The 57,671-nt window shown below is 43.4% G+C and carries 52 protein-coding genes, 1 pseudogene and 2 other annotated features; of the genes and pseudogenes, 16 read left to right on the forward strand and 37 right to left on the reverse strand.

Annotated elements, in window-relative coordinates; translation table 11 throughout:
• Window positions 1-165 precede the first annotated feature (165 nt).
• Window positions 166-373: a binding site (T-box leader), on the reverse strand.
• A 189-nt stretch (window positions 374-562) separates the two neighbouring features.
• Complete coding sequence (locus tag A5867_RS15800; RefSeq protein WP_087628017.1) at window positions 563-997, forward strand: thioesterase family protein; 435 nt, start codon at window positions 563-565, stop codon at window positions 995-997.
• Window positions 998-1,087: 90 nt separating this feature from the next.
• Window positions 1,088-1,258, forward strand: a complete 171-nt coding sequence (locus A5867_RS15805) for a hypothetical protein (protein WP_008379536.1) — start codon at window positions 1,088-1,090, stop codon at window positions 1,256-1,258.
• 68 nt (window positions 1,259-1,326) lie between these two features.
• On the opposite strand, the gene A5867_RS15810 is transcribed toward A5867_RS15805, so the two are convergent.
• The 6 genes from A5867_RS15810 to A5867_RS15835 all read right to left on the reverse strand — a co-directional run bounded on the left by A5867_RS15810 (window position 1,327) and on the right by A5867_RS15835 (window position 7,000).
• Window positions 1,327-1,965 (reverse strand): PepSY domain-containing protein, encoded by a 639-nt coding sequence (locus A5867_RS15810; RefSeq protein ID WP_010750007.1) that lies wholly within the window; start codon window positions 1,963-1,965, stop codon window positions 1,327-1,329.
• A gap of 107 nt (window positions 1,966-2,072) precedes the next feature.
• The gene (locus tag A5867_RS15815; RefSeq protein ID WP_087628018.1) at window positions 2,073-3,431 is read right to left on the reverse strand and encodes a HAMP domain-containing sensor histidine kinase; all 1,359 of its coding nucleotides are present in this window, start codon (window positions 3,429-3,431) and stop codon (window positions 2,073-2,075) included.
• A complete protein-coding gene (locus tag A5867_RS15820; protein WP_008379528.1) occupies window positions 3,421-4,128 on the reverse strand; it encodes a response regulator transcription factor in 708 nt (235 codons plus the stop codon). Before A5867_RS15820 ends, A5867_RS15815 begins: the two co-directional genes overlap by 11 nt.
• A gap of 141 nt (window positions 4,129-4,269) precedes the next feature.
• Window positions 4,270-5,706: an ABC transporter ATP-binding protein gene (locus A5867_RS15825; RefSeq protein ID WP_087628019.1), complete on the reverse strand. Its 1,437-nt coding sequence runs from the start codon at window positions 5,704-5,706 to the stop codon at window positions 4,270-4,272.
• Window positions 5,703-6,404, reverse strand: a complete 702-nt coding sequence (locus A5867_RS15830) for an energy-coupling factor transporter transmembrane component T (RefSeq protein ID WP_074934109.1) — start codon at window positions 6,402-6,404, stop codon at window positions 5,703-5,705. Before A5867_RS15830 ends, A5867_RS15825 begins: the two co-directional genes overlap by 4 nt.
• Entirely contained in the window at window positions 6,401-7,000 is a 600-nt protein-coding gene (locus A5867_RS15835) for an MptD family putative ECF transporter S component (protein ID WP_087628020.1), read from the reverse strand. Before A5867_RS15835 ends, A5867_RS15830 begins: the two co-directional genes overlap by 4 nt.
• Window positions 7,001-7,552: 552 nt before the next feature.
• On the opposite strand from A5867_RS15835, the gene A5867_RS15845 reads away from it, so the two are divergent.
• Window positions 7,553-8,128: a helix-turn-helix transcriptional regulator gene (locus tag A5867_RS15845; protein ID WP_087628021.1), complete on the forward strand. Its 576-nt coding sequence runs from the start codon at window positions 7,553-7,555 to the stop codon at window positions 8,126-8,128.
• A 25-nt stretch (window positions 8,129-8,153) separates the two neighbouring features.
• Here the strand turns inward: A5867_RS15845 and A5867_RS15850 are convergent, their stop codons facing one another.
• From A5867_RS15850 to A5867_RS15870, 5 genes are all read right to left on the reverse strand, one after another.
• Window positions 8,154-9,773, reverse strand: a complete 1,620-nt coding sequence (locus A5867_RS15850) for an ABC transporter ATP-binding protein (RefSeq protein ID WP_087628022.1) — start codon at window positions 9,771-9,773, stop codon at window positions 8,154-8,156.
• Window positions 9,774-9,967: 194 nt separating this feature from the next.
• A complete protein-coding gene (gene rplT / locus A5867_RS15855) occupies window positions 9,968-10,327 on the reverse strand; it encodes a 50S ribosomal protein L20 (protein ID WP_003128653.1) in 360 nt (119 codons plus the stop codon).
• Window positions 10,328-10,390: 63 nt separating this feature from the next.
• Entirely contained in the window at window positions 10,391-10,591 is a 201-nt protein-coding gene (gene rpmI, locus A5867_RS15860) for a 50S ribosomal protein L35 (protein WP_003128650.1), read from the reverse strand.
• A 60-nt stretch (window positions 10,592-10,651) separates the two neighbouring features.
• The gene (infC, locus tag A5867_RS15865; RefSeq protein ID WP_005228103.1) at window positions 10,652-11,173 is read right to left on the reverse strand and encodes a translation initiation factor IF-3; all 522 of its coding nucleotides are present in this window, start codon (window positions 11,171-11,173) and stop codon (window positions 10,652-10,654) included.
• Window positions 11,174-11,220: 47 nt separating this feature from the next.
• Window positions 11,221-11,344: a sequence feature (ribosomal protein L20 leader region), on the reverse strand.
• A gap of 99 nt (window positions 11,345-11,443) precedes the next feature.
• Complete coding sequence (locus tag A5867_RS15870; protein ID WP_005228102.1) at window positions 11,444-12,778, reverse strand: FAD-dependent oxidoreductase; 1,335 nt, start codon at window positions 12,776-12,778, stop codon at window positions 11,444-11,446.
• 333 nt (window positions 12,779-13,111) lie between these two features.
• On the opposite strand from A5867_RS15870, the pseudogene A5867_RS15885 reads away from it, so the two are divergent.
• Window positions 13,112-13,746, forward strand: a pseudogene (locus tag A5867_RS15885) (pentapeptide repeat-containing protein).
• Here A5867_RS15885 and A5867_RS15890 read toward each other — a convergent pair.
• Both A5867_RS15890 and A5867_RS15895 read right to left on the reverse strand, forming a co-directional pair.
• Window positions 13,743-14,648 carry a magnesium transporter CorA family protein gene (locus A5867_RS15890; RefSeq protein WP_087628023.1) on the reverse strand — a complete coding sequence of 302 codons (906 nt, stop codon included), beginning with the start codon at window positions 14,646-14,648 and terminating at the stop codon, window positions 13,743-13,745. The pseudogene A5867_RS15885 and the gene A5867_RS15890 overlap by 4 nt on opposite strands.
• Window positions 14,649-14,737: 89 nt before the next feature.
• Window positions 14,738-15,382, reverse strand: coding sequence for a deoxynucleoside kinase (locus A5867_RS15895; protein ID WP_010749130.1), 645 nt, complete (start codon window positions 15,380-15,382; stop codon window positions 14,738-14,740).
• Between the two features lie 305 nt (window positions 15,383-15,687).
• Here A5867_RS15895 and mvk point away from each other — a divergent pair, with 305 nt between their 5' ends.
• From mvk to A5867_RS15920, 5 genes are all read left to right on the forward strand, one after another.
• Window positions 15,688-16,620: a mevalonate kinase gene (gene mvk / locus A5867_RS15900; protein WP_015510390.1), complete on the forward strand. Its 933-nt coding sequence runs from the start codon at window positions 15,688-15,690 to the stop codon at window positions 16,618-16,620.
• Window positions 16,613-17,611 (forward strand): diphosphomevalonate decarboxylase, encoded by a 999-nt coding sequence (gene mvaD / locus A5867_RS15905; RefSeq protein WP_060791519.1) that lies wholly within the window; start codon window positions 16,613-16,615, stop codon window positions 17,609-17,611. The genes mvk and mvaD overlap by 8 nt, the downstream gene beginning before the upstream one ends.
• 36 nt (window positions 17,612-17,647) lie before the next feature.
• Entirely contained in the window at window positions 17,648-18,730 is a 1,083-nt protein-coding gene (locus A5867_RS15910) for a phosphomevalonate kinase (RefSeq protein WP_005228086.1), read from the forward strand.
• Window positions 18,727-19,767, forward strand: coding sequence for a type 2 isopentenyl-diphosphate Delta-isomerase (gene fni, locus A5867_RS15915; protein ID WP_087628024.1), 1,041 nt, complete (start codon window positions 18,727-18,729; stop codon window positions 19,765-19,767). Before A5867_RS15910 ends, fni begins: the two co-directional genes overlap by 4 nt.
• Window positions 19,768-20,060: 293 nt before the next feature.
• Complete coding sequence (locus A5867_RS15920; RefSeq protein ID WP_087628025.1) at window positions 20,061-21,983, forward strand: heavy metal translocating P-type ATPase; 1,923 nt, start codon at window positions 20,061-20,063, stop codon at window positions 21,981-21,983.
• Window positions 21,984-22,064: 81 nt separating this feature from the next.
• Here the strand turns inward: A5867_RS15920 and celB are convergent, their stop codons facing one another.
• The 4 genes from celB to rpsO form a co-directional block, all read right to left on the reverse strand.
• Entirely contained in the window at window positions 22,065-23,405 is a 1,341-nt protein-coding gene (celB, locus tag A5867_RS15925) for a PTS cellobiose transporter subunit IIC (RefSeq protein ID WP_087628026.1), read from the reverse strand.
• 2 nt (window positions 23,406-23,407) lie between these two features.
• The gene (locus A5867_RS15930; RefSeq protein WP_087628027.1) at window positions 23,408-24,808 is read right to left on the reverse strand and encodes a glycoside hydrolase family 1 protein; all 1,401 of its coding nucleotides are present in this window, start codon (window positions 24,806-24,808) and stop codon (window positions 23,408-23,410) included.
• Between the two features lie 210 nt (window positions 24,809-25,018).
• The gene (pnp, locus tag A5867_RS15935) at window positions 25,019-27,136 is read right to left on the reverse strand and encodes a polyribonucleotide nucleotidyltransferase (protein ID WP_005231801.1); all 2,118 of its coding nucleotides are present in this window, start codon (window positions 27,134-27,136) and stop codon (window positions 25,019-25,021) included.
• Window positions 27,137-27,518: 382 nt separating this feature from the next.
• Window positions 27,519-27,788 carry a 30S ribosomal protein S15 gene (gene rpsO, locus A5867_RS15940; RefSeq protein ID WP_005228072.1) on the reverse strand — a complete coding sequence of 90 codons (270 nt, stop codon included), beginning with the start codon at window positions 27,786-27,788 and terminating at the stop codon, window positions 27,519-27,521.
• A 216-nt stretch (window positions 27,789-28,004) separates the two neighbouring features.
• Between rpsO and A5867_RS15945 the strand changes: the two genes are divergently transcribed.
• A complete protein-coding gene (locus A5867_RS15945; protein ID WP_005228070.1) occupies window positions 28,005-28,865 on the forward strand; it encodes a MurR/RpiR family transcriptional regulator in 861 nt (286 codons plus the stop codon).
• A gap of 226 nt (window positions 28,866-29,091) precedes the next feature.
• Here the strand turns inward: A5867_RS15945 and A5867_RS15950 are convergent, their stop codons facing one another.
• The 5 genes from A5867_RS15950 to A5867_RS15970 all read right to left on the reverse strand — a co-directional run bounded on the left by A5867_RS15950 (window position 29,092) and on the right by A5867_RS15970 (window position 33,699).
• Window positions 29,092-30,402 (reverse strand): family 20 glycosylhydrolase, encoded by a 1,311-nt coding sequence (locus A5867_RS15950; protein ID WP_087628028.1) that lies wholly within the window; start codon window positions 30,400-30,402, stop codon window positions 29,092-29,094.
• A 322-nt stretch (window positions 30,403-30,724) separates the two neighbouring features.
• Window positions 30,725-31,264 carry a flavodoxin domain-containing protein gene (locus A5867_RS15955; RefSeq protein WP_087628029.1) on the reverse strand — a complete coding sequence of 180 codons (540 nt, stop codon included), beginning with the start codon at window positions 31,262-31,264 and terminating at the stop codon, window positions 30,725-30,727.
• Between the two features lie 33 nt (window positions 31,265-31,297).
• Entirely contained in the window at window positions 31,298-31,867 is a 570-nt protein-coding gene (locus tag A5867_RS15960; protein WP_010749120.1) for a TetR/AcrR family transcriptional regulator, read from the reverse strand.
• 281 nt (window positions 31,868-32,148) lie between these two features.
• Window positions 32,149-33,330: an AI-2E family transporter gene (locus A5867_RS15965; RefSeq protein WP_005228027.1), complete on the reverse strand. Its 1,182-nt coding sequence runs from the start codon at window positions 33,328-33,330 to the stop codon at window positions 32,149-32,151.
• 15 nt (window positions 33,331-33,345) lie between these two features.
• Window positions 33,346-33,699 carry a PTS glucitol/sorbitol transporter subunit IIA gene (locus tag A5867_RS15970; protein WP_005228025.1) on the reverse strand — a complete coding sequence of 118 codons (354 nt, stop codon included), beginning with the start codon at window positions 33,697-33,699 and terminating at the stop codon, window positions 33,346-33,348.
• Between the two features lie 118 nt (window positions 33,700-33,817).
• Here A5867_RS15970 and A5867_RS15975 point away from each other — a divergent pair, with 118 nt between their 5' ends.
• Genes A5867_RS15975 through A5867_RS18020 form a run of 3 tightly spaced genes read left to right on the forward strand, consistent with a single transcriptional unit; the run spans window position 33,818 to window position 35,405 of the window.
• Window positions 33,818-34,840 (forward strand): lactonase family protein, encoded by a 1,023-nt coding sequence (locus A5867_RS15975; RefSeq protein ID WP_087628030.1) that lies wholly within the window; start codon window positions 33,818-33,820, stop codon window positions 34,838-34,840.
• A gap of 19 nt (window positions 34,841-34,859) precedes the next feature.
• The gene (locus A5867_RS15980) at window positions 34,860-35,210 is read left to right on the forward strand and encodes a hypothetical protein (RefSeq protein ID WP_005233740.1); all 351 of its coding nucleotides are present in this window, start codon (window positions 34,860-34,862) and stop codon (window positions 35,208-35,210) included.
• Between the two features lie 33 nt (window positions 35,211-35,243).
• The gene (locus tag A5867_RS18020; protein ID WP_005228019.1) at window positions 35,244-35,405 is read left to right on the forward strand and encodes a hypothetical protein; all 162 of its coding nucleotides are present in this window, start codon (window positions 35,244-35,246) and stop codon (window positions 35,403-35,405) included.
• A gap of 43 nt (window positions 35,406-35,448) precedes the next feature.
• Here A5867_RS18020 and A5867_RS15990 read toward each other — a convergent pair whose 3' ends face one another.
• The 10 genes from A5867_RS15990 to metG form a co-directional block, all read right to left on the reverse strand.
• Complete coding sequence (locus A5867_RS15990) at window positions 35,449-36,996, reverse strand: bifunctional metallophosphatase/5'-nucleotidase (protein WP_005228018.1); 1,548 nt, start codon at window positions 36,994-36,996, stop codon at window positions 35,449-35,451.
• A 176-nt stretch (window positions 36,997-37,172) separates the two neighbouring features.
• Window positions 37,173-38,456 carry an ABC transporter substrate-binding protein gene (locus A5867_RS15995; RefSeq protein ID WP_015510416.1) on the reverse strand — a complete coding sequence of 428 codons (1,284 nt, stop codon included), beginning with the start codon at window positions 38,454-38,456 and terminating at the stop codon, window positions 37,173-37,175.
• Window positions 38,457-38,472: 16 nt separating this feature from the next.
• Window positions 38,473-39,765 carry an MBL fold metallo-hydrolase gene (locus A5867_RS16000; RefSeq protein WP_005228016.1) on the reverse strand — a complete coding sequence of 431 codons (1,293 nt, stop codon included), beginning with the start codon at window positions 39,763-39,765 and terminating at the stop codon, window positions 38,473-38,475.
• Window positions 39,749-40,567 carry a carbohydrate ABC transporter permease gene (locus A5867_RS16005; protein ID WP_005228015.1) on the reverse strand — a complete coding sequence of 273 codons (819 nt, stop codon included), beginning with the start codon at window positions 40,565-40,567 and terminating at the stop codon, window positions 39,749-39,751. The genes A5867_RS16000 and A5867_RS16005 overlap by 17 nt, the downstream gene beginning before the upstream one ends.
• A gap of 4 nt (window positions 40,568-40,571) precedes the next feature.
• Window positions 40,572-41,453 (reverse strand): sugar ABC transporter permease, encoded by an 882-nt coding sequence (locus tag A5867_RS16010; protein ID WP_005228014.1) that lies wholly within the window; start codon window positions 41,451-41,453, stop codon window positions 40,572-40,574.
• Window positions 41,453-42,526, reverse strand: a complete 1,074-nt coding sequence (locus A5867_RS16015) for an ABC transporter ATP-binding protein (RefSeq protein WP_005228012.1) — start codon at window positions 42,524-42,526, stop codon at window positions 41,453-41,455. Before A5867_RS16015 ends, A5867_RS16010 begins: the two co-directional genes overlap by 1 nt.
• 474 nt (window positions 42,527-43,000) lie before the next feature.
• Window positions 43,001-44,494 (reverse strand): ribosomal protection-like ABC-F family protein, encoded by a 1,494-nt coding sequence (abc-f, locus tag A5867_RS16020; protein ID WP_074934082.1) that lies wholly within the window; start codon window positions 44,492-44,494, stop codon window positions 43,001-43,003.
• A 495-nt stretch (window positions 44,495-44,989) separates the two neighbouring features.
• The gene (locus A5867_RS16025) at window positions 44,990-45,418 is read right to left on the reverse strand and encodes a hypothetical protein (protein ID WP_005228008.1); all 429 of its coding nucleotides are present in this window, start codon (window positions 45,416-45,418) and stop codon (window positions 44,990-44,992) included.
• Between the two features lie 171 nt (window positions 45,419-45,589).
• A complete protein-coding gene (locus A5867_RS16030) occupies window positions 45,590-48,268 on the reverse strand; it encodes a cation-translocating P-type ATPase (RefSeq protein ID WP_005228006.1) in 2,679 nt (892 codons plus the stop codon).
• 262 nt (window positions 48,269-48,530) lie between these two features.
• Window positions 48,531-50,537 carry a methionine--tRNA ligase gene (gene metG, locus A5867_RS16035; RefSeq protein ID WP_005228005.1) on the reverse strand — a complete coding sequence of 669 codons (2,007 nt, stop codon included), beginning with the start codon at window positions 50,535-50,537 and terminating at the stop codon, window positions 48,531-48,533.
• Window positions 50,538-50,893: 356 nt separating this feature from the next.
• Between metG and A5867_RS16040 the strand changes: the two genes are divergently transcribed.
• A complete protein-coding gene (locus tag A5867_RS16040) occupies window positions 50,894-51,169 on the forward strand; it encodes a hypothetical protein (protein WP_005228003.1) in 276 nt (91 codons plus the stop codon).
• A 50-nt stretch (window positions 51,170-51,219) separates the two neighbouring features.
• Window positions 51,220-52,050: an NUDIX hydrolase gene (locus tag A5867_RS16045; RefSeq protein ID WP_005228002.1), complete on the forward strand. Its 831-nt coding sequence runs from the start codon at window positions 51,220-51,222 to the stop codon at window positions 52,048-52,050.
• Between the two features lie 145 nt (window positions 52,051-52,195).
• Here the strand turns inward: A5867_RS16045 and A5867_RS16050 are convergent, their stop codons facing one another.
• The 5 genes from A5867_RS16050 to opp3b are packed head-to-tail and all read right to left on the reverse strand — an operon-like array spanning window position 52,196 to window position 57,214.
• A complete protein-coding gene (locus tag A5867_RS16050) occupies window positions 52,196-53,194 on the reverse strand; it encodes an RNA-guided endonuclease TnpB family protein (protein WP_010749109.1) in 999 nt (332 codons plus the stop codon).
• A gap of 30 nt (window positions 53,195-53,224) precedes the next feature.
• Window positions 53,225-54,163 carry an ABC transporter ATP-binding protein gene (locus A5867_RS16055; RefSeq protein ID WP_005227998.1) on the reverse strand — a complete coding sequence of 313 codons (939 nt, stop codon included), beginning with the start codon at window positions 54,161-54,163 and terminating at the stop codon, window positions 53,225-53,227.
• Window positions 54,164-54,177: 14 nt separating this feature from the next.
• Window positions 54,178-55,230 (reverse strand): ABC transporter ATP-binding protein, encoded by a 1,053-nt coding sequence (locus A5867_RS16060; protein WP_216593164.1) that lies wholly within the window; start codon window positions 55,228-55,230, stop codon window positions 54,178-54,180.
• Window positions 55,230-56,273 (reverse strand): ABC transporter permease, encoded by a 1,044-nt coding sequence (locus A5867_RS16065; protein ID WP_005227994.1) that lies wholly within the window; start codon window positions 56,271-56,273, stop codon window positions 55,230-55,232. Before A5867_RS16065 ends, A5867_RS16060 begins: the two co-directional genes overlap by 1 nt.
• Complete coding sequence (gene opp3b / locus A5867_RS16070; protein ID WP_005227991.1) at window positions 56,273-57,214, reverse strand: oligopeptide ABC transporter permease; 942 nt, start codon at window positions 57,212-57,214, stop codon at window positions 56,273-56,275. The genes A5867_RS16065 and opp3b overlap by 1 nt, the downstream gene beginning before the upstream one ends.
• Before the next feature lie 84 nt (window positions 57,215-57,298).
• Here opp3b and A5867_RS16075 point away from each other — a divergent pair, with 84 nt between their 5' ends.
• Complete coding sequence (locus A5867_RS16075) at window positions 57,299-57,634, forward strand: DUF3899 domain-containing protein (protein ID WP_005227990.1); 336 nt, start codon at window positions 57,299-57,301, stop codon at window positions 57,632-57,634.
• Window positions 57,635-57,671: the final 37 nt, after the last annotated feature.

Below are 57,671 nucleotides of genomic sequence, written 5' to 3' on the forward strand. Positions count from 1 at the left end.
TACTGTTCATCATCTGCTCTGTTCCGCTTTGCGGACCAGTCATTGTGATTCCTAGTTCGGTTACTACGCTCCCTGCACTCGCCTAGTACTGTTCACCATCTGCTCTGTTCCGCTTTGCGGACCAGTCGCAGTGATTCACAGCAAAAAACTCGCCCTTGTTTTTTATACAAGGGCGAGTTTTGATTACACGCGGTACCACCTAAATTCGAGAAATGTTCTTCTCCTTCGCTCGATTAACGCTCGGTCACGGAACAGCTTTTCTTCTGTTCATCTCCAGATTGTCTTTCCTTTACACGTCCTAAACTGCTTTCAGCCGGGGCAGTTTTCTCTTTTAAGGAATAGAATAAAGTACTCGATCCTTCACTGATTTTTGATATTATCTATAAACTACAAGAAAGCTATGAAAAAGTCAAGGTGTTTCACTGTCTTTTTCACTCCGCTGCTCTCTAGTAGCATTTTCTCAAGTGTTCAACACAAAGAAGCTCTCCTTCTGTTTGCTTTTCTTCCTTTTTGCGTTATGCTGAATAACGAAGGTTTTGTTTCTATGAAAGGAGCTGTTTTTATGTCTTTATATTCAGGCTATATCCGTCAACCACACTACTATGAGACCGATCAAATGGCGATCATCCATCACGCCAATTATATTCGCTGGTTTGAAGAGGCCCGCGTGGAGTTACTCGCGTTCTTGGATTTACCGTATCATACCATCGAAGAAGCGGGCTTGATCGTTCCCGTGCTGGAAGTCAGTGCGCAATACAAAACGATGATTCGTTACGAAGATGAGGTGCGAATCGATGTTTTGGTCGACAGATATACTGGCACGCGTTTGGATTTTCGCTATGAGATCTACAAAACTAGTGATGGTCAGTTGGCAACGACGGGGACTTCAAAGCATTGTTTTTTAGCAAAAGAGACCAATCGCATCGTGCAGCTGAAGCGTAGTTTTCCTGAAATCCATCAACGATTTGCTGATTATGCTGCCCTGTCAGGGGAATAATCAATTCTGATCACTCATTTAAGTCAAAATCCTTGCTTTTTGAAACGGCTTTCGTATAATCAAAAGTAATTTCAGGGAAGGATGATGGCGATGTACGTGATTAAAGTTTTGCATGGTTACATTGGCAAAGATGGTCGTCGCACTCGTGAAAAAATTCCAGACAAGTTATGGGTCTTTGAAGATCGGAAGCAGTCCGAAGCATTTGCAGATAAAATTGGTGGTCGCGTCAAACCGTTAACTGAAGTCAAACAGCATACGTAAAGAAATAAGCCGTTATCGTCTTTTGCGCATAGACGATAGCGGCTTATCTTTTTTACTGCGAAACAGGATTAGTCATCCAATTCGGTTTCTAGTACTTCACCTGTTTGGGCATTGATTTTCACATCTGTTTGTTTGTTGCCATCTTCTACTTTGACTTCCCAATAAGTTACATTCATTTCTTTGTCTAATGACCAATCTGTTGCTTGACCACCGCCAGCTTCTTTCACGGCGATATCAGAAATTTCTTCCAATGAAAGCAAGTTGGTTAGGTCCAATTGATCGGCATCTTTTTTGACACCGTTTTGTTCATCGGCATCCAATTTTTCCGTTCTTTCTTCAGAAGTTTCTTTGGTTTCTGCATCGATCTTTAATTCAAACTCATTCGTGTCATCCACGCCTTCTACTTGGTAGAAGTAATTGCCAAAAGAAGTATCCAAATCAATCGAAGTGATCGCTGCATCTGGGTATTTGTCTTGGAATATTTGGATCGCTTCTTCTACGGTCACCGTAGGTAAGCCGCCATTGGCGATCGCTGCACTGCTTGAAGAGCTGTCTGTTGCTTGTGACGAGGTTGTTTCACTTGATGAGGCAACTGCTGTGCTTGAGCTGCTGTTTTGCGCAGGTTCTGAATTTCCCGTGTTGTTTTGTGTACATCCTGCCAATAATCCTAATGCGGCAATTCCGAATAAAATAGTTGTTTTTTTCATGTTTCATTCCTCCAATTGTTTGTGTATTCCTTTTTTCTATATATTTAGAATAACAAGTTCCACATGAAAAAGAATCAAAAATGCTTGAAGAAAATCTAAAAAAATCTTCATCTTTCTCTTTCATTTGGAAAGGCAAGTTTAAAGATACTGCCTTGCGGTTGATTGTCTGTCACGGTAATTTTGGCATGATACTTGTCTGCCAGCTGTTTTACCAATGAAAGCCCGATGCCTGAACCAGCAATCTGGCTGGAACGAGAATCTTCTACTCGATAGAACCGTTCGAAAATCAAGGCTTTCTTATCATCGGGAATCCCAATGCCAAAATCGGCAACGGTCAAAGACATCTGTCTCTGCTCTTGCGTCAAGGTCACATGAATCGGCTGATCGGCAGGTGAATACTTCGCGGCATTTTCTAACAGGTTTTGGATGATTTGCTGGAAGTCACGTTTATGCCCACGTTTCATACATTGGTTCTCCACAAAATATTCAATCGATTGCGGAACGATCGTCGCTTGTTTTTCACACTCTTCTCGGACGATCTGAGAAACATCAACGAGGGTCATTTCATCTTGGGATTGATTTTTTTCTAGGTCCAGCAATTGATTGCTCAATGTTTCCAAACGCTTCGACTCTTTGTCGATAAACGCCATTGAGGAAGGAATGACTTCGGGATGTTTGGTTCCACGCCGCTGGATCAATTGGACATGTCCGCGAATCGCAGCTAAAGGTGTTCGCAGCTCATGGGAAGCATCGGCAACGAACCGTTTTTCCCGCTCAATCGTCTCTCGCTGTTCTTTCAATAATTTATTAAAGGCCAATGCCACCGAACGAATCTCGATGGGCTCTTCAGAAACCGTCAGTTCTCCTGTTCGGCTTTGTTCAATGGCAGCAATTTCTTGCGCCATGCCAGTAAGCTTCTGGCTCCATTTCCCAACACTCCAATAAATCAGCAGACTGCCCACCACAACAGCGATCAGATTCAAGAAACTGCTGATCATAAAGAGGCCATAGGCTAATTCCACACTATCCTCCCCATTGATAGCGATCGTCACCTGATCCCCATCGACTTCTTGGGTTTTCGTGTAATAGATGCCCTCCTCTGTAAAAACGATGTCTTCGAGAAAAGGAATCACTCGCCCTTGATTGATATCGGCAAAAATCTCTTCCGCATCTTCTGATGAAACGACACTGCCATCGGCTAAGATCACTTGCAGGGCGTCTTCTTCATCTGCCGAGACATAGGCATTGACGAGAAAGTCCCAGGCATCCCCTGATGCCTCACCTTTTTCGATGGCTTCAAGGATGTTGCTGGCACGATTTTCGATATGTTCAAACAAATAACCTACGGATAATAAAATAAACAGCAGATTGAAGAGAATCAGCAGACCAAAGAGAATCAAGGAAAAGCGGCTCGTCAATTGAAATTGGGCTGTTTTTCTACGTTGGTTGGCTGATTTATTCTTCATGATCGGTCCTCAAGACATAGCCTAATCCACGAACGGTTGCGATCATTTTGCCTTTGCCGCAAACATCCAGCTTGTTCCTCAGTGTGCGGATATAGACATCTACAACATTTGTTTGGCCGTCGTATTCATAGCCCCAAATCTCATTCAACAGGTCATCTCTCGTTTTGACGACCTCGGGTTCTTTCATCAATTCATATAAAATCCCAAACTCTTTGGGCGTCAACTCAATGGTTTCACCGGCAACCTGAACCAAGTGCTTGGCGATGTCCATCATCAGCTCCCCCGCCACTAATTGGTTTTGCTGGTTCTTTTGTTGTTTGGCTTCTCGTTGCAACCGTCGCTCGATCACCCGAATTCTGGCAAACAGTTCTTCGATTTCAAAAGGTTTCGTTAAATAATCATCTAATCCGACATCAAGCCCCGTCACCACATCGGCGGTTTGATTTCTGGCGGTCATCATCAAAATCGGGATGTCGCTTTCTTTGCGTATCCGCCGCGCCACTGTGATGCCGTCATAGATTGGCAGCATCCAATCCAATAAAATCAGATCAAAGGCATTTGCTTGCTGATTGAACAAGGTCAATGCCTCTTGCCCATCTTTGGCCCAGACCGTGTCATATCCCTCAAAAGTCAATTCGGTCTGAATAAAACTGGCTAAACTTTCTTCGTCTTCTACTAGCAAGATCTTCAAGGCCATATGCACTCCTCCTCCTGTTTTGCTTCTATCATAACGGATTTTTTCGAAACTTCCTAACTGATTGAAAGAAAAAAATCATGAAGATTTTTTCATGTTCAACAAAAAAAGACGGCATGAACCAAGGTCCACTCCGTCTTTCATTTATTCCATATTTTTTGCTAGCTGATACGTGCCAACGAGTTCCCCTTGTTGGAGTTGAAGCACGTAAGGACATGTTTCAGCTAAAAACTCACGATCATGACTGATCACCGCTAACAGATCAACTTCCTTAGCGACTGTTCGCAACAGTTTTGCGACTTCTTCCATTTGCTGCAAATCTAACCCACTCGTTGGTTCATCGAAAAACAACAAGCGTTTACCAGAAAGCAGGGCACTGCCGATGGCAACTCGTTGTTTTTCCCCACCCGACAAGCTTTGCGGATGTCGGGCAAGGAGTGGTGTTAAGTGCAACAATGAGACAATTTCTTCAAAACGAGCTGGGTTTTGGGCTTTGATCAGCAGCTCTTTTTCCACCGTTTCAAAAAACAGCTGCAAGTTGACATCCTGCATCACAAGAAAGCTTTCCTGCAGCAGCTGCTTTTGGGTCCGCTTTTGTCCATTGATGGCAAATACTGCTTCTGGGCATTTTTTCAATCCTGACAGGACTTGCACCAACGTACTTTTGCCAGCACCATTTGGTCCAACGATCCCCACAGCTTGCTTCGTCGGCAATTGTAGTTCAGGCAAGTTAAGCGCCCAATTTCTGCTGTTTGCTGAGCGTTTCGATTGCTTGATCTGCAGATGCGTTGCCCTTAATCCAGACTTTTCTGGCAAAGATTCTCGGCAGTGCTGAGTTTCCAATGCCGCCTCGCCTACTTTTCGCAATCCCAACTCGTGAATTGCCTCCTCGGGCAGTGACAAAAGCTGAGCTGCTGGATAAGACGCCCGCAATCGTCCTGCTTCTAATAGACAGAAGCGATCTGCCATTGGCGCCAAATACGCCAAGCGGTGTTCGGCGATCACAATGGTTTTCCCTTGTTGTTTTAAAGAAGCCAATCCTTGAGTCAACTTTTGGATCGCTTCTTGATCCAAATTACTGGAAGGCTCATCCAATAAGAACACATCATGGGGCAACATCGTGGCTGCAGCGAGAGCAATCAGCTGCTTCTCCCCACCAGATAGGTCAAAGACACTAGCATCAAGCAACGGGGTCAGGGAAAACTGCTGGGCTACTTCGGTGATTCGCTGCCGAATGTTTTCTGGTGCGACGCCCGCATTTTCCATCGAAAAACCCAACTCCGAATAGACATCCGTGGTGAAAAATTGCGTCTTGGGGTTTTGAAAGACGACGCCAATCGTCTGGGCATAATGGGAGAAATCGGCAACTGGCAAGTCTGTTTCTCCGACACGGATCTTTCCTTGCACTTCGGCGGGATACAGCTCAGGGATCAAGCCATTCAAAACATTGAGCAAGGTCGATTTTCCGCTGCCGCTAGCGCCGCACAAAACGATGACTTCCCCAGCTGCGACCGTCAAAGAGAGCTCAGATAATACGGTCCGATTTTCTCGTTTCACTGACACTTGTTCTAATGTGATCATCCAAGCCACATCCTTTTCACGATAAAGCCGCATAATGCTAAAAAGACCAAGCCATCCCACCAGCGCAGCTTCAGTTCGTGGACGGTGGTATGGGGAGTTTCTGATGCTAACCCGCGAACCAGCGCCGTAGCCGACAGTTCGGTTGCGGTCTTTTCAGCCGACATCAGTAATGGGATCAAAAAATACTCCGCACTTTGCAGTGGATGAAGCAAGATCGATCCTGCCGACAGCGAGATGCCGCGAAAGCGCATCGCTTGGCGAATACTTTTGAAATCTTGTACCAATGTGGGAAAAAAACGAAATAAGACTGCCAGCGGGACTAATAATACGTTGGGCACGTGCATTTTTTGCAGCGCAGCCATCCACTCACTGTTTTTCGTCCCGCTAATGGCAAAAGCCGCCGCCATGATCGTTGGCAATAAGCGGCGATAACCGACGGAAAAGAAATCCAGCAACACGATTAGTACGTGGTTGCCTTGGCGAAACAAAAAACTATCTGCCATTGTCAGCAAGACAAACACGCCATAGAGCAGCAAGCCTTTTTTCCAGAAGCCGCTGACTATAAATAGCAGCAGCAAGAAAGTGACAAAGGCAAACTCATCGATCCAGCTGATGGTCACCATCATAGTAAAACTAGCAAAGAGAATCACCGCTAATTTGCTGCGGGGATCAAACCTTGTTTTCGACACATTCCTCACCCTTTATGCGATTGGATCGTTGGTTGAAAATGTTTTTCCATCAAGCGACTGCCGATACCTAAACCAGCCACCGCACCAATCAAAACCGCCAATGCACAAAGCCCTAACATCAAATTGGAGGTATGAGCAAACACGCCGGCAATGTAGGTTTCATCTTTTCCGCGAGCCACTAATGAATCGATGTAGGCATTTTTCATAAACCACAGGGGTAAGATCGGACCCATCAAGCCAAAACTAAAGACGATATAACTCGCCAGTACGCGAACGTTTCCTTTGAGCTTTGTTTTGTATTGGATCAAATCAGCTGCTAAGGCACAAATCATATTGGGCAAAAAGGCCAATGGAAAATGTCCTGAAATCAAAAAAAAGAGCCCTACCACGGTACCCATAATGGTGATTGCGCCAAATTTCGGTACTTTACTCAATAAAATCAGATAGATAATGCCAGAAAACAAAGCGGTGACTGCTGGAATAAATAAATTATGAAAACCTGGTATCACAAAACGCAAAATCAATAGACAGATGCTCATTAAAAGAAAATAGATCGCTGTATAGATCCCTACTGCAATTAAATCTTGAACCTTTAGTTTTTTCACTGCGTATACGCTCCTTCTTGCAAGCAATCAATGAAAAAACCGTTGCTGCTTGCTTGTACAAACTTATTTTTACAAAGCCTCAGTATAGCACAAAGCAGACGTTTTTATGGGGTGATATGCTTACCAACAGTCGATTTTCTTCTAAAACAGAACCAACAAATAGAGGTGTCTTCTGAATGGCTCCATTTCAACACACAGGTACCTTTAAAGAATCACTAATGGAAAAATGAATCTTTCACACGCTTAGTTGTTTTCTCCTCTTCCCATCTTTGCGAAATTAATGAATAATAGACAAGGACAAACACTTAAAATCAGCAAAGACTCGCCATCTTTTTTCTTTTTTTTAGAAACCAGCAGGTATGTCTATAAAAAAACAATAACCAAGTTGACCGTCGCTTGTTAACGGAAGAAAATCAACGCTGTACTGCTATGTAAACACCCCAAACCCAACTGTAAAAACATTTTGACACTTGATTTCAAGGCATTGTCAAAGACATTTGATCGTTAGAATGCAGACATTGGCCTAAACTAATGGTAGAAGGAGCGGATAAAATGAACTTAAGCAAACAAATAAAAAAACATCGTGAACGATTAAGTCTCTCTCAGGAAGGGCTGGCAGAAAAACTCTATGTCTCCCGACAAACGATCTCCAATTGGGAGAATGAAAAAAGCTATCCTGATGTTCACAATTTATTATTGCTCAGTGTTCTATTTGATGTTTCTTTAGATGAATTAGTCAAAGGGGATGTTGAACAAATGAAAGAAACGATTGAGAAAACAGAAATGAATCGTTACACAAAAATGATGCTGCTTTTTATACTATTGACCGCACTCTCTGTTGGTCCTGCTCTTTATTTACCCGGATACTGGTGGATTGTCCCGCCTCTATGTTTTTGGCTCGTCTCCATGTATGCCGCATTAAAGATCGAAAAAATCAAGAAAACCCAAAATATCAAAACGTATAAAGAGATCGTTGCCTTCATGGAAAATCAAGACCTCGATGCCATTAGGATAAAGCGCGACGTCAAAAAAGATTTCTTTTCAACAGCAGTCATCGTCGTGGTCTTTACCTTGATCGTCGGTATCATCGCATGCCTTAGTACACTGCCGCATTTACTGATGCGCTGACAAAAAATACAGGGTGTAGCTGCTTTTATGATGAAGCCGCTACAACCTGTGTTTTTTTCAACTCAATGATCTCATCCGTATAAATCAAATTTTTCGGTCGATGGGTGATCATAATGACTAGTTTATTGTTCAATTGGTCTTTGATCGCTGCAAAAAGCTTTTCTTCTGTTGTTTCGTCTAAAGCAGATGTGGCTTCATCAAGGACAATGACTTCTGCGTTTGTGAAAAACAATCGGGCAAAAGCGATCCGCTGTTTTTCCCCACCAGAAAGGTTGGCTCCTTTTTCTCCAATTTCAGCAGACAGTCCTCCCTTGAGTGCCTGATAGAATGCGCCTAATTGACATTTTTCTAATACCGCTATGATTTCCTCGTCTGCGATTTCCTTATCAAAAATAATATTCTCTTTCAGCGTTCCTTGGAAGATTGGGGCATCTTGCGATAGATAAAAGATATGCTCATAGAAATCATTTAAGTTGTAAGCAGCTAAATTTTTGTGATTGATCAGGATCGCACCGGTCGTCGGCTGATACAAGCCTAAAATCGTTTTGACCAGCGTTGATTTTCCTGCGCCGCTTTCTCCTACTAACCCATAAATCGCTCCCCGCTTCAGCTCTAGTGTGCTATTGGTTAAGATTTGCTTTTCTTGAAGTGTGACGGATAGATCCTTAACTGTGATGCAGTTGATGGTCTCAGACAATGCATCGCCTTGTGTTAATGCTTTGTCCTCTGGCAGATAGAAAAATTCGTTTAACCGTGCAAAGGCAACTTTATCTAAGTTGTATTGAACAAAAATCACGTTAAATATTGCAACAGGCGTGTAGATTCGATCCACATAAATAATCAGTGCTGCTAAACCGCCCAAACTGACCGTAATCTGATTTGTAAATGCCAGTACCACAATTGCGACTTTGATCAATGCGACTAAAACTGCAAAAAAACCAAAGAAAAACTCATGGATCATCGTCATTTTTGTTAAACGTTCTGTTGTGTCAGCAGACATATTTTTATATTGTGCGATCTCTTTTTCAAACCGTTTATTGATCCGAAACGTGACCATTTCCGTTAATCCGCGGATAAAGGTGCTATTCATGGCTTCTTCTGAAACTAGCGCACGTTCTTTGAGAGAGCGTAAAACTTTCAAAAGCAAATTGGTCACAATAAACACCACTAGATAGCCCACAAGGATCGCTGGAATCAATCTTTTATCGATCATAGCAATAAAAGCTAAGTTAAACAGTGTTTCGGGAAGCAATTCTTTAAACAAGCGTCCATAAAAATTCAAATGGATATTTCTGCCAGCCGCTGCTCCCGCTTCAGTTTTCTGTAAGAGTGCTCCAGAGCCGATCTGCAAGTACTCGGAATAGGCAATCTTGCTGATTTTTACTAAAGCTTGTTCTTTGAGATAGAAATACATGCTGTTGTGCAATGTTGTTTTTGGTTTCTGCTCAAGATAGGACAAAATAGGTACCAGTACTAGCGTTAACCCATAGATAAAAACTACTGGCCAATCAAGTGTCTTGCCAAATGAATCGAGTAGTTTTTGAAAATAAAAGACATTCGCGGCACTCAAAAATGAGACTGCAATTCCAATCCCAACATATACCGTCAATCCTTTTTTAAAATGCCGCCATAAATCAATTGCCATCGTATGCTCCTTTTGCTGCAGTGTTCGTGAAAAAATCGTAAGGTAAATAAAACAAACGCTTTCAAAAGTATAATCTATTTTTCGCATAATGGAAAGAAACATATGAAAGATAGTGAGAAACCATTCTTCGGTCATCGAGAAAAAACAAAAAACCCCGCTCAAAGAGCGGGGCTAACGTTGTTGCCAACGATTGATTATTTGTTTAAAGCGTCTTTTGCTTGGTCAGCTAATGCAGTAAATGCTGTTGCATCGTTTACAGCCAAGTCAGCTAACATTTTGCGGTTGATGTCGATTTCAGCTAATTTCAAGCCGTGCATCAATTTTGAGTAGCTTAAGCCATTCATACGAGCCGCTGCGTTGATACGAGCGATCCACAATTTGCGGAAGTCGCGTTTCTTTTGACGACGATCGCGGTATGCGTAGTTGTATGAATTCATTACTTGTTCTTTTGCTGTTTTAAATAGAGTGTGTTTAGAACCGTAGTAACCTTTTGCTAATTTAAGCACTTTTTTACGACGTTTACGAGTTACTGTTCCACCTTTAACACGTGCCATGTATAATTCCTCCTAATATGAAAATCGATAATTGTTTGTATACGTGAAGCTTGGGTTACGCAATTATTTCATGCGTGCTAGTTGTTGACGGATACGTTTGTAATCGCCAGCTGAAACCATTGAAGCTTTACGCAATTGACGACGTTGTTTTTTTGTTTTGCCGTGGAAACGGTGACTGGTAAAGGCACGGAAGCGTTTCAATCCGCCGCCGCCAGTGCGTTTTACGCGTTTTGCTAATCCGCGGTGTGTTTTTTGTTTTGGCATAACTAATTTCCTCCTCAAAATCTTTCGTTATCTGACTTTAAACTGAAACTCAGTGAGTCATTATTTATCGTTTTTTGGTGCTAATACTAAGAACATACTGCGGCCATCCATTTTTGGCTTTTGCTCAACAGTTGCCAAATCAGCAGTTTCTTCCGCCAAACGATCTAACACTTTCTGACCAATTTCTTTATGGGTAATGGCACGGCCTTTGAAACGGATCGAAGCTTTCACTTTGTCCCCTTTTTCAAGGAATTTACGTGCATTACGCAATTTTGTGTTGAAATCATTGACGTCGATCGTTGGACTTAAACGAACCTCTTTAATGTTGATTACTTTTTGTTTCTTACGAGCTTCACGGTCTTTTTTCTGTTGCTCAAAGCGGAATTTCCCGTAATCCATAATTCTTGCTACTGGCGGCTTAGCATTTGGTGCCACCAATACCACATCAAGGTTTGCTCGTTCTGCAATTTGCAATGCTTCAGCTTTACTCTTTACACCAAGTTGTTCGCCGTTTTGATCAATCAAACGCAATTCACGTGCACGAATGCCGTCGTTTACCATCATATCCTTTGCTATGGTCATTCACCTCCGAGTTTTTTGAGAGAAAGAAAAGCTTGTCGATTCGAAATCAGACAATAAAAAAACGAGTTCTTCACGAACCCGCACGTACTCCACACAAATAAATGGTAGGAATCCTATTCTGCCCAGCGATATCTTCACTCAGGCGAGAAGCGGGTGCTTCTGCTTTTATTTCTCAACTTTTATAGTATACTGTTTTTTTCTCTTATTGTCAACAGTTTTCATGATTGTTTCAAAAAAAAGCCGGAGCATACGCTCCGACTTTCGTGTTTCTTATTCTGCTTTCAATGCAGCCATCGTGATGTAGTTGTATGGTTGGTTGAAGTGAGGCAAGAAGAAGATATCTAATAGCTTCATCTTGTCGATCGTTACGCCTTCTTCGATCGCTAGTGAGAACATGTGGATGCCCATTGCGATTTCAGATGTACGTGACGCCATTTGTGCACCAACGATGCGGCGTGTTTCTTCTTCATAGACGATGCGGATCTTAACTGTCGCATTTTCTTTCATGAAGCCTGGTTTTTGGGTATCTTCGTAATCAGAGTATTTCACTTTCATGCCATTACGTTCGGCAGCTTCGACTGACAAGCCAGTTGAAACCATGTTGTAGCCGAAGATCGAAATCCCGTTTGATCCTTGAACACCTGTTGATTCTAGAGACGTTCCGCCGATATTATGGGCAGCGACGATCCCTGAACGTACGGCATTCGTTGCTAATGCGATATACGTTGTTTGTTGCAAAGCATTTGAGTACACCGTTGCACAGTCACCGACTGCGTAAACATCTGCATCGCTTGTCCGTTGATGGCGGTCCACTAAGTACGCACCGTTAGCAAACAATTCCAAATGATCTTTGCCTAGCTCGTTGTTTGGTAAGAAACCGATCGCGTTGATCACGAGATCAACTGGGTATTCGCCGTTGTCTGTTACAACTGCTTCTACTTTCTCTGTTCCTTTGTATTCACGTGCTAATTCACCGAAATGCAATTCAATGCCATTGTCAGCTAAGTTTTTGTCCATATCTTCTGTAAACCATTTGTCATAGTAGTTTGGCAATGCCCGTGTCGCTGCATCAAAAAGCAACACATTTTTGCCACGGCGTTTTGCTGCTTCAGCAATTTCAACACCGATGTAACCAGCACCGATAACGGCAACGTTTTTCACGTCTTCTGATGCTAACTCTTTATCAACCGTTTGTCCGTCTTGGAATTTTTTCAAGAAATGGATGTTTTTCAAGTCACGTCCAGGTACTTTTGGTGAAATCGGTACAGAACCAGTTGCGATGACAACTTTATCATAAGATTCAACGATCGTTTCACCATCATTGGTTACAGCGTGCACTTCTTTTTTCTCAAAATCGATATGATCAACCACTGTTTCCATATGGATTTTTGCACCTTTTGCTTCAAAATCTTCACGTTTTGTATAGAACAAGCCTTCGTATGAATCGATTTGACGTCCAACCCATAAAGCAGTCCCACAACCTAGGTAGCTTAAGTTTGTATTACGGTCGATCATTACGACCTCTTGGTCTTTGTAGTTATCTAATAGTGTATTGGCAGCAGCAATCCCCGCGTGGTTTGCACCGATAATAACTGTTTTTGTCATGGAAAATTTCCTCCTTTTGTTTACATTGTCATTATAGCTTGCTTGTGAATTTGAAAACTATCAACTTTTTCGCGATTTTAAAAATTTATGACAGTTTTTCGTTGATATACGTCACTTTCAGCGAATCAAGTTTCTATATCAAAATTATTTTCGTCTTGCAAGCAAAAAGATTGTGAAAAATTATGTATTTAAACCTAAGGATTTTCCTTGTTATAAAAGCATTCTGCAAACCGATTGAATAAATTTCACAATATTCTACTGCTTTTTCGTACCTATTGCGGCAGCGATTCGCCGTGTTATACTGAAGAGAAAAACAGATAGGATGGGATCTTGATGAAGAAAAAAATCGTATTGCCACTACCGCCCTTATTGTCGGCATTAGAGCCACAGGATTTTTATTTAGAAGAAGAACTGCTTTTCGAAAGTGCTTTCTTCGAAGGCGGTGACTATAGCTATGATGCTTGCAAAAATCTCATCTTGAAGCAATGTCATTTCAAGAAAGTGACGATGCAAAAAACACGCTTGAGTCAATGGGAATGCCAAAACGTTCTTTTTGAGAATTGCGATTTTTCTAATCTGGAATGTTTTGGCGCCAGCTTTCATCGGGTTCACTTTAAACAATGCAAATTGACCGGCACCAATTTTGCGGAAAGCTATTTCCGTGACTGCACCTTTGAAGATTGCGTGGCGAACTTTGCTTCTTTTAGCAACACCAATTTACGGACGATGCTGTTTCGTCAGTGCCAACTAAACGACAGTGAGTTTTATGAATGGATTGGAAACACTTGACGCTACAAGAAAACCAGTTGAACAATAGCAACTGGTTTCACACAAAATTAGCAACTTTAGATTTTCGGACCAATCAATTTCAAAAGATCGCGTTGTCCTTTGAACAATTGCGGGGGCTAACGGTCGATCAAGAACAAGCCTTGGTCATCGCCGCCGGTCTAGGTTTGGTGATCGATTAACGAATTCTGCGCCATAAAGCAATCAACATCCAGATGGATAACACTAAACTGATCAATAAGGCAATCCCCCAACCGAAAATACTATTGGTAAAAGGCAGTGGAACATTCATGCCAAAGAAACTGGTGACGATGGAAGGCACAGTCAATAAGAGGGACCAAACGGTCAAAAACTTCATGGTATCATTCAAGTTATTGTTTAACAGATTATTGTAGGTTCCAGATAGTTGCTCTAAAATTTGAAAAGCCAGCAACGTCATTTCCACTGCCTGTTTGGCTTCGATCAGGGCATCATCCAGCTGTTCCCGCTCGTCATCATCCATCAAGCGATAAATGGATAACGCTTTGATCTGCTCCAAGAGGACCGCATTTTGTTTCGTGGCAGACACTAAAAAGACTAAACCGACTTCCAAATCGGACATTTGCAGTAAGTTTTTATTGGTTGTTTTTTCCCGTAGTCGCTGATTCAAGCGAATCCGCTCACTATTGACTTCTTCGACTAACGGAAAAAACGTGCCAGAAATCAAGAACAAGCTTTGAAACAAAAAGTGCAGCGGTGTTTGCTGCGGGTTTTGCAGGATCAAGCGCTCCATCATCGGAATCACATAACGGGTATCATGGGAGGCAAAAGTAAAGATCTGCTTCTTTTTTAAAATAAACGTCATTGGGCTGGTCTCAAAATGATTGTCTCGCTTTTCTTGCTGAGGTACGTTGAAAACCAGCAGCAATGCTTCTTCTTCGGCATCGTATTCGACTCGTGCGCGTTCGTTTTTATCTAGAGAATACGTAAGCATCTCATCCGACAGATGATATTGTCTTTGTAGTGCCATCACGCTTTTTGCGTCTTGCTGGTCGACTTGAATCCATTCATAGTTTCCATCATAAAAGACATGTTTGTTTTCCACAGTCCATCCTCCACTCTTGCTTTCTTCTATTATAAAAGAAAACAGCCAGAAGCCCAATCAAAGGACTTTTCTGGCTGTATCGGCTATTGCTATTTACGGGCGTCTTTCAAAGCATCTTCCACCATTGTTAAAACGGCCTGTGCCGCTTGCGGGTCTTCGACAAAATTGAATTGATCGCCATCGATCTGGATCTTTGGACTCTCATTGTATTCTTCGTACCATTGATCGTAGCGTTTGTTCAACTCTTTGTAGTAGTCGTATAACGAAGGATCAAAGGTCAACTGCTCATATTCCCGCCCACGTTTTTCAATACGCTCCAGCATCGTTTCAAAAGAAACGCGAATATGCACCAAAAGATCTGGATGCTTTTTGTGGGCTGCATACGGCAGCTCTTCCAACATATTGGCTAACAATTCATCATAGACTTTGACTTCGGTATCGGTTGCTCGCCCAAGGTCCGCATTTAAATGGAACAACAGTGAATCCTCATAAATGGAACGGTCCAAGACGTTATTGTCGTCTTTCATCGCTTGCTTGATACTTTCAAATCGTTTATTTAAGAAATAGATTTGCAGTAAAAACGCATATTTATTTGGATCTGCATAAAATAATGGTAACACTTCATTGTCATCGATCGATTCATAAAAGGCTTGACTGCCAAAATGATTGGCGATCAATGCGGTCAAACTTGATTTACCGGCACCAATCGTTCCTGCTAATACGATCACGCTCATATCCCCCAACTCACTCATCACTAAATATTGTATGTTGCACTTGCGATATCAACTATACAATACTATATCTTGTGCCGTCAACTGAAACTTTTAAAGCACAGATCAAGAAGTTTTTCAATAAAAGTTTAAAGATTTTTGCTTTTTTTTGAAATCTCATACGGAATGCTTAACGAAAGAGCCTTCTTCTAGTAAAATAGGAAAGGATCTTTAATTAAATTGTGTTTTTGTCAGGAGATAGTTACAATTGACTGACAAACGATAAATGAATCATGTGGGGTAAGCTCCCTAGAGAAATGAGGAAAATAATGTCAATTGGTACTGGCATAGCTACAGGAAAAATCATCTTAATGGGTGAACATTCAGTTGTTTACGGTGAACCAGCAATTGCTTTCCCTTTTGCGGGAGCAAAAGTACAAGTCGAGATCACAGCAAATGAAACAAACACCTTGATTTCAAGTTACTATCACGGTCTGCTTGAAGAAGTCCCCAGCCACTTAAAAAATGTCAAAGACTTGCTGCATCGTCTGCAACAAGATTTCCACACGGGTCCTTTTGCAACCTCCATCGTCAGCACCATCCCTTCTGAACGGGGAATGGGTTCTAGCGCGGCGGTCGCTGTTGCATTGACTCGCGCTTTTTTTGATTGGATCAAAAAAGATTTTACAAAAGAAGAATTGATGACCTATGTCAACTTTTCTGAAAAAATCGCTCACGGCAATCCTAGCGGGATCGATGCTGCGGCAGCCAGTGGGACGGATGCCATTTACTTTATCAAAGGGCATCCCATCACTTCGTTTCCCCTCACGATCGACGGTTATCTGCTCGTCGCTGATACTGGCATCAAAGGGCAAACGAGAGAAGCTGTCAAAAGTGTCGCCCATCTTTTTGAAACCAGCAAGCAGCTGGCCAGTCAAGCGATCCAGCGTTTAGGGATCGAAACCAAAAGAGCCAAAGAGGCAATTATAGCCAATCAATTAGAAATATTAGGCGAAAGCATGAACAATGCCCATCAGGCACTGCAGCAGTTAGGGGTCAGCAATCAGCAACTGGATCAGTTGGTTTCCTCAGCATTGGCACACGGGGCTTATGGGGCGAAGCTGACCGGCGGGGGCCGAGGCGGCTGTATGATTGCACTAACCAAAACGAAGGAACAGGCTGAGAATATCAGCCGTATTTTATTGTCCGATGGCGCTCGTGCGGCATGGATACAAGGATTAGGAGTTTATGAACATGTATAAGGGAAAGGCTCGTGCCTACACGAATATCGCATTGATCAAGTATTGGGGAAAACAAGACGAAACCTTCATTTTACCGATGAACAATAGTTTGTCCCTGACCCTCGATGCTTTTTACACAGAAACAACGGTGGCTTTTTCACCCGATTTTACGCAAGATCGCTTTACATTGGATGGTGTGGTGCAAACAGACGCTGCCACCAAAAAAGTTGCGGACTTTTTGGATCTGGTACGAAAAAAAGCGGACTGCCCGTGGTATGCCACGGTGGAAAGTCAAAACTTCGTCCCAACCGCTGCTGGACTTGCCTCTTCTGCCAGCGGATTAGCGGCATTGGCGGGTGCCTGTAGTGAAGCACTGGACTTAAACTTGTCGGAGCAAGAGCTATCCCGTTTGGCCCGTCGCGGTTCTGGTTCGGCTTGTCGGAGTATCTACGGTGGCTTTGCTGAATGGCATCAAGGTACCGATGAGACTTCTTTTGCCACCCAAGTGCCGTCGAATGGCTGGGAAGAAGAATTGAGTATGATCTTTATCTTGATCAACGCACAAGCCAAAGAAGTCTCCAGTCGTGAGGGGATGCGCCGAACCGTTGAAACCTCGAGCTTTTATCCAGGCTGGCTTTCTGCCACTGCGAGCGATCTCGTGAAAATGAAACAAGCGATTGCCGAAAAAGACTTTACTGCTTTAGGTGAAACGACCGAGGCCAACGCCTTGAAAATGCATGGAACGACCTTAGCCGCCGAACCACCTTTTACTTATTGGTCTTCTGAATCTTTACGAGCTATGGAATGTGTCCGAATGCTGCGAAAAAAAGGATTGGCTTGCTATTTCACGATGGATGCTGGTCCCAATGTCAAAGTTTTATGCCAAAAACAAGAAGAACAAACGATTTTACGTGAATTAAGTGCTCACTTTGCCTCAGAACAATTAGTAACTGCTCATGCGGGCAAAGGATTAGCCTTTTTACCGGTGGAAGAATCTTCCCCTATCAACTAAGAAGCCATTAAGAAGCCATCGATTAGGAGTGTCGAAATGATTGAACTATCCGTTCCTGGAAAACTATTTATTGCTGGTGAATACGCCGTTGTCGAACCTGGTCATCCTGCAATCATCGTTGCCGTTGACCAATTTATCACGGTCACTGTTGAAGAGGCCCGTAAAAACGGCAGCATCCAGTCTGCCCAATACAGCGACCTGCCGATTCGCTGGACGCGTCGTAAAGGCGAATTAGTCTTAGACCACCGAGATAACCCGTTCCACTATATTTTGGCAGCCATTCGTCTGACGGAAAAATATGCCCAAGAAAAAGGCATCCCCCTTTCCTTTTACGATTTAAAAGTGACCAGTGAACTGGATAACTCGAATGGTCGCAAATATGGCCTCGGTTCCAGCGGTGCCGTGACTGTTGCCACGGTCAAAGCATTGAATCTGTACTATCAAATGGACATGGATCGGTTGACCCAATTCAAAATTGCGGCTCTTGCCCATCTCGCTGTTCAAGGCAATGGGTCGTGCGGTGATATTGCGGCCTCTTGTTATGGCGGCTGGATCGCTTTTTCAACCTTCGATCACGACTGGGTCTTAGCCAAACAAAAAGACCATACCTTAACAGAATTGATCGCTTTCGATTGGCCAGGATTATCGATCCGTCCCTTGACGGTTCCGAAATCTCTTCGACTATTGATTGGCTGGACAGGCTCTCCTGCCTCCACCTCTGATTTAGTGGATCAAGTCTATCAATCCAAAGAAGAAAAAGAAAACGCCTATGCGGCCTTTTTAGCAGCCAGCAAAGACTGCGTCAATCGATTGATCGACGGCTTCTTAAATGAAGACAGTCGCACGATCAAAAAAATGATCACGGAAAATCGAAAGCTCCTGCGGGAGTTGTCCGCACTGACTGGTGTGCCGATTGAAACTCCAGCACTTAAAAAGCTTTGTGATCTAGCAGAAAATTATTGTGGTGCAGCCAAATCTTCCGGTGCCGGCGGCGGCGATTGCGGTATCGTGATCGTTGACCAAAAAACCGGTATTTTACCATTGATGAGTGCGTGGGAAAAAGCCGAGATCACCCCATTGCCGCTGCATGTTTACCATTACCGGGAGGACCTATCATGAATCGAAAAGATGAACATGTTTCCTTAGCAAAAGCGTTCCATAAAGAACACAGCAACGATTTTGATGCAGTTCGCTTGGTTCACCAGTCGTTTCCACAAATTGACGTGGCTGATGTGTCAATTGCGACGACTGTCTTTGACCGCTCATTTTCCAGCCCTTTTTTCATCAATGCCATGACCGGCGGCAGTGAAAAAACCTTAAAAATCAATCAAGAGTTAGCAGAGATCGCACAAGCCTGTGAGTTGATGATGGCAACCGGCTCCGTTTCGGCTGCCTTAAAAGACCCAAGTGTCGCCGATTCTTTTCGTATCGTCCGTAAAACCAATCCTGACGGCTTCTTATTAGCCAATATTGGCGCGGGCAGTCCCGTTGAAAATGCACAGCGGGCAGTGGAGCTCTTTGGTGCCGATGCCTTGCAGATCCATCTGAATGCACCGCAAGAATTAGTGATGCCAGAAGGCGATCGTCAATTTAGCCAATGGCTGTCCTTATTGGAAAAAACGATGGCTTCTGTTGCCGTTCCTGTTGTCGTCAAAGAGGTCGGCTTTGGGATGTCCCGTGAAACGATCCAGCAGTTACTGGCGATCGGCGTACAAACGATTGATGTTGCTGGCAGCGGCGGCACAAGTTTTACTCAAATCGAAAATGCTCGTCGAAAAAAACGTGAATTGGCGTATTTAGACACCTTTGGTCAATCCACAGTGATTTCCTTGCTGGAAGCAAATGAGATCCAACAGCCCTTTACCCGCATCGCTTCAGGCGGAGTTCGGGATGCTTACGATATCTTCAAAGCACTTTGCCTTGGTGCCGATAGCGTAGGACTATCCGCCACGATCCTCGTGCTGCTTTTGTCAAAAGGCAAAGAAGAAACCATCGCCACCTTACAATCATGGAAGGAACAGCTGCAGCTGCTCTACACAATGGCAGGACAGACAAGCACCAAAGACCTTACCAAGGTTCAGCTGATTTTTTCTGGTGCTGTCAAAGAGTGGTGTGAAGCACGTCAGATTTCCTTAGCAAAGTATAGTTTGCGTTAAGCAATCCAATCGCTGACTACCACATCAAATAAGTAAAAGCAGTACAATTCGTTTTTTATTGTACTGCTTTTTTTGTGTTCTTTTTTCTATAATAGTAAGTTTCCATTTATCATTTGGATAGTAATGTTATTTAATCGCTACTTGATAATCACTTTCATTATCAGGTACGTTGTTTTTTTACCATCTTGTTTTCGAATGTGCTATGCTCAAGTTGAGGGAGGAACAATCGCTTGTTTCTTGAGAAAAGGATCGGTTTTTCATTCCTAGACTACATTCAAAAGGAGGCGTTTCTTATGAGTAAATCAGAATCGTCGGCTGTTTTTTCAACGATCGCTTGTTTGCTATTGATGGCAACTGGCTTTCTTATGGCATCTTTTTCCATTCCTTACAGCTTTGTCCCTTATCTGTTAGCGATTCTTGCTGGTGGTTGGAAACAAACCTGGGAAGGCACGCAAGAATTGGTGCACGACAAACGGTTGAACGTCGATCTATTGATGGCATTAGCCGCCATTGGTGCCTGTATCATTGGTCATTGGTTTGAAGGGGCGATGTTGACCTTTATCTTTTGTTTGAGCGGTGCCCTTGAGGAATATACGACCAACAAAAGTACGCGAGAAATCAGTTCATTAATGGCACTGCAACCAACGACTGCCTTAAAAATGATTGAAAGTGGCGAGCTCGTCGAAGTACCAGTGGAAGCCCTTCAGTTAAAAGATACGATTATGGTGGCAAAAGGCAGTGCGATCCCAATCGATGGTATCGTGATCCAAGGAAGCAGCAGCGTTGATGAGGCGGCCATCAGTGGCGAATCCATTCCTGTCGAGAAACGTTTAGGCAGTGAAGTCTTTGGGGGAACCATCAACCTCGGACAGCCATTGTACATTGAAGTTACTCAAACGAGTGAAAACACTCGCTTTGCAAAAATCATTCAATTGGTGGAAGAAGCACAGCAAATGCCAAGTCAAACGGCGACCCTGATAGAGAAAATCGAACGGATCTATGTGCCGATCGTCTTGATCGCCGTCCCGCTAATGATCGTTTTGTGTACGTTTTTCACGAATTGGGGGTTCCAAGAAAGCTTTTATCGCGGCATGGTCTTACTGGTGGTGGCATCTCCTTGTGCTTTAGTCGCCTCTGCTACTCCTGCGACCTTAGCAGCCATTTCTCACGCTGCTCGTTTAGGCGTTTTATGCAAAGGCGGACAAGCCTTAGATGCCTTTGCCAATGTCAAAGCGATCGCTTTTGACAAAACCGGAACGCTGACTCGTGGCAAACCTGCTGTCACTGATGTCCAACTGTTGCTGGATGAACCCTTTATTCCCCAACTGATCGTCGGGATGGAAAAACAATCAAATCACCCATTGGCTGAAGCGATCTTGGCGTATTTTCACGATGAAAAGCCATTGGAATTAGCCGTGGAAGAACAAGCGGGGGTCGGTCTAGCCGCCACTTACCAAGCTGCCCATTGGACGATTGGAAAAGAAGTCGATTTAACCTCTGTTGCTGACAATGAGCAAACTCGCATCCACGAATTGAAAGCAGCTGGAAAAACCTTGATTTATATCAATCGTGACCGTGTTTTAGCAGGGTATTTAGCGCTATTGGATCAGCCCCGTCCTGAAGCTCGCGAGAGTCTTGCCTACTTCAATGAGCAGGGGATTCACACGACGATGCTGACGGGTGATCATTTAGGTACTGCTAAAGTGATCGCAGCAGAAATCGGCTTGTCTGACTACGAAAGTGATTGCCTGCCTGATGAGAAAACCACTCGGATCAAAGAAATGAAAGAAACCTACAAAATCAATGCGATGGTCGGTGATGGGATCAATGATGCCCCCGCCTTAGCGACCGCAAGTGTGGGGATCGCGATGGGCGAAGGAACCGACGTCGCAATGGATGTGGCGGACATCGTCTTGATGAAAAATGATTTGCTGCGCTTGGTCGACAGTCACCGTTTGGCTAAAAAATTACAGCGGATCATCAAACAAAACATCGTCTTTTCTATCAGTGTCATCTTGTTGCTGATTGCTTCAAACTTCCTTGAATTTCTCACGCTGCCTCTAGGGGTCGTGGGTCATGAAGGAAGCACGATCTTAGTTATCTTAAACGGGTTGCGTATGCTTTTGCCATTACACAAAGAAACACCCCATCAAGCCAAACCAACTCGCAAAGATTGTGATGATTGCGTCTTGTATCAACAGTCTTTGCATACGTGATCACTACTTGCATTAGAAAAACGCCCGTTGTTGGCACTTCACTAGAAGTCCATCAACGGGCGTTTTGCTGTTTTTTCCTATTTATGCGTGATTGGCAAGTTGTTCCGTGTAGAGTTTGCCATCGTACATCTTAAAGAATGGATAATAGCAGAGAATGGAAACCCCTAAGTTGATCAAAGCGATCAGGATGGCTCGGAAATCACCACCGGTTCCTAAAAACGCCCCAATTCCGACTGGCGAGATCCAGGGAATGCCAGTAATGACTTTATCGACAAAGCCAAATGAGCTAGCAAAGTAAGCAATCGTGACGTTGATCAAAGGGGTCATGATAAAGGGGATGATCAAATACGGATTGTAGACGATCGGTGCCCCGAAGATCACTGGTTCATTGATATTAAAAAGTCCTGGTAAGATCGCTGCTTTTCCTAAGACTTTGAGCTGTTGTGATTTTGCCACAAACAGCATCAATAAAACCAATCCAAGCGTACTTCCTGCGCCGCCCATAAAAATATACATGTTCACGAAATCCCCAGCAAAAATATTATTGGCACCATCGATATTTTCCGTTAGAGCCACCAAAAGGATGGGATTGATGAAACTATTTTTAATAACAGCCGTCCCATGAACCCCCACTGCCCATAAGAGATGGATAAGGAGCATAATCACGATGATTCCTAACCAAGAACCCGTCAACTCTTTCACGAATTCAAATGGTTTGGACAGCAATCCGTGAAGATCCGTGTGGAAAACCGCCAGTACTCCATTGATCGCCACCATCAAAAAGGCGATCAAAATCGCTGGGATCAATGACGCAAATGCCTTGCTGACTCCATCAGGAACTCCTTCAGGCATCTGGATGGTGATCTTTCTTCTTACACAAAAACGATAGACCGACGTAGCAAGCACTGCGGTGATGATCCCAATAAAGATGCCTACCCCGCTAAAGCGTGTGATCCAACCGCCTATGGCGATCCCATTGTAAACAATGGCAGTTTCGCTTTCTGACTGCAGCAATTGAGCTGCCCCATCGGTAATGTCGACTTGAATGATCGTCATTAAAAAGGCAAACAAACTTAATAACGCCCCTACAAAACTGCTCATAGTCAAATGATCTTCTTTATGATAAAACTCAGTTAAATAATACCCTGTTGCTAAACAATAAAAAACAGCAATCGAGCCGACAGACATCGTGGTCACGACACTATAGAGCGGTGAAAATCGTAAAATCGTTTGTTCGAAAAAGCCAGCCAGTGGTGGAATGATCTGCGGTAAATTATTGATGATCAAAAAGATCGATCCGACGATCGTAAAAGGGACCGTAATGATCCCTGCTTGCATGATTGCGCGAATAAAGCGTAAATTCGCCAACTTATTCAAAGGCGGCATCAAACGCGTTTCTAAAAAGGTAAAAACACTTGTCATCGTTACTCCTCCAACGAAGGGATCGCCCCTTCTTCAATCAGCTTTTGATACCAATAAAACCTGTCTTTTCTCACTCGTTTTTGTTCTTTTTCCTGTGCATCATTGCGATCCACGTAAATAAAACCATACCGTTTTCGAATCCCCTCATGTACACTGATCAAATCAATGGCAGACCACGGACTGTATCCGATCAGATCCACCCCAGCATTGATCGCGGCTAAGCATTGGCTGATATGCTGCGACAAATAATCGATACGGTAGGGATCATGAACCGTGCCATCTGCTTCTAGATGATCTTCTGCCCCTAAGCCGTTTTCGGTAATGATGATCGGCAAGTGGTAACGATCATAAAGAGTCTGCAACGTCGTTTTCAGTCCCAAGGGATCGATGGTCCAATTGAAGGCATTTTTCTTCAAGAACGTATTGGTGAACCCTTTGTAAAAACCACGTTCCATAATGTCTTCACTTTGCTGATCGCTGATGCCGTTTTTCATGTCCCCAGCTTCCGTCGGCTGCTCCACTGTCACCGTGGTGTAGAAGTTCATCGCGACAAAGTCAGGCAAAGCCCGTTTCATCAACGCCTCATCCTCAGGCCCAAAGTCAATCGTGAGCCCGTTTTGGTTCAAATAATCTTGAAAGACCGTGTTGTAACGACCGAAGCAGGCAAAATCAAGGTAAGCCCAGTTCCGGACACTGTTGAAGTACAACGCTGCTTGGTTGTCTTCTGGTCGACTAGTCGCCGCATAGACCAACGAAATATTCGGCACCGGTCCGATTTTGCCATTTGGAACGATTTCATGACACGCTTCGAAGGCATATTTTTCAGCGATCATCAGGTGATGAAATTGCTGGTATTTTTCTGATAATGGAATTTTTTTCCCTAATATTTTTTGATCCACCAGCAGCATGATATTTGGTTCATTGATCGTCAGCCAGTGCGTCACTCGATCCCCATAGGCTGTAAACAGCGTTTTGGCATATGCGGCAAATGCCTCAACAGTGCTGCGTTTTGTCCAGCCGCCTTCGTCTTCCAATGCTTGCGGCAAGTCAAAATGGTTCAACGTCACAAAGGGCTGAATTCCGTGTTTTAGCAATTCATCAATGACATCGCTGTAATGATCCAATCCTTTTTGATTGACGGTACCGCGCCCTTCTGGAAAAATTCGCGCCCAAGCGATCGAAAAGCGGAAAATTTTGATCCCCATTTCTGCTAACAAGGCGATATCCTCTTTGTACTTGTGGTAATGGTCGACAGCCACTGTAAAATCTGCGATCTCATGGTTGTCTCTTGGACGAGTATCTTGGACACTCAGCCCCTTACCGTCGGTTTGATACGCCCCTTCGGTTTGGTGCGCGGAAATCGATGCTCCCCACAAAAAATCGGTTGGAAATGTTTGTTTCATATCGTACTCCTTATCCTAAATAAGATGCGTTTGACATCTTAGAATTATTGCTTGCATGGCAAAGACAATATTCTGAATTATCTCTTATTTTTCGCGGTAACGCAAAAAATAACTCCTGTCAAGTAAGACCCTCTTGAAGAGCTGCTACTTAGACACAAAAAAAGCAAAGTCCAGTTTCCTAGACTTTGCTTATGATTTAGAAGTAGCAGCTTATTTTTTCTCTGCTTTGTCTTCGTTCAATAGTGCTTTTCTTGAAAGGTTCACACGACCTTGTTTGTCGATTTCTGTAACCTTCACTAAGATTTCGTCGCCTTCTTTGACAACGTCTTCCACTTTGTTGACCCGTTCGTTCGCAAGTTGTGAAATATGAACTAAGCCGTCTTTGCCTTTGATCAAGTTGACAAACGCACCGAATTTTTCAATACGGACAACTTTACCAAGGTACACTTCGCCAACTTTTACTTCTTTCGTCAATTCTTCAATGATCTTGATGGCTTTTTGGATCATTTCTGCATCAGCAGAAGCAATCGAAACTTTTCCGTCTTGATCGATATCGATTTTCACGCCAGTTTCATCAATGATGCCATTGATGGTGTCGCCGCCTTTACCGATTACATCTTTGATCTTCGCAGGATCGATTTGGATCATTTCGATCTTCGGTGCGTATTGGCTTAACTCTTCACGAGGAGCAGCCAATGTTGATGTCAATTCATTTAAGATTTCCATCCGCGCTTTTTTCGCTTGATCTAATGCTTCTGTCAAGATTTGTTCAGTGATTCCTTGGATCTTGATATCCATTTGTAACGCAGTGATCCCATCTTTGGTTCCAGCAACTTTAAAGTCCATATCGCCAAGGTGATCTTCTAAGCCTTGGATATCCGTTAAGATCGTGTAGTTTTCACCATCAGATACAAGTCCCATTGCGATACCTGCAACTGGTGCTTTGATTGGCACCCCTGCATCCATCAATGCTAAGGTTCCTGCACAAATACTTGCTTGAGAAGAAGAACCATTTGATTCTAATACTTCTGCAACTAGACGGATTGTGTAAGGGAAGTCTGTTTCATCAGGAATCACTTGTGCTAAGGCACGTTCGCCTAATGCACCATGACCGATTTCACGACGTCCTGGTGAGCCAGCACGACCAGTCGAACCAACAGAAAATTGAGGGAAGTTGTAATGGTGGATGAATCGTTTTGATTCTTCAACCCCTAATCCATCAATGATTTGGTGTTCACCTAAAGGTGCTAACGTACAAGCAGACAAGGCTTGGGTTTGTCCCCGAGTAAATAGACCAGAACCATGAACACGTGGCAATAAGCCAACTTCTGATGCCAATGGACGGATTTCGTCTAATTGACGGCCATCCGGACGAATCTTGTCGATGGTGATCAATTCGCGAACCACATCTTTTTCAAGATCTTCTGCGATTTGTTTCACTTCTTTCAAGAATTGTGCTTCCTCTTCATGTCCAGCAAATTTTTCTGCATATACTTCTTTCACTGTGTCTTTGACTTTATCGATCTCGTCTTCACGAGCCAATTTTTCTTCCGTCATAACAGCAGTTTTCATTGTTTGGTAGTAGCCGTCGAAAATTTCTTTTTTCAAGTCAGCATCTACTTGTAACAATTTGACTTCCATTTTTGGTTTGCCCACAGCTGCGACAACTTCTTCTTGGAAGGCAACCAATTCTTTGATAGCATCAAAACCGAATAATAACGCACCTAACATGTCTTCTTCAGAAACTTCTTTCGCTCCTGATTCAACCATGTTGATGGCTTTTTTCGTTCCAGCTACTGTCAATTCGATATCGGTTTGTTCTGCTTGTTCTACTGTTGGATTCAAGACGTATTCGCCATTGACCCGACCGACATCGACACCAGCGATCGGTCCGTCAAACGGGATATCTGAAATAGATAACGCTAAAGAAGAACCTAACATTGCCGCCATTGCTGGCGTACAATCTTGTTCAACACTCATTACGATGTTTGTAACTTGTACTTCGTTACGGAAGCCTTCCGCAAACATTGGACGGATCGGACGGTCGATCAAGCGGGCAGTCAAGGTTGCTTCCGTACTTGGACGTCCTTCGCGTTTGATAAAGCCACCAGGTACTTTCCCTACGGCATACATTTTTTCTTCGTAATTGATCGTTAATGGGAAAAAGTCGGTATCTTTTGCTTCCTTAGATGCAACCGCTGCACTTAGGACAACCGTGTCGCCATAACGAACCAATACAGCTCCGTTTGCTTGCTTGGCTAATTGGCCAACTTCTACTTCTAATGGGCGGCCGCCCCAAGTTGTTTTGAATACTTGTTTTTCTGTCATGTTCTGCTCCTTTTCATCGGATCCCAGCAAGTCACTACTAAACAAATGAAAAAATCGGAATGTCGTTCCGCTGCTTTCATTTGGTTAGTAGGATGCTGCTTACAAGGACCCAAAATTCTTTTTGGCTGCGCTTTTTGATTCACCAGTCAAAAGGCCGCTATTTCGGTGTTTCACTTTTTAGATGGCTCGAGCTTACCTGTCAGACTGCATCAGCTGTTTTAGCCGACAATGCAGTCGCAGTGATTCCGCTGCTTGGTTACTACCCTCGTTGCTCTCGCCTAGTAGGTTTCATCATCTGCTCTGTGCGGCTTGCGCCGCCCAGTCGCAGTGATTCATAGCAAAAAAGTGAGATTCGGGTTGAACCTCACTTTTCTTTGTTTGATTAACGACGTAATCCTAAAGCTTGGATTAATTCGCGGTAACGTTGTACGTCTTTTTGACGTAGGTAAGCTAATAAGTTACGACGATGTCCAACTTTTTTCATCAACCCACGGTATGAATGGTGGTCTTTTTTGTGCATACGTGCATGTTCGTTCAAATGGTTGATTTCTTCTGTTAAAACAGCGATTTGAACTTCTGGAGAACCAGTATCTCCTTCATGACGTGCAAATTTGTTGATGATTTCGTTTTTGCGTTCTTTTGAAATTGCCATGTTTTTCACCTCTTTTTCTTTTTCCCCTGCGACTGAGTAAAACGTTGGTGATTCGTTAAACCAAGTAACAGGTACTGTGCTTTTCACACGTAATTACTTTACTTGATTCTAAGTAAAAAAGCAAGTTTATCTACCTATTCTTTTCGTTTCTTTTGAAAGCTCCTCCAAAACTTATGTTATACTTAGGATACTACTCTATCTAAAGGAAGTGTAAGGATGAGCGTTCTTTCCCGAATCGAGAGCATGAAAAATGAATTATCGCTTTCTGAGAAGAAACTCTTCGCATTCATGGAGGCCAATCCTGAAAAAGTGCCGTCGATGACTGCGAGTCAATTAGCAGAAGCCACTGGGATCAGTGCACCAACCGTTGTACGTTTTGCGAAAAAAACCGGCTTTGCTAGTTTGACAGATTTAAAAATACAATTATCTGCCGAATCCGGCTTGCGCCACAATGCCAATGAGCATTTAGGCTATGCCGATGTTGAATTAAACGAGCCCTTTCATGCCATCACCTCAAAATTGAGCCACAATGCCCAGGTGACCATGAATGAGACGGCCCAATTATTAGAAGAACAGCTGATGTTGGCTGCCGCTGAACTGATCGCGACTCGTGAACGCATTTTTGTCTGCGGAATCGGTGCTTCCTCATTGATCGCACAAGATATCCAACAAAAATGGACTCGTTTAGGCAAGATCGTCGTGTTTGAAAATGACTACAATCTCTTGTTGCCGCAACTTGTCAAAAACGAGAAAAAAAGTCTGGTCTGGGTCATTTCCAACAGTGGACACACGCCTGAGATGGTTCACTTAGCCGAAATCGCTAAAAATCTTGGCGTTCCGATCCTGTCACTCACCCGCTTTGGTAGCAATCCGTTGACGAAGTTGGCGGATGTTCCCCTGCAAGTGTCCCGTTCCAAAGAAGCCAACCAGCGGAGTGCCGCTACCAATTCAATCATCGCCCACCTATTAGCGGTCGATGTCCTTTTCTATGTCTTTTTAAGTAAAAATGAAAAGCTGGCACGCAATATCTACGCGTCACGCCAAGCCATCGCTGATTTTCGTGAGAAGTATTTGTAAAATGTTAGGGAGCTATAGCCTCCTACTCTTTATTAAAGCGATGACTCTACCCATTGATGAAACGTTTTTTACCAATCAAAGACAAGAGGCTGAATGTCATCAGCCTCTATTTTTTATGCTAAGCAATGATCCCCGTTGTAGAATGAACTGGACGTTGCATTCATTCTTACTCTGTCTCGCTAGATAAAATCCGCTCCTGTTTTCTCCTTGCTCGCGACTACTTTCCTCATTGCCCCTCCTCCAAATACGAGACTACCCACGAATCAAATAGTTTTTGATACGCAGCTTTTGGGCGGTCTTTTTCTTGATACACCTTTTGTGCGATGGCCGCTTGGAGCCAAAAAATCGCTTGGATCACTTCACGACTAGTCTGAGCCTCAGGTACATCCGCCCAGACGGATAAAGCGATCGCCTGTGTTTGGGCAAGCTGTTCCTGTGCAACTTGTTGTCCATTGGCAAACGTCGTCAACTGGAATTCATTGCTGATTTTTTCGTAGGTTGGATAAGTATAGCCTGCCGCTTCTCCTAAGACATAATAGAAAAAATTATCATTGTGATTGATCATGGTATAGCCTTTTTCAAAAAAGACATCTGCCGGCGCCATATTCTGGTTCCAACGGGTCCAATAGGAGATTTGGCAATTCTCTGTCAACGTTGTCTGCTCTTGGCGATTCAAGCGGTAAAACCCATCATTCCAGACCCGCACAACAAAGCCGAGACTTTCAACAAAGGCCGCCAGCTCATTGACGTAATCAATAAAGACTTCGATTCCGCTAGCTTTTTCCCCATAGCGCTCGCGGGCTGCTTCGATCATTTGCGGAAAGTTTTCTAAATGATCAAAATCAATAAACTCATCGGCACCAATATGAAAATAGGTGCTTTCTTCAAACAGTTGCGCATATTCCCGATAAACTTCCTGAATAAAAGCTACCGCTTCTGAATCCAAAATGTTCAGTGCTCGATCATCACGCGTACCATCGGCTGTCGGTAATTGCCACTCGGGCTTTTGAGCCAACACTTGCCGCAAATGACCGGGAGAATCAAAGTCCGGAATGATGGCAATGCGATGTTCGTGGGCATATGCGATCAATTCACGGATCTCTTGTTTGGTCAAATACTCCTCCGAAACGATTTCTGGAAATTGCTCTGATTCAATGCGAAATCCTTCATTTTCGGAAAAGTGTAGCTGTAGATGGGTAAACTGGAAACAAGCCATACTACGAACGACAGCTTTTAAATCCATCAAGGAGTAAAATTTGCGACCAATATCGATCATTAAGCAACGTTCGGGGATAGCCGCCGTATAAGAACCTTCCCGCAACTGATCAGTAAAGAAATCTCGCCAGTATTTCGTTGTAGCAGGATAGACCTTCTCAGGAGTTGAGACAATAATCCGTTGCTTTTCAAAACGGAAATCTGCATCAAGTGATGGCCTGAGAACGATTTGGGGTTGGTGGTCTGGCATTTGCCAGCCCATTGTTGCAAAAAGAGCGGTTGCTTTTTTATAATCTACGAATTCATTGTGTGCTTCATTCATCTTCGTTTCTCCCAGTACAATTAATAATTTGTTCCCTTTTACGAAGGTTCCTTTCTATCATAACACCTGATTATAAGAACGTTTTCATTTTGAGAGATTTCTTAATAAGTACTAATCAGAAAAGCCGGTCCTGTGTATGTTGGTTAATTGCCTATTCAAACGATCATCCCAGTAAAGCCAACAATTCTCATGTAGTTGTCGATCAATTCGTTATAACTTTTCTGGAAGGATGTGAATGGGAAAAAGAGCCAGCTTCCCAATGATGATTCTCTCCCCTACACTACTACAAAAGAAAAATCAGCTGAGCTGCAATTGGCCTTTACTATTGAAACAGTCCCTGCTCCAAATAATCCACCAACGGACCCAAGTACTTTTTATCCGTCCAATCACAATCTTGGCCGTTGGCTTCCATGAGCGCCTTCATCTGCGGATCATAGGTGTGAGGCGCTTTCTTAGCCGCAGCTTTTCTTAACATTTTCACTAAGTTTCGATCAAAGAAATTCATTTTGCTTTCCTGCCATTGTCCTCTGCCGTAAAAAAGGGGGATGTCTTTTAGCGGACCCGTGAGATTCTGTTCTCTGAGTTTTTTCACAACATCTTCTTCAGGAGCAGAGGCTCCCGCACAAAAGATAAGTATCTCTTTGTCTTTTAGCTGGTTGGTATTCTTTTTTAAAAAGGACAGTCCAGCAATACCCGATGCATAGATTCCCCCACAGAAGATAATTGTGTCATAATCCATTACTTCAGCTATTTTCGCTTTTGGGGTTTCTAGGCTGGAAAAACCTGTTGCATCTTGAAGCCAGTGGACATACTTTTTGACAGCGCCGTATTTCGATTGATAAACAATAATGCCGTTTTTCATGGGGGAACTCCTCTCTGCAGTTAGGACTGCACCTTATGGTTTTGTGCCAGCTATTGCTTGTTCTAAAAACGTTTCGTACGCTTTTTCCTGTTGTGCATAGATTTCATCTAGTGGAATACCAGGTGTCGTTACTGAGAAAATCGTACCGATTCCGATCGTGTAAATGAGCATATGCATGTGTAGCTGTTTGGCGGTTTCTATACTGATAGTCAAATCGGCGGCAATCCTTTGGGCTACTTGAGGATTCGTCTCCAACTGATACAGATCTTCTAATGACGAAACATTCGCTCTTTTTTGTAAGACAAAAATACTCAAAATATGGGGTTCTTCTTTCGCCAATTGCAAATACGCGTGTCCGGTACTGCGAAACAGATCCTGGGGGTCGCTATGGGCTTCTAGATACGCTTGTAAAAATTGCCGTGCTTTCTGCTCTACCTCTGTTCGCAGGCCCTCCATATTGGTGCAGTAACTATAAATGGGCTGGACTGAACAGCCTAACTTCTCGGCAATGTTCTTGACGATCACGTGCTCCATACCGCCTTTTCGAGCAATCTCAAAGGCGGCATCAACCACCATTTCCTTTGTTATTCGTTGTTTCGGCATTCATTGCCCTCCTTAAGCACAAGTTGCGTTATATAAACCCTTTATATAAATCTATTATATTATTTAGTTCCTTCGAAGTCAATTGGATCCAAGATGCTATCCCTCGCTCTTTCTATTGAATAAAGAGCTGTCGCTTTCTCACAAATCATCGTTCATAAGGTGTAAATCTTCCGTTACTTTCCAATGATTGCTGGCTCTTTTATCCGCATAAAAAAGGTACAGCCCACAGAAAAAGGCTGTACCGTAGATAATACGTATGGGCTCTTTTACACTCGAAGCTGCTACACTTCTGGGGTGTCCTCTGGTGGCGCTTCGGGGATCGGTTCTTCCTCTTCATACAAGGAGGAAACCCGCGTATACCATTCAAACACATGGGTAATGACCACTTTAGCTGCCGCATACACAGGAATCCCTAAAATGACCCCAACAAGGCCAAACAGTTTTCCTGAAGTCAAGAGGACTAACAGGATCGTGACAGGATGAATCGACAACTCGTTTCCTAGAACTAATGGCGAAATCAAGCGGCCTTCAATGGTCTGCTCAATGACAAAGACGATCAGCACTTGGATCAGTAACACGGGTCCACCGACGATTCCTAAAAAGACCGCAGGAATCATGGCCAAAAAAGATCCTAAATAAGGGATTAAATTTAGAAATCCCGCTGCAATCCCCAGTGTGATGGCATAATCTAAGCCAATGATACTAAACCCGATCATAAACATCACTGCGACCGCAAACGCCACCGTCAGTTGTCCCCGAATATAGGAGGATACTTGATCGTTCATCTCTTTTAAGACGACCAGTGATGGCTGGCGCATTTTGGTTGGCAGAAATTTAACAAAATAAGGGGCTAGTTTACGGCCATCTTTCAGTAGGTAGAACAAAATAAATGGCATGGTAATGACCGCTAAAACGATCGTTGCAACGGCGCCGAAGAAACTGCCTAGATTTTGAATCGTGCTGCGGGAAAGGTTTTGGACGATATCCGTCAAAGAAGAAATCAGCTTCTCATTGGAGGCTTCGATCTGCTCTTGGACTTGCGAGAAGATTGGATCAGAGAGAATCTCATTCACCTTATTCTCGATGATCGTCAAGTAGCCTGGCAAATTATCCGCAAAGCTCATGGATTGCTCTTGGATCTTAGGGATGATCACCACCACACCCCAGACGATCAGACCAACCACTAAAATAAAGAGACCAAAAATACTGTAGATTCGTTTGATTCCCTTGCGTTCTAAGTAGTCGACGGTGGGGTTCATCAAGTAATACAAGATCCCCGCCAAAATGATTGGCAATCCGACGATGGCTAAAAATTGCCAGACGGGTTCAAACAAATACGACACTTTCGTAAAGAGCAGCAAAATCAAGAGAATCAATAAAATGACCAGCAAGCTGGTCACTGCTTGATTGTTTAAAAACCATTTCCAAAACCAGGAATGCGGCTTTTTCTGCGTTTCTTTCATGACATTCTTTGCCTCCTAGTCGTACGTCACCTGCATGCCGACTTCTAGTTTCGGCAGAACAGTTGGCGTTAAATAAATCGCACTTGAAAGCTGATCTTCAGCCGGCACTTCGTCAAAGACAAAGGTCACATGCTGGATCGTTTGCAGGATTTGGTTTACGACCGTCCCTACATATTGGACTTGATAGGTCTGATCACCAAAAGTGATCTGGTCCCCTTTTGTGACGACTAACGCTTGCGAATCAGGAATCGTTTGAATGACTGAATATTCTCGCAGTGTGTCGGTCGCTTCTTCCCCAAAAAAGATGATCATTCTTTCTTGTGAATCGATCGCTTGTGGACCGATTTCTTTGATCGTCCCTTTTTTCATATGACAAACTCCCCTTTCTATCTTCTTGTTTATTATAACATAAAGAGTTTTTCTACCCGCCCAAAACCGCATTCTATGGTAGAATTAAATAGGAATGAAACTATTAGGAGGTTTTTTTATGTTGCAAACGATTTATTTAGGTACGTACACTCGTCGCGAAAGTAAAGGGATCTATTCGATCGCTTTAGATACGGAAAAAGGAACACTGACCGATTTGACCTTATGCGCGGAAGAAAAAAGTCCGACTTATCTTGCCCGCAGTAAAAAAGAAGCAGTTTACAGCGTCACAGAAGTAGATGGTAACGGCGGCGCAGCTGCTTATACCCCAGACTTTACCTTGCTGAATACCGCAACGGAAGAAGGCGCACCACTTTGCTATGTAGCAGTTGATGAAACCCGTCAGCTTTTATATGGTGCCAACTACCATAAAGGTGAAGTGAATGTTTATAAAATTCTAGAGGATGGCAGCATCGAAGCAACGGACAGCATCTACCATGATGAACCCGTCGGCTCTCATGAAAACCAAGACAAACCTCATGTCCACTATACTGACTTAACACCAGACCAACGTTTAGCAGTTTGTGACCTTGGAACAGACCGGGTCTATACTTATGATATTTCAGAAGATGGCAAACTGACAGAAGTTTCCGTTTACGTGGCAGAAGACGGAACTGGTCCACGTCACTTGGTCTTCCATCCAACTAACCAATACGCTTACTTAGTGGGCGAATTAGACAGCTCATTGACTGTTTTACGCTACAATGAAGCAGATGGCAGTTTTGAGAAAATCCAAAAGGTGCCAACGATCCCTGCGGACTTTACGGATTTCAACAGTGGCGCTGCGGTACGTATCTCGAACGATGGCCGTTTTGTTTACAGCTCAAATCGCGGCCATAATTCAATCGCTGTTTTTGAAGTAACCGATGAAGGCGCTGGCCTGACTTTTGTTCAATCAATCTCGACTGAAGGCGACTTCCCTCGCGATTTCGATTTGGACCCGACAAACGATTATCTCGTTTGTGCCAACCAAAATTCTGATAACCTAACGTTATACAAACGCGATGAAGCCACTGGCAAATTGACTGTCTTAGAAAAAGACATCTACGCACCAGAATGTGTCTGCGTCTTATTCAAAAAATAAAGTTTTGGAGGATTCCCCCATGTTTGATAAAACACCAAAGGAACTTGTGCTCAAAGATTTTTCTAATATCTACAATAAATGTCAATCAACCTTTGAACTAGTGACGAGCCGCAAATACAATGAATCATTGGTCCTATTAACGACTGCAGAAACGTATGCGATCGCTGAAAAAGCCTATATTCGCTGCGATACTGCCAAAGAGCTGCAAACAGCGGAAGTCATTGCTTTCTTTGATGCTTTTGAGATCTATTATTTTGAATTAAAACAAGTCCTTTTTCATGATGACGATGATTTTGTTTCTTTAAAAAATCGTTTAGAAAAAATGAAAGACACTTACGAAGCATTGACAGCCTCATTTCATTTGTTATGATGAAATCAAATCAACTGTGAAAAAGGTGACGTTATGAACCAAGAACAAGTGTTGGATCGTTTACGAGAAGAATTGGCCATGCCGTTTTTCGAAGCAAAACTAGAAGACAAAGAGTATTCCGAAGAAGACTATCAACAAGTCAAAGCGGATTTGGTAAAATACTTTGATGACTATGTACGCAATGTAGAAAATTAAGAAACAGCCTGCGATGATTCCTTCATCGCAGGCTGTTTTACTGTTATAACGTCACTAGAAAGTTTTGATTCGTCGTAGCTTCGATTTGAGGATGCTGTTTTAAATAGTCAGCAATCAGTTCCGTCATATCGACTTGAATCTCACGAACGATTTTTTCGGCAGAAAACATGGCGTAGTTGCCGCCACCTACTGCACGGTATTGGTTAATGACGATCTCTAATTCTTGATCCATCGCAATGGCTTTTTCTTCAAAGTCCAAGCGGGTGATTCGCTGACCGACGGGTTGACTAAGATCGATCGTATACTCGATGCCTTCATACATATCGTAGTTATAATATTGAGGTTTTGGCTCAATAAAAGCAGGATTGAAGACGATCTGACCGTCAACAACGGCTAAATAATCCGCCGTTTGTTCTAAAGCGGCTTTTAATTCGGCACCTGTTATTTTGACTACAGCTAACGTATTTGGGTAAATATAATTGGTGATCACATCCCGCATCGTGATAGTTGCGCCAAAGCCTTTGCCTTCATTGTTGAAAAGAGCAGTACCAGAAATTTTGGCGCCGCTGGCAGCCATCTGAACACGATTGATAAATTCAATATAAGGGTGCTCTTTCAAGCGTGCCCCCATCGGATCGGTGATTCGCATATCCCCACTGACTTTGCCTAACGGCTGATCTAGCCAGGTTTGTAATTCTTCTTCGATGGGTGCTAACAAAGCCAACGTCTCTTGATCTGGGACAGCATCTGCAACAGGGATCAACGCAGCCGTACTGTTTGTGACATGAACCCCTGTCTGATTTTTTTCAACCGTCAATTCGATGGCGCCGATAAAGCTTCCACGATAACCGGGCTGTACAACGGGGACACCATTGATTTTTGTGGCGATCTCACGGTGCTGGTGTCCTGTGAAGAACGCATCGATTCCTGAGACTTCCTGCAATAATTGATAGCCCTCATTTTCACCAGTCAATAATTCGGTCGGTTCTCCAGTGACTAAATCACGCTCGAAGCCGCCATGGTAGCTGACGACAACGATATCGGCTTGTTCTCTTAAGTAAGGCACATAGTTTTTCGCTGTCTCAACGATGCTGACAAACTGCATCCCGCGAATCGTCGCAGGCTGTTCCCAATGAGGAATATATGGCGTCACCATTCCTAAGATCGCGATCTTTACCCCTTCTTTTTCAATGATGGTGTAAGCTTGGCCAAAGAATGGTTCTCCCGCTTCATTTAAAATATTCGCTGCGAGTACTGGTGTTTGGTAGCTGGCGATCGCTTCTTGCAAATAAGGCAGACCGTAGTTGAACTCATGATTGCCTAAGACATGGACATCAACGTCCAGGTGGTTGACGACAGCGGTCAATGCGGCAACGGAGTGCTGGCTTTTGGCGATGTAATAGCTTAAGGGCGAGCCTTGGATAAAGTCGCCATTTTCGATCGTTACGACCGGTCCGGTGGCTGCTTGACGTAGCTCTTTCATTTTGGTAGCAACTTTTGCCACGCCGAATCCTTGTTCCGTGTCATCGGCAAAATTAGTTGGATAGACATAGCCATGCATATCGCTCGTTTCTAAAAACGTGATTTTCATTCAAAAGACTCCTTTTCCCCTCAATAGACCAAAAGGGCATGCGCATAAGTCGAAAACCCTCGAAAGCCAGCATTTTCTGCTTCCTTGTGTCTTCAACCCTTATGGCACAAACCCTTTTGTCTTTCATTCTCAGGTGTTTCCCTGATTATACCCTATTTTGACGAAGAAATTCAGAATTATTGGTTCCAAGCATCTTCTAATTGTGGTTTTGCGTTTTCAATCAATTGATCGACATCTTGATCTGTATTAGACAAAATGTTTTCCATGATTGAACGCATTTCATTGTAAGCAGGATCAGCATTTTCAATCACTGGGATCGAGAACAATTCTTTGGTTGCATCTTCTAATTTGGCAGCCACTTTTGTTTCAGGATTGTTTTTGTATTCATCGCTTTCCAAAACAGATTCAACAACTGGCATGTAGCCGGTATCGATCGCCCATGTTTTTTGCGCTTCTGGCGAAGTTAAGTATTTCATGTATTCAAAAGCAGCGGTGCGTTGCTCTGGTGTTGCGCTGTTGAACATATACAAGTCAGTTCCTTGTTGCAAGTTGATTGGTTCTGGACGAGCTGCTACGTCATATTCAAATTTGCCTTCGGTATCTTTTTTAACAAAGCCTTCCCCTGCGATTGAGCCGACATACATTGCGACTTGCTCATTGGCAAATGGTCCAGACAAGTATTGATCAGAACCAGCGATTCGGAAGTAGCCGTCTTTGACACCATCTAGGTAGTAGTTGATGACTTCTTTTGATTCATCGCTGTCTAATTGCAAGTCTTTGTCAAAATCAACGCCTTGATTTTTCATTGCGATGGCATAGTAGTTGTTTAATGAGTCAAAACCAGCACCTACGACTTCACCGTTTGATTTTTCGTAGATTTCTTGAGAAGCTTCTTTTAATTCTTCCAGGTTTGTTGGTACGTCAATACCATACTCGTCTAACATGTCTGCATTGTAAAACAGCATTTCTGTAGATTTGTTGAAAGGAATCCCGTATTGCACGCCGTCGATTTGTGCACCATCTAAAAGGGCACTGCGGATCTCTTCTTGGTCACCCCAACCGATAGTATCATCGTTGATGTATTCGCCAAGGTCAACTAGCATGTCATCTTGGGCAGCATTCCATAACCAACCAGGATATGCTTGGGTGATAGTTGGCAGATCTTTTGGTGAAGGCAAGGTTGAATTTACCTTTGCTTGCAGATCAGAGTAGCTTGATTGATTTTGCAATTCGATCTTGATGTTTGGATTTTCGTCCATGAATTGCTCGGTCAATTTCGTCAATGATTCTTCTTGCGCACCATTCATTGCATGCCAAAAGGTGACAGTCGTATCTTCGCTTAGTTCTGTAACGATTTCATCACTTTCCGTAGAACCAGATGAATCGTTGTTGTTTCCACAAGCCCCTAATACCAATGTCGCGGCTGCAGCTGCTGCAAATGCAAGTTTCTTTGTTTTCATTTTTTCCTCTCCTCTATCACTCTAAAATAATTTTTTCACCGCGTTGCGGCAATATTCTTTCACCATACGGATTCACCAGATTTTCTGGTTTCAGCGTATGGATTGGAACCAATCGTTGGGGCTCGATCCATGCAATGATCTGATCTAAATCAGCTGGTTTCGCATGTCCCGAGTTTGGCAAACGGACAAATTCGATCTCCAGTGCTGCCAATTGATCCAAAAAGACTTGATAAGCTGGATCAAAATCGCCTAACGGCTGCGCATCACTGTGAATATACAAACCACCCGTCTGCAAGTTTTCAAAATGCGCGACTGCTTGCCAAAGGTACTGGCTCGTGTCGGCACATAATGCCTGATAAGAAATGGCGAAGGCTGGATCGAGAGTCGCTGGTACTTGATCATCGATCGTATAGAACGGTACATCTTTATTGAAAATTTCTTTCAACAAAGCAGCTTGCGTCGCCTCTAAAACAACCGTCCGCGGCGCGGCTTCAACAAGCGCCATAAAGCGCTCGACATTGGCTGGATAGCCATTGAAAGTAATTTGTCGTTGGGGATTTTCTTTGACCAAACGCACGAAGGTCTCGATCAATTCTGTTTCACTTTCCACTGTGATCGCTTTGGGGTCCGGTTCTCTTTCTGGAAAGCTGATGCTGACCCCTTCCATCATCAATAAATCCGTGTGTTTGGCTAACTGACAGAATTCTTTGGTACGTTCTGGATGATAGCCATGCAAACGCAAATCACCGGTATAAGCGATAAAATGATCTGGCGTGCGAATCAACAAAGCTGCCGCACCGTACGCATCATGATCGACTGGAATGATCTCGACTTCGATTTCCCCGACCCGAATCACATCATGGGGTTCTAAGCCGATCAATTCACGGACAAAGCTTTTTTCTTCATGAGGAACGGGCAGCAAGAAGTCCCCTTTTTGATTCAACACTTCGAGGATCGCTTTGGTTTCCTTCAAGGTGTACATAGGAATATTTGGGTCTAAAAAGTTGATCATCTTGGAATGATCCAGATGGGCGTGGGAAAGAAAAACTGCTGTTTCTTGGTATTCTTTCGTTTCGCTTCCTTGGTACGTGTAGTCTAAGCGTGGATCGTAGACATTTTTCAGTTCTGGTATCCAGCGATGCGCAACTAACGTTTGTAATTCTTCATCTGGTAAGGGTGTTTCTGGATGATACTCCGAACCGAAATCAAAAAAGATATGGGCATCTTTGTACGCAACTTCGATGACGGTTCCTCCAATCGTTAAGATCCCGCTATGAAAGGTAATCGTCGTTTTATCCTTTGATGCCATCTTTAGCCACTCCTTTGATAATTTCTTTTCTAAAGATCAAGTAAATGATCAGAATTGGAATGACGGTCAAGGTCGCTGCCGCCATTTGTAAATGAACGTCACTGCCGCTTTCTGTGGTAAAGGCAGCCAATCCATTATTTAAGAGACGGTATTTTTTCTCATTGGTTACTAGCAACGGCCATAAGAAGGAATTCCAGCTAGAGATGAAAGTCAAGATCCCGACTGTCACTAAGGCTGGTTTAGACATGGGGATCAAAATCCGCCGAATGTAAGCCAAATCGCTAGCACCGTCGATTTTGGCCGCTTTGTAAAAGGTATTGGAAATACTTTGCAAATAACCGTTTAAATAATAGATGTAAAAAATACTGGTCAGAAAGGGAATGATCAAGGCACTATACGTATTCAATAAGCCCATTCGCGCAATCGTATTGTAATTGGTGAAAATGATCGATTCATAAGGAACCATCAATAACGAGATCATCAATCCGATAACTAACCGTTTGTATTTGAATTCAAGACTAGTCAATGCAAAGGCAGCTAGAATCGCAGTGATCAGCGTCGCGATAGTCGTCACCGCGGAAACGAAGACCGTATTAAAGAAGTAGCGTAAAAACGGTGCTCGGGTAAAAACTTCCCCGTAGTTGCTCCACTGGAAAGACTCTGGCATGATCGTCGGTGGAATACTGGTTGCTTCACTGTAGGTCATTAGACCAGCTAAAATCATATAGACAAAGGGAAACAGCGTGATCACTGCTAAAATTGCTAAAAACAGCATCGAAACAATCGTGACAATTTTTTTCATTCGTTTATTCGCCCACTTTCTTCAAAAGTTTATTTTGGATAAAGGTGACGAGCAAAATAATGATGAACAAGATCACGGTTGCCGCCATTGCAATCCCCGGACGTCCGGCGATATGGAATTTGTCATAAATATAAAAGACTGCCGTGGTTGCACTGCGGGCGATCCCTGGCTGTCCGCCAAACAAGGCATATACTTGAGTATAGACTTTAAAGGCACTGATCAGATTGACCGTTAACAAGAAGGCAAAAGTCGGGATCAACTGCGGAAAGGTGATTTTCCGAAAAATCTCGCCATCGGTGGCGCCAAACATTTTTGCGATTTTGTAGTGTTCTTTGTCGATGTTGCGCATTCCTGCCAACAAGATAATAATGTTGAAGGCGAGGCTCGTCCAAACGCCAAAGATGATCAAGGTCGTCATACTCATATTGACATTATCCAGCCAGTTGACTGGTGGAATGCCGACAAGACTCAACAAATAGTTGATGATCCCGTAAGAGCCATTGAAAAAGTAGCGAAACACGATCCCGATGGCAATCGTACTCGTGACATAAGGCATAAAGAAGATCGTTTCAAAAAAACTTTTGTATTTGACTTTTTCAAAAATGATCCACGCAATCGCTAAAGAAAGGATCAACGCGATCGGTACGACCGCAAAAGCAAAGAGCGCCGTATTTTGCAGTGCTCGAAAGAAGACTGGGTCCGTTAAAACCCTTTGATAGTTCTCAAGCCCAGCATACTGTTGGTTAATCAAGGTTCCTTTTTGGAAACTCATGATGAAGGAACGAAACAGCGGATATACACTGAATAAGAAAATAATGACCAATGAAGGCAGTAAAAACAGCCATGCTTTCGGTTGGTTCTCAGGGTTATAATTTTTTTTGAACATTAGTAGACCCGCTCTCCTTTTTCATCAAAGATAAAGGCTTTTTTGTAATGAAAATCAAATGACACTTGCGCGCCTTCTTCAATGATTTCTTCAATACTAACGATCGATTTCATATGTTTGTCAGCCAGATCAAAGTTCAAGATTCGTTCTCGTCCGATCAGCTCCACACTCTTGACTTCCGTTTGGAACAAACCTGCTTGCAAGGTGGTCAGCACATCTTCTGGACGAATGCCTAACGTGTATTGGCCGTCTGTTAATGGTTTCTTGAAGCGAAGGTCGGTAAATCGGTCAACTGGTACAGTGAAGGCAGGATGGATCATTTGGCCATCTTTGACTTCTACTGGCAAGATGTTGATGATTGGATTACCGATGAATTTCGCTACAAAAAGATTGTTTGGTTCTAAGTAAAGGTTTTGCGGATCATCATTTTGTTGAATGATCCCCTCGTTCATCAAGATGATCTTATCACTGATAGAAAGAGCTTCTTCTTGGTCATGGGTCACGAAGATCGTGGTGATGCCCACTTCTTTGACTAACCGACGGATCTCTTCACGGATCTTCAAGCGCAAACGGGCATCTAAGTTACTTAATGGTTCATCCAGTAGTAAGACTTCTGGACTTTGCACCAAGGCACGCGTGATCGCTACCCGTTGCTGCTGTCCGCCAGAAAGGGTTCCTGGTTTTTTCTGACTTAACTCTTCAATATTGGTCAGTTTCATGAACTTTTCAGCAATTTTCTGTGCTTCGTTTTTCTTGATCTTTTTCTCTCCGACTGTCAGTGGAAACATGACATTTTCTAAAACAGTCATATGGGGATAAAGGGCATAATTCTGAAAAACAAACCCGATATTGCGGTCTTTTGGCTCGGTCTTAACAACGGAAGAACCATTAAAGCGGATATCACCATCGGTGGGACTCAACAACCCCGCGATCAAATTCAATATCGTCGATTTCCCACAACCACTTGGTCCCAACAAACAAACCAAATCGCCTTTTTCTATTGTAAAATCTACTGCTTTCAAGGCTTCAAACTTATTATCGAAAACCTTCTTCAACCCGACTACTTCTATCAAAACTGCCCCTCCATTTTCTCTTTTTCCTCCGAATAGTTGACTGGCATTTCAAGTCACAAAAAAAACGAACTCTTGATGTTTCGGTCAAACGCTCAAAGAAATTCGATTTTAATCATAACAAACGAATGTTTTTATTCGATACCATTATTGTAAATGTTTTGTAAAAATCATTGGGAATTATGAAAGAATTTTTAATTAATTTACCTTTTAATGAGAAAACAATGAGCCAAACAACGCAGTTTCTAGCCAGTAAACACGAACATTTTAACGTTTTTAGAAAATTTTCATGAAAAACGGGTAAAAATTATCAATCCTTTAGTATCCATTGATGTTAACACTATTTTTACGCGACTTTTTGTCCAAAAGCACCTTTAGTAATTGTTTACTAAGACCATCAGTATTTCTTCTTTTAAAATAACAAAAAAAGGATGATTATTTAAAAAACAATCATCCTTTTTCATTCTATCCTTTGCCTCAGTCACCCGTCAGCGTCAGCAACTTCGTTGAAACTTGCTCAAGAAAATAACGGTCGTGTTCAATGATCAGCATAGAAGGCTCCACCAAATGGATCACTTCCTCTAATTGCTTTTGATTGAAGACGTCCAAATAATTTAGCGGTTCATCCCAGATAAACAATTCTGCTGGTGTTGCTAATGATTTGGCTAGTTCCACGCGTTTACGCTGCCCCATGCTCATTTGCTGGATCGGCGTTTGAAAGACAGCTCTTTCCAAGCCAAGCTTTTTTAAGTTATTTAGCAGATCTTGATAATTCAAGCCATGCTCTTGGGCAAATTCTGTCAGCATCCCACAGTTGTCCTCGTAGTTTTGTCGGACATAACTGATGGTGATCCCATGGGCTGTTTTGATCGTCCCTGTCTGCTGTCCATCGAAAGTACCTAAAATACTCGCAATCAAACTGGACTTGCCAGATCCGTTGGCCCCTTGAATCCCCAAGCGCTCTTTTTGACGGATCGCAAACGTCAGCGGTTTAAACAAAGGCTGCTCATAGCCAAGCTGAAAATGCTCTGCTTCCAGCAACACATCATGATGGCTAACAAGCGGAGTCATTTTCAGAGGATCAATCCACTCAATGTCTTTTAACAACGCAGACTTGTCTTGAATTTGATCTTCCATCCGTTTAACGATCGCTTTCGAGCGCTTCATGGTCCGTGCCGCTCGGGCACCGATCGCCCCCGTATCATAGATTGCCCCGCTGCCTTTTTTGGTCGGCGACCCTAGTTTGTCCCGTTCGCGTCCTCGGGACCACTCCGCTTTCTCGGCTGCCGTCTGCTTCAAACGACCGATTTCTTTTTTCAACTTGCTGTTTTGTTCTTGCTCATACGCATCTTTTTGCTGCTTTTGCAGCTCATAGACTGAATAATTCCCTTTGTACAACACCAAGCGGCTTTTTTCGATCGCCAACACATGATCGACGACGTCATCGACAAACTGTCGATCATGGCTCACAACGATAAACCCGGTTTTTTGCTGCAAATAGCGGGCAACATGTTCGCGAGCGGTCACATCCAAATGGTTGGTTGGTTCATCGATCAAAGGAAAATTCTCTTCATCAACGAACAACCGCGCCAACAGGACTTTCGTTTGCTCTCCGCCAGATAAAGTGGCAAAGGGCCGCCAAAGAACTTCTGGATCAAGCTGCAGCAGGTTCAATTCCCGTTCCAAACGCCACTGCTCAAATTCGCCAGATTCCTGTAAAACAAAAAGCGTCAGTTGCTGATCGTCAGCGACAGGTAAGGGAAAATAAACGAATTGCTGCTCATGGGTGATCGAGCCGCTATAAGGCAATTCATTGAGCAGCAGACGCAGCAAGGTCGTTTTGCCGCGACCATTTCTGCCAATCAACCCTAATTTCCATTGTGTATCAAGGTTCAAGTTGGCATCCTCAAAAAGCAACCGTTCTTGGCTGTCAAAGCCAAAAGTTAAATGATTAATACTGATATTCGACATAAATATACCTCGTCTCTATTCACGGAATAGAGTAGACCTAAAGCTATTTTCAGAATCAGTTTTTAGAGGTACACAAAAAGATCCCCCATCGAAAAAGTCAACCAATCCTGAAAATCTGCAGACTATCCCCTTGGAGGAACAGTTTCATGCAGCTTTCAACAAATTGGTTAATTTTTCAATGGAGGATCCCTCATTTCGTTTAATAGTGCCCTAAGTATAGCATTGATCGGCAAAAAAGCGCAAGTTCAGTACCCCCTGCTGCTTTTCCTTTATATTTTATTCACAAACTAAACCCGTTATCGCTGGAAACGTTTCATTAAAAAACACTTGAAACACAAAAAAACCATCAGGTTGGTTAGTCCTGATGGCAAAAGGAGTAAAATGAAAAATAAAAAGGTTGTTGGTTGTGAATTCATTATACCTCCGATAAAAAAACTTTACATGTGAAAAACATAACAGTTAAATTAAATAACTCTTGTTTAACTTGAATGTTTATCATTTTTTTAACAATAAAGCCGTCATCCGTTGAATGGCAAAAGAAATTTCGTCGGTTGCTTCATCTTGCTTGGCTTCTGCCGCATCAAAGGCTTCTTGGTCGATTTTGTTATCGAGACTCAAAATCATCTCATCACAGCCAGCAACATATTTCATATACGCCCGTTCGAATTTTTTATGGATCCCCATCACATTCGCTGGGGGACGCAATTTGCTGATTTTTTCCAGCATCAAGCGGTATTTGTCCGTGCCTTCTTTAAAAATTCTAGTAATCTCAGCTAGCCGCTCAGGTGTTACCTCGGCTTCTTTCTTCTCGTCGATCGCTTTGCGGATCTCTTCATAATTGGGATTCATTTTCTCCCCGATCGCTTCTGTTTCTTTGACAAGATCGTTGATTGTTTGTACATAAAAACCTAAGTTTGGTCGCACAGTGGGTCCCCTACTTTCTTTGTTATTATCTCCTATTTTACCGTTTCTTACTGCAAATGAAAAGGTCAAGTAACAGCCGCAGGGTTTATCGAAAATAAGCCAGCAAAAAATGGCCTGCTGCCCAGGGAGAAGGACAGCAGACCATTGATTGTTTTTCCGTTTATTTTTGGCTTATTTGCGTCCCATTGCTCGTTGGATCGCTTTGACGATCTCAACGACTGGAATGATCGCAAAGGAGGCGCCTAAAACGATGCCCCATTGATACAAGTCAAGGTGTGCAACACGGAAGATATCATTTAATCCTGGCACGATGAAGATCACCAGCATCAACGCAAAGGACAACAGGATCGCCCAGTTGAAGGCTTTGTTTCTAAATGCCCCTACTTTAAAGAGCGACTGATGGATCGATTTGACGTTGAAGGCATGGAACAACTGCATCAATCCTAACGTGGCAAAGGCCATCGTTAAGGCATCGGCATGGATCGCATCGTACGTATTGTGAACGGGCCATTGGATCGCTGACCAATAAACGAACAGCACGGTTGCCGCTTCTAAGATCCCTTGGTAGATGATACTGCTCATCACACCACCAGAGAAGAAGTTGGAACTGCGTCCCCGCGGTGCATGTTTCATTAGATCTTTTTCAGCAGGCTCCATTCCTAAAGCAATTGCTGGGAATGTATCCGTTACTAGGTTGATCCAAAGCAAGTGGATCGGCAATAGCGAGTCCCAACCCCACAAGGTTGCTAAGAACAAGGTCAAAACTTCCCCTAGGTTAGCGGCTAGCAAGTATTGAATCGCTTTTTGAATATTGGAGAAGACTTTTCGTCCTTCTTCCACTGCTACGACGATCGTAGCAAAGTTGTCATCTGCTAGGACCATATCGGAAGCACCTTTAGAAACTTCGGTACCTGTGATCCCCATGCCGACACCAATATCGGCTTGCTTCAGTGATGGTGCATCGTTGACCCCGTCACCAGTCATGGCAACGACTTTGCCTTCTTGTTGCCAAGCTTTGACGATCCGAACTTTATGTTCAGGCGATACCCGTGCATAGACTGAGTAGTTCGCTACCTTTTGGGCAAACTCTTCTTCGCTCATTTTATTGAGTTCAGCGCCAGTCAAGACGGCATCATCATCGCCCGGTTTGATAATCCCTAAACGTCCCGCAATGGCTTCAGCTGTATCGCGGTGGTCTCCGGTGATCATGATTGGACGAATCCCAGCTTCTTTGGCTAAACGTACTGCATCGGCTGCTTCTGCCCGTTCTGGGTCGATCATTCCGACTAAGCCAGCAAAGACCAAATCATTTTCGACGATTTCTGATTCTAAGTTTTCTGGTACTTGGTCTACATATTTGTAGGCCATCCCCAATACCCGCAGTGCTTGTTTTGCCATATCGGTATTGTTGAATAAGATTTTTTCTTTTTCTTCATTGGTCATCGGCAGCTCTTGGCCGTCCAATAGTACTTTTGAGGTTCTGCCTAGCAAGACATCTGGTGCGCCTTTGACAGCAACTAAATAGCGGCCGTCTTCTTGTTGGTGGATCGTACTCATAAGTTTTCGGTCAGAATCAAATGGCAGATCTGCTACCCGTGGTTCTTGATTGACAAGATCTCGCACATGGAATCCTTGATCCATCCCGAATTGCACCAATGCGGTCTCAGTCGGATCACCGATCAAGTTGCCTTCTTCACCAAATTTTGTATCATTGGCAAAGTTCATGACTTTTAATGCCATGTTGTCTAACGGAATATCTTCTGAAGCAGCATGTTGCTTGTCATTGACATACAATTTTTCCACGGTCATTTGATTCAACGTCAACGTACCAGTTTTATCAGAAGCGATAATATCGGTTGCCCCAAGGGTTTCAACCGCTGGCAATTTACGGATCACTGCATTTCGTTTCGCCATTACTTGCGTACCTAAGGCTAAGATGATCGTTACGATCGCTGGCAGCCCTTCTGGGATCGCCGCTACTGCTAATGAGATCGAAGTCAATAGCATGTCGACCCATGACGTATTGTTAAAGATCGTTCCAACAAAGAACATGATCACTGCAATGATAATGATGGCGATCGTCAGGAATTTTCCTAGTTCATTTAAGTTACGCTTCAATGGTGTTTCGGTTTCTTGGGCGCTAGCCAGCATGCCAGCGATTTTCCCAACTTCAGTTCCCATCCCTGTATTGACCACGACCCCTTTGCCGCGGCCATAGGTCACATTACTGTTTGAATATGCCATATTGACGCGATCGCCGATCCCGACATCCGTCCCTTCGATGACGGTCAATTCTTTTTCGACTGGTACGGACTCACCGGTCAAAGCAGCTTCTTCAATTTTTAAAGAACTTGCTTCTAAAAGGCGTAAATCTGCCGGTACGACATCGCCAGCTTCTAATAGAACAATATCCCCCGGCACCAATTCATCGCTCTTGATGGTGACGGTATGACCATTACGCAACACATTGGCATTTGGTGTAGACATTTCTCTTAGTGCTTCGATCGCCTGCTCCGCCTTCGCCTCTTGAACGACACCCATGATCGCGTTGATAATGACAACTGCTAAAATAATAATTGAGTCCACGACTTCATGGGAAACGACTGCTGAGATAATCGCCGCCGCTAGCAAAACGATGATCATCAAATCTTTAAATTGTTCAAAGAATTTTTGTACCATCGATTTCTTTTTGCCTTCTTCTAATTCGTTGGGACCATACTCAGATAAGCGTTTTTGTGCTTCATCGTTCGTTAATCCATTGGCATCTGTTTGCATTTCTTCCAGAACATGCTGCGCTTCTTGCGCATAAAACGCCTGCGATAGCTGTTCCTTTTTGTTTTCTTCTGACATGTTTCTCCTCCTTTTATATTTACTCTTCCTTTATTGTACATGATATGAAAAAAAATAGACTTATGTATGCACTGTCTAAGCATACATAAGTCTCACTGTTTAAGACAGCACCAGAAATTTCTTTCAGGATGGTGATACTGCCGCAGATGAAATCCGCCAATTACTCCCTCATGTTCATGTCAATAACCTACATTATACAAAAACTTTTCAGGTCTGGCAATTTTATTTTTGCTGAAACTAGCAGAAGGATTTCTCCTAAGAATCAGGCGATGATCGAGCCGTTTGGCATGCCTTTTGGTGCTTCCACGATTTGCAGACGACCGTCATTGTCTTCTGCTGAAAGGATCATTCCTTGGCTGACTTGTCCCCGCATTTTCCGCGGTTTCAAGTTAGCAACGATCACGACTTTTTTACCGATCAAATCTTGCGGTTCTGGATAAAATTCAGCGATCCCCGATAAAATTTGACGATCTTGATCATCTCCCGCAGCTAAGCGGAATTGCAGCAGCTTGTCGGCGCCTTTGACTTTTTGACAGTCAACGACTTCTGCCACTTTTAATTCGATCTTGTCGAAGTCTTCGTATTTGATCTCGGCTTTTTCGGATTGCAATGTGGTTTCTTCTGGATTCCATTTGACTGTTTCTTCTGGACTTTGCGTCCCTTCAGCCATTTTCTTTTGGATGTAGGCTACTTCTGTTTCAAGTTCCAAACGTGGGAAAATCGGTGTGCCTTTGGCAACGACTTTCGTGCCGCTTGGAAATTCACCAAAGCGTAAATCTTTCAGATCCATGGCAACAGAAGCCAATCCTAATTGTTGGAAAATATTGGCTGGTGTTTCTGTCATCACCGGTTGCAATAAGATCGCAACGATGCGTAAGCTTTCCGCTAAATGAACCATTACACTGTTTAATTCCGCACGCTTTTCTTCTTCTTTGGCTAACACCCATGGTTGAGTTTCGTCAATGTATTTGTTGGCACGGGAGATCAACGTCCATACTTCTGACAATGCCGTACTGAATTCCATTTTATCCATGGCTTCATGGTAACGACCAACAACATTGGCAGCAGTCGTTGACAGCTCGCTATCAAAAGGCGTCACTTTTGAGGCATAATCTGGCACTAAGCCATCACAATATTTATTGATCATAGCAATCGTCCGATTCAACAGGTTGCCTAAGTCATTAGCTAGATCGTAGTTCAAACGAGAAACGAAATCTTCTGGTGTAAACACACCATCGCTGCCAAAAGGAACCGCCCGTAAGAGATAATAACGCAACGCATCTAAGCTGTAGCGCTCCACTAACATTTCTGGATAAACGACATTGCCTTTAGATTTCGACATCTTGCCGTCTTTCATCATCAACCAGCCATGGCCAAAGATTTTTTTCGGTAATGGCAAGTCTAATGCCATCAGCATGATTGGCCAATAGATTGTATGGAAACGCACGATTTCTTTCCCAACCATATGCACATCAGCTGGCCAGTATTTTTGGAACAAGGAATCGTCGTCTGAGCCATAGCCCAATGCCGTAATATAGTTGGATAACGCATCGATCCACACATACACCACGTGTTCAGGGCTAGCAGTGACTGGGATGCCCCATTTAAAGGTCGTTCTGGAAACAGCCAGGTCTTCTAACCCTGGTTTGATGAAATTATTCAGCATTTCATTTTTACGTGATTCTGGTTGAATGAACTCTGGATGCTCATCATAGTATTCAACCAAACGATCGGCATATTTGCTCATGCGGAAGAAATAAGAAGATTCCTTCACCAATTCTACCTCATGACCGCTTGGCGCTTTACCGCCGATGACTTTGCCTTCTTCATCTCGGTAAACTTCTGCTAATTGCGTTTCAGTAAAGTATTCTTCATCAGAAACGGAATACCACCCTTCATATTCACCAAGATAGATATCTCCTTGATCAAGCAATTGCTGGAAGATTTTTTGAACGGCTTTTTTATGGTAATCATCCGTTGTGCGGATAAATTTATCGTAACTGATGTCTAGTGTGTTCCATAGTTTCTTGACGTCAGCTGCCATTTTGTCGACGTATTCTTGCGGATCTACGCCAAGTTCTTCTGCTTTTTTCTCGATTTTTTGACCGTGCTCATCGACACCCGTTAAATAAAAGACATCAAAGCCCATCAATCGTTTGTATCGTGCTACCGCATCACAAGCGATCGTCGTGTAAGAATTCCCGATATGCAGCTTGCCGCTTGGATAATAAATTGGCGTCGTAATATAGAATGTTTCTTTTTCAGCCATGGACGCAAGTCCTCCTTTTCACTAGTAAAGTGTATACTTAGGTAGTATACAGTTCGCAACCCAAAAATGCTATAATTTTAATCAAAAAAGCGGATAACCTAAGACCTTTTTCCATGGTCTACAAGGAACAAAGGAATCGTTTTGGTCCTTAATACGCAGCAAATAAACCAGCAGATTTGAGCATTTCTTTTCTACTAGTTATCATAGCGCAGATAGCCGTTCACTTCAATGTTCTAGGGGAAGAATCTGATCCTGACAACGAATCTCTTAGGAAATAAAGGTGTTTTATCTCTCTTTGATTAACAGGTGCTTCTTTTGCTATAATGAGGAAGACTTCACTTATAGAAAGGAACGCTATGACTCGAAAAAACAAACAGCATTTTTTGCTTTTAACTGTGCTTTCTGTGGGACACTTGCTTTTTTCAACCACAAGTTACCCCTTTTTGTTTGCGTACTTCAATAGCCATGATTATGCTGCGCTCTTTGCAACAGCGATGGCAGTCCTCCGTGTGCTTTTTTTGCTCTGGATCGCTCTTTGGGGCTATTCAGCACTCAAAGAACACCCGCCGTCTTCTTGGCTTTATCTCGCATTATTTTTCCTTAATTTGATCGTTCCTTATTTTTTCCGTTAAGGAAAACCGTCGCGTTCAGCTACTTACTTTATCTAAGGCAGGAGAAACCAATGAAAGAATTTACCTCAAAATCAGCTGAAAAACACTACTATGAAAAAGAAGCGTCAGAAGCAGAGTTTCTTACATGGTATCAGGCGCAAGATCAGCCGAAATACGAGAAACCTTCCGTAACCGTCGATATGGTTTTGATGTGTTACAACAAAGAAGAAGAACAATTAAAAATTGCGCTGATCCAAAGAAAAGGCCATCCTTTCCGTAATTCTTGGGCATTGCCGGGAGGCTTCGTCAATCCCAATGAATCGACGGGGCAAAGTGTGATCCGTGAGACGCAAGAAGAGATCGGGGTCACCATCTCCAAGCAAAACATCGAACAGCTGCATACCTTCAGCACCCCAGATCGCGATCCTCGCGGTTGGGTGATCACCGTCAGCTATTTGGCTTTTATCGGTGAAGAACCCTTAAGTGCCGGTGACGATGCGAACCAAGTACGCTGGTTCTCTTTAGAAAGAAAAGCCAATCAAATTTATTTGACCAGCGGCGAGATCGAGATCATTCTTGACCTAGTGACTGGCGCCTCTGTTGGAAAAGATACGTTGGCTTTTGACCACAGCGCGATCATCCTCAAAGCTTTCAAACGGGTTGCCAACAAGATGGAACACGAGCCACAAGTGCTGCTCGTGTTAGGCAAAGACTTTACGATCACGGAAGCCCGTAAAGTATTCGCCAAGTTTTTAGGGATCGATTTTAAAATGATCGATCATTCCAACTTCAAAAAATCCATGCTCCAATATTTTACGGAAGTTGGCGAAAAGCCCGTCGGCATCGGGCGTCCCTCAAAGATCTATCGCTTAAATGACGCATTTTTAGGTGACAAAATGTAAAAAAATACAACCCCCTGTCAGACCGTAGTTTGGCAGGGGGTTGCTGGTTAATCATAATTAGTGAACGTGGTTCCTAGAAACAAAAATCAGAAAGATTTTTTCTATAACCTAGGCGATCCCTGGCGTTCCTTCCAGTTCAAGCGGCTCAGCTGCTCATTTCGCCTGAGAGCCGTTCTAGCTTCTGTTGGTCCTGCGTATCCAACGTGACAAAACGCAGTTCTTTGCCGTACCACTGCGCTTTGTACTGGATTTTACGAACGAATTGATGCCAATCACTGATGCTGTAATGACCAGCTTTTAAAACCGTATCTTCTGCGATTTGTTCCAAATAGATCGTATCGTACTGTTTTACGAGATGGTAGCTGACTTGATCGATGAATTCCCGCTTTTGACAGCAGTGAAAACGATAAAGGCGAGCGACCTTTCCTTTTAGCTTCTGATAATTTCGCGCCTGGGTCAAAAGGATTTTCTTCCGTTTGACCGCCGTCGCTTTCACCTGAAGTTTGCGTTCTGCTCGCGTCAGCTTTTGCTTCGTTTGGATGGCATGCTCACAGGTGATGGGTATCGGCTGGTTGGCTTTGACCAACTGCTGCGGATCATAAACAACAGCGACAGAGGCTTGCTGCTTCGGCAATGGCGGGATCTCTTCCAAACAAAGGATCGAGATGTAAAACTCTTCGTTGTTTTTTGCTGAGATCGTTGCCGATTTGATCTTGCCTTTGATCGCCCGATGCTTTTTTACGGGAACCAATGTTTTAAGCTTTGGCAGCTTGATTTGATCGTCTTCAAAATAAATGGTGTGCTGCTGATTATTGGTGGTATACGATTGCCAGATACTTTTTTTGGTTTTCATTTTTGGAAAGCCAGCCCGCTTTTGAAAGTAATTTCGAAACGCTCGGTCCAGATTCCGTTGTGCATTCGCCAATGCCAAACTATCGGTCTCCTTCAAAAAAGGATACTCTTTTTTTAGTTTGGCTGGCGTCAACCCTTGCTTTGCTTCATTGTTGGCCAGCTCCTCCATCTTTGCCTCCAGCAGTTGATTGTACGTAAAACGTACACAGCCGAAGGTTTCGATGAAAAACTGTTTTTGCTGTCCATTAGGATAGATCCGAAATTTGTATGCTTTTAAAACACCCAGTTTCATCTCCTCCTAACACTCCCTATACCTTTGACGCTAGTTCCCCTTTTTTTGTGCTAACTTTTCTTGATAGATCTTGGCTTCTTTTTTCGTGGCATAAACGAAATGTCCTGGTGCGATCTCTTCCATTGCTCGTTCTTGGTTATCGTTTGGTTCGCTGACGTATTTGATCCGTTTGCGTTGACGCTCATGGTCAGGATCTGGCAGCGGAATCGCTGATAAAAGACTTTCAGTATACGGATGGACCCCGTAATGATAGATTTCATCGCTGGTGCCTACTTCTAGCAGTTTGCCGTTGTGCATCACGCCGATCCGATCGCTGATGTGTTTGACCATCGATAAATCATGGGCGATAAACAAGTACGTCAATTTATGTTCTTCTTGCAGATCTTGCAGCAAGTTGACGACTTGGGCTTGGATCGAAACATCCAATGCCGAGATCGGTTCATCACAGATGATGAATTTTGGATCGACGGCTAACGCGCGGGCGATCCCGATCCGCTGACGTTGTCCACCTGAAAATTCATGAGGATAACGGGTCCCGTGACTTGGGTTTAGTCCGACGGTTCGCAAAAGTTCATCCACCCGATCATTGCGTTCTTTTTCATTTTTGGCTAGTCCGTTAATATCGATCCCTTCGGCAATAATGTCCCGAACTTTCATCCGTGGATTCAAGGAAGCATAAGGATCTTGGAAGACCATTTGAACTTCTCGACGAAAATCAGCCAGCGGTTTCTTGCCTTTGATTTTCATAACATCTTGTCCATCAAAAAGAACTTCGCCTCCGGTAGGGTTATTCAAACGAATCACCGTCCGTCCAGTCGTCGATTTTCCGCTTCCGGATTCACCGACTAGACCAAAGGTTTCTCCTTCATAGATTTGGAAGGAGATATCATCGACGGCTTTGACTTCGTCTTTGCGGCCAACGTTAAAATATTGTTTGAGATTCTTTACTTCAAGTAAAACTTTTTCCAACCGTTTCTCCTCCTTTAGACAGATGCCTGAGTATTTTTTTCTTGGAATTTTTTCCAGCGAATCAAGATCTCATCCGGCGGAGTCACTTTCGGTGCTTGCGGCGCTAATAGCCAAGTGGCCGCTTTGTGCGTCGGTGAGACGTCAAAGAATGGCGGTTGCTGTTCAGCATCGATCTGCAAGGCAAACTCGTTCCGTGGATAAAAAGCATCGCCTGTTGGCGGATCTAACAAATCTGGAGGTGAACCAGGAATCGCGTACAAGCGATCGCCTGTTCCTTCTAACGTCGGCATAGAACCTAACAAGCCCCAAGTGTATGGATGTTGCGGGTTGTAGAAGATCTCTTCTGCGGTCCCCACTTCGACGATTTTCCCACCGTACATCACGGCCACCCGATCCGCCACATTGGCAACGACCCCTAAGTCATGGGTAATGAAGACGATGGACGAATTGATTTTCTTCTGGATATCTTTTAATAACTCTAAGATTTGTGCTTGGATCGTTACATCCAATGCAGTCGTTGGTTCATCTGCAATCAAGATCTGCGGGTAACAGATCAACGCGATCGCAATGACGATCCGCTGCCGCTGACCACCAGAAAATTGATGCGGATAATTTTTCAAGCGTTTCTCAGCATTCGGGATGCCGACAAGGTTCAATAGTTCCAACGCTTGTCGCAAGCCTTCTTTTTTACTGATTTTGTTGTGCTTCATCAATGATTCTGCCACTTGCTTGCCAATCGGCATCGTTGGGTCCAATGAAGTCATTGGATCTTGGAAAATCATGGCGATTTCCTTGCCACGGATTTTTTGCAGTTCTTTTTCGGATTTTTTCAAAATGTCCGTCCCATTGAAGAGGATCTGGCCATTATCGACATTGGCATTGCTGGCTAACAACCCCATGATACTGCGGGTCGTCACGGACTTGCCGCTCCCAGATTCGCCCACGATCGCCAAGGTTTCTCCTTTGTATAGATCGAAACTGACATCGCGGATCGCTTGGACTTTCCCAGCAAAGGTGTCAAAAGAAATTTCTAAGTTTTTCACTTCTAAGACTTTTTTCATAGCAATCACTCTTTCATTTTCGGATCAAAGGCATCACGCAAACCGTCTGCCAGCAAGTTGAACCCAATCATAATCACAGACAAGGTCACAGCTGGTACCCACATTTGGTAAGGCAGGAACAAGAAGGTTTTGTAGCCATCGCTTAGTAACATCCCTAAAGATGCTGAAGGTGGTTTTAATCCTAGCCCAATAAAGCTTAGGAAGGCCTCGAAGAAAATCGCCGAGGGGATACTGAACATCATTTGTACGATGATCACGCTGGAAATATTCGGTAATACGTGTTTCATCGCAATCTTGAGGCGACTTTCCCCCAGCGTCGTTGCGGCTAAAACGAATTCTTGATCTTTTAGTTTCATCGTTTGGGCCCGTACGATCCGCGCCATTGGAATCCAGTTAGTGATCGCCATTGCTGCCACGATCGAGAAGATCCCAGGTTCAAAAACCACCAACATCAAGATCATTACCACTAAGTTGGGAATACCAGATAAGATTTCTAGAAAACGTTGCATCACATTATCGATCCGTCCACCTAAAAGACCAGAGATCAGGCCATAGGTTACACCAAAGATAATGTCAAGCATTGCCGCGATAAACGCGATCAACAAGGAAATACGTGTTCCTACAAATAGACGACTCAATAGGTCACGACCCAAGCCATCCGTTCCTAAAAGGAAATACGTCCCGTCAGGAACATTGGCAGCTGCATACTTATCTACTAGCTCGCCTCCCACCATCGCATAGCCGTTTAAGCCATTGATGTTGATACCAGGAATTTTCGGCGGCAGATTTGTAAAGGTTACATTTTGCGCGGTTGGATCATGCGGCGAGACAAAAATCGTAATGATTGAGATCGCGATAATGATCAGCAACAAAATGATTGAGAAGACCGCGGCTTTGTTCTTTTTCAGACGACGCCATGAATCTTGGAAAAACGTTAATGAAGGGGTTGCGATCGCTTCACGCTCTTCATTGGTATTTTTTTGTAACGGTTGAAATTTGGCTGCATCGATGGCAGCAACATCATTTGCTGTGTAAGGTTTCTCTGCCATTAGCCACGACTCCCTTCTGAAACTCGGATCCGCGGATCAACGATTCCATATAAAATATCAACAACAAGAATAACAAAGACCAACATCGCGGAATAAAGAATTGTTACCGCCATGATCGTTGGATAGTCATTGGTCATGATTGATTTTACGAACTGTTCACCGATACCTGGGATCGCAAAAATATTTTCTACGACAAGAGAACCCGTCATCAAACCGACAGCTAGCGGCCCTAACAGCGTCAATAACGGAATCAAACTATTCCGCAAACCATGCTTGAAGGCAATTTCCCAGCGGCTTAACCCTTTTGCTCGTGCCAACTCGACATAGTCACTATGCAGCACTTCCACCATCTCGGTTCGAATAAACCTGGCGGAATCCGCTAACGGCGACATCGCCAAGGCGACGGTCGGTAGGATCGTGCTGGCAAAGGTCTCCCACTTGGCAATCGGTAAGATCCCTAGTTTGATGGCAAAAATGTATTGTAGCAACACGGCAAAGACAAAGTTAGGGATCGAACGTCCTAAGATCGCCACTAAGGTAGACGTTGTATCGATCCAAGTATTTTGTTTCATCGCAGAGATCGTTCCTAAAATGATCCCAAAGAACGTACCAAAGATGATCGCTTGTAGCCCTAGTTGCAGTGAAGGTCCGATTCTTCCTGATAGTAAATTCGCTACTGGCTGGTTTTTAAATTGGAAAGAGATCCCAAAGTCACCTTTTAGTAAATTGGTCAAATAAAGCCAATATTGGGTAATGATCGGTTTGTCCAATCCTGCTTGCTCATTTAGCAAGGCAATTTGTTCTGGACTTAATTTTTCAGCATTCGTATATGGTGTTCCTGGCAAAAATTGCATCAAGAAAAAGGTGATCGTGGCAATCAGCCATAATGTTAAGACCATGTAGAACACTCGTTTCAATAAATATTTCAAAAAGCTGTTCACGCAGTTTCCCCCTTAAGTATTTTGACTTCTATTCAATAATTATGTAAATTAACATAGTACGAATCATTAAAAAGGAGTCAGATCATGAAAATAAAAAAAAGTAGTGGGCTCATACCCCTCCTATGCCTCGCAATTTCTGGCGGATGGTTAGCCATAAAAAATGAATTTTCCATAGCAGCTCTTTCAGATGCCCTTTTCTTGTGGGCGCTGTTCTTTTTGATCATTGGCGGTTTTTTATGGGTATTTGCTTCTGGTTTCTTTGACCATTTTCAATACTCCATGAAGAAAGCTTTTTCCAAAAATAAAACAGATTATCTGAAATTATCCCAAGTCGGCAAACAGAGCTACGCCTTTTGGTTATGGCCTGGTGTCTTCTTGTTATTCCTTTCATTGCTCTTTTTAATGATTGCTACTAGTTAATTTCATTCTTATAGTTTTACTCATTGAAATGAGAAGC

The sequence above is a fragment of the Enterococcus sp. 6D12_DIV0197 genome (genome assembly GCF_002174385.1).
Lineage (GTDB): Bacteria > Bacillota > Bacilli > Lactobacillales > Enterococcaceae > Enterococcus_D > Enterococcus_D casseliflavus.

Bases quoted from the DNA above. Each gene is read 5' to 3' on its own strand.
- A5867_RS15800 (WP_087628017.1), top strand. From the start codon at position 563: ATGTCTTTATATTCAGGCTATATCCGTCAACCACACTACTATGAGACC.
- A5867_RS15805 (WP_008379536.1), top strand. From the start codon at position 1,088: ATGTACGTGATTAAAGTTTTGCATGGTTACATTGGCAAAGATGGTCGT.
- A5867_RS15810 (WP_010750007.1), bottom strand. From the start codon at position 1,965: ATGAAAAAAACAACTATTTTATTCGGAATTGCCGCATTAGGATTATTG.
- A5867_RS15815 (WP_087628018.1), bottom strand. From the start codon at position 3,431: ATGAAGAATAAATCAGCCAACCAACGTAGAAAAACAGCCCAATTTCAA.
- A5867_RS15820 (WP_008379528.1), bottom strand. From the start codon at position 4,128: ATGGCCTTGAAGATCTTGCTAGTAGAAGACGAAGAAAGTTTAGCCAGT.
- A5867_RS15825 (WP_087628019.1), bottom strand. From the start codon at position 5,706: ATGATCACATTAGAACAAGTGTCAGTGAAACGAGAAAATCGGACCGTA.
- A5867_RS15845 (WP_087628021.1), top strand. From the start codon at position 7,553: ATGAACTTAAGCAAACAAATAAAAAAACATCGTGAACGATTAAGTCTC.
- A5867_RS15850 (WP_087628022.1), bottom strand. From the start codon at position 9,773: ATGGCAATTGATTTATGGCGGCATTTTAAAAAAGGATTGACGGTATAT.
- rplT (WP_003128653.1), bottom strand. From the start codon at position 10,327: ATGGCACGTGTTAAAGGTGGAACAGTAACTCGTAAACGTCGTAAAAAA.
- rpmI (WP_003128650.1), bottom strand. From the start codon at position 10,591: ATGCCAAAACAAAAAACACACCGCGGATTAGCAAAACGCGTAAAACGC.
- infC (WP_005228103.1), bottom strand. From the start codon at position 11,173: ATGACCATAGCAAAGGATATGATGGTAAACGACGGCATTCGTGCACGT.
- A5867_RS15870 (WP_005228102.1), bottom strand. From the start codon at position 12,778: ATGACAAAAACAGTTATTATCGGTGCAAACCACGCGGGGATTGCTGCT.
- A5867_RS15895 (WP_010749130.1), bottom strand. From the start codon at position 15,382: ATGAGCGTGATCGTATTAGCAGGAACGATTGGTGCCGGTAAATCAAGT.
- mvk (WP_015510390.1), top strand. From the start codon at position 15,688: ATGTCAATTGGTACTGGCATAGCTACAGGAAAAATCATCTTAATGGGT.
- mvaD (WP_060791519.1), top strand. From the start codon at position 16,613: ATGTATAAGGGAAAGGCTCGTGCCTACACGAATATCGCATTGATCAAG.
- A5867_RS15910 (WP_005228086.1), top strand. From the start codon at position 17,648: ATGATTGAACTATCCGTTCCTGGAAAACTATTTATTGCTGGTGAATAC.
- fni (WP_087628024.1), top strand. From the start codon at position 18,727: ATGAATCGAAAAGATGAACATGTTTCCTTAGCAAAAGCGTTCCATAAA.
- A5867_RS15920 (WP_087628025.1), top strand. From the start codon at position 20,061: ATGAGTAAATCAGAATCGTCGGCTGTTTTTTCAACGATCGCTTGTTTG.
- celB (WP_087628026.1), bottom strand. From the start codon at position 23,405: ATGACAAGTGTTTTTACCTTTTTAGAAACGCGTTTGATGCCGCCTTTG.
- A5867_RS15930 (WP_087628027.1), bottom strand. From the start codon at position 24,808: ATGAAACAAACATTTCCAACCGATTTTTTGTGGGGAGCATCGATTTCC.
- pnp (WP_005231801.1), bottom strand. From the start codon at position 27,136: ATGACAGAAAAACAAGTATTCAAAACAACTTGGGGCGGCCGCCCATTA.
- rpsO (WP_005228072.1), bottom strand. From the start codon at position 27,788: ATGGCAATTTCAAAAGAACGCAAAAACGAAATCATCAACAAATTTGCA.
- A5867_RS15945 (WP_005228070.1), top strand. From the start codon at position 28,005: ATGAGCGTTCTTTCCCGAATCGAGAGCATGAAAAATGAATTATCGCTT.
- A5867_RS15950 (WP_087628028.1), bottom strand. From the start codon at position 30,402: ATGAATGAAGCACACAATGAATTCGTAGATTATAAAAAAGCAACCGCT.
- A5867_RS15955 (WP_087628029.1), bottom strand. From the start codon at position 31,264: ATGAAAAACGGCATTATTGTTTATCAATCGAAATACGGCGCTGTCAAA.
- A5867_RS15960 (WP_010749120.1), bottom strand. From the start codon at position 31,867: ATGCCGAAACAACGAATAACAAAGGAAATGGTGGTTGATGCCGCCTTT.
- A5867_RS15965 (WP_005228027.1), bottom strand. From the start codon at position 33,330: ATGAAAGAAACGCAGAAAAAGCCGCATTCCTGGTTTTGGAAATGGTTT.
- A5867_RS15970 (WP_005228025.1), bottom strand. From the start codon at position 33,699: ATGAAAAAAGGGACGATCAAAGAAATCGGTCCACAAGCGATCGATTCA.
- A5867_RS15975 (WP_087628030.1), top strand. From the start codon at position 33,818: ATGTTGCAAACGATTTATTTAGGTACGTACACTCGTCGCGAAAGTAAA.
- A5867_RS15980 (WP_005233740.1), top strand. From the start codon at position 34,860: ATGTTTGATAAAACACCAAAGGAACTTGTGCTCAAAGATTTTTCTAAT.
- A5867_RS18020 (WP_005228019.1), top strand. From the start codon at position 35,244: ATGAACCAAGAACAAGTGTTGGATCGTTTACGAGAAGAATTGGCCATG.
- A5867_RS15990 (WP_005228018.1), bottom strand. From the start codon at position 36,996: ATGAAAATCACGTTTTTAGAAACGAGCGATATGCATGGCTATGTCTAT.
- A5867_RS15995 (WP_015510416.1), bottom strand. From the start codon at position 38,456: ATGAAAACAAAGAAACTTGCATTTGCAGCAGCTGCAGCCGCGACATTG.
- A5867_RS16000 (WP_005228016.1), bottom strand. From the start codon at position 39,765: ATGGCATCAAAGGATAAAACGACGATTACCTTTCATAGCGGGATCTTA.
- A5867_RS16005 (WP_005228015.1), bottom strand. From the start codon at position 40,567: ATGAAAAAAATTGTCACGATTGTTTCGATGCTGTTTTTAGCAATTTTA.
- A5867_RS16010 (WP_005228014.1), bottom strand. From the start codon at position 41,453: ATGTTCAAAAAAAATTATAACCCTGAGAACCAACCGAAAGCATGGCTG.
- abc-f (WP_074934082.1), bottom strand. From the start codon at position 44,494: ATGTCGAATATCAGTATTAATCATTTAACTTTTGGCTTTGACAGCCAA.
- A5867_RS16030 (WP_005228006.1), bottom strand. From the start codon at position 48,268: ATGTCAGAAGAAAACAAAAAGGAACAGCTATCGCAGGCGTTTTATGCG.
- metG (WP_005228005.1), bottom strand. From the start codon at position 50,537: ATGGCTGAAAAAGAAACATTCTATATTACGACGCCAATTTATTATCCA.
- A5867_RS16040 (WP_005228003.1), top strand. From the start codon at position 50,894: ATGACTCGAAAAAACAAACAGCATTTTTTGCTTTTAACTGTGCTTTCT.
- A5867_RS16045 (WP_005228002.1), top strand. From the start codon at position 51,220: ATGAAAGAATTTACCTCAAAATCAGCTGAAAAACACTACTATGAAAAA.
- A5867_RS16050 (WP_010749109.1), bottom strand. From the start codon at position 53,194: ATGAAACTGGGTGTTTTAAAAGCATACAAATTTCGGATCTATCCTAAT.
- A5867_RS16065 (WP_005227994.1), bottom strand. From the start codon at position 56,273: ATGGCAGAGAAACCTTACACAGCAAATGATGTTGCTGCCATCGATGCA.
- A5867_RS16075 (WP_005227990.1), top strand. From the start codon at position 57,299: ATGAAAATAAAAAAAAGTAGTGGGCTCATACCCCTCCTATGCCTCGCA.